Source organism: Amycolatopsis sp. NPDC031561 (assembly GCF_055580625.1).
This window is the reverse complement of record NZ_JBVILA010000029.1, coordinates 1-56268: the sequence shown is the minus strand read 5'-3', so window position 1 is coordinate 56268 and position 56268 is coordinate 1. Positions and strand designations below refer to the sequence as shown.

Annotated in this window: 53 protein-coding genes and 1 tRNA gene (1 of these 54 only partly in view); 34 read left to right on the top strand and 20 right to left on the bottom strand. The window is 68.7% G+C overall.

The window, feature by feature from the left end:
- Positions 1-536, bottom strand: the 5' portion of a protein-coding gene (locus tag ACZ5IK_RS38390; protein ID WP_465492162.1) for a DUF4097 family beta strand repeat-containing protein. 286 nt of this gene lie to the left of the window's left edge; the window shows 536 of its 822 coding nt (coding positions 1-536); it begins with the start codon at positions 534-536; its stop codon lies beyond the left edge, outside the window.
- A gap of 165 nt (positions 537-701) precedes the next feature.
- On the opposite strand from ACZ5IK_RS38390, the gene ACZ5IK_RS38385 reads away from it, so the two are divergent.
- Together ACZ5IK_RS38385 and ACZ5IK_RS38380 are read left to right on the top strand one after the other, a co-directional pair.
- Entirely contained in the window at positions 702-1523 is an 822-nt protein-coding gene (locus ACZ5IK_RS38385) for a helix-turn-helix domain-containing protein (protein ID WP_465492197.1), read from the top strand.
- Positions 1524-1586: 63 nt separating this feature from the next.
- On the top strand, positions 1587-2168 hold the full coding sequence (locus ACZ5IK_RS38380) for a dihydrofolate reductase family protein (protein ID WP_465492161.1): 582 nt from the start codon (positions 1587-1589) through the stop codon (positions 2166-2168).
- 10 nt (positions 2169-2178) lie between these two features.
- On the opposite strand, the gene ligD (ACZ5IK_RS38375) is transcribed toward ACZ5IK_RS38380, so the two are convergent.
- The gene (ligD, locus tag ACZ5IK_RS38375) at positions 2179-3144 is read right to left on the bottom strand and encodes a non-homologous end-joining DNA ligase (protein ID WP_465492160.1); all 966 of its coding nucleotides are present in this window, start codon (positions 3142-3144) and stop codon (positions 2179-2181) included.
- Positions 3145-3190: 46 nt separating this feature from the next.
- On the opposite strand from ligD (ACZ5IK_RS38375), the gene ligD (ACZ5IK_RS38370) reads away from it, so the two are divergent.
- The 4 genes from ligD (ACZ5IK_RS38370) (at position 3191) to ACZ5IK_RS38355 (ending at position 7653) form a co-directional block, all read left to right on the top strand.
- Positions 3191-4108 carry a non-homologous end-joining DNA ligase gene (ligD, locus tag ACZ5IK_RS38370; RefSeq protein ID WP_101605899.1) on the top strand — a complete coding sequence of 306 codons (918 nt, stop codon included), beginning with the start codon at positions 3191-3193 and terminating at the stop codon, positions 4106-4108.
- A gap of 132 nt (positions 4109-4240) precedes the next feature.
- Positions 4241-4786 carry a MarR family winged helix-turn-helix transcriptional regulator gene (locus ACZ5IK_RS38365; protein ID WP_465492159.1) on the top strand — a complete coding sequence of 182 codons (546 nt, stop codon included), beginning with the start codon at positions 4241-4243 and terminating at the stop codon, positions 4784-4786.
- A gap of 78 nt (positions 4787-4864) precedes the next feature.
- A complete protein-coding gene (locus ACZ5IK_RS38360; RefSeq protein WP_465492158.1) occupies positions 4865-6229 on the top strand; it encodes a pyridoxal phosphate-dependent decarboxylase family protein in 1365 nt (454 codons plus the stop codon).
- Between the two features lie 35 nt (positions 6230-6264).
- Positions 6265-7653, top strand: coding sequence for an amino acid permease (locus ACZ5IK_RS38355; RefSeq protein WP_465492157.1), 1389 nt, complete (start codon positions 6265-6267; stop codon positions 7651-7653).
- On the opposite strand, the gene ACZ5IK_RS38350 is transcribed toward ACZ5IK_RS38355, so the two are convergent.
- Both ACZ5IK_RS38350 and ACZ5IK_RS38345 read right to left on the bottom strand, forming a co-directional pair.
- On the bottom strand, positions 7631-8602 hold the full coding sequence (locus ACZ5IK_RS38350) for an ROK family transcriptional regulator (RefSeq protein ID WP_465492156.1): 972 nt from the start codon (positions 8600-8602) through the stop codon (positions 7631-7633). The genes ACZ5IK_RS38355 and ACZ5IK_RS38350 overlap by 23 nt on opposite strands.
- A gap of 8 nt (positions 8603-8610) precedes the next feature.
- Positions 8611-9039 carry a winged helix-turn-helix transcriptional regulator gene (locus tag ACZ5IK_RS38345; RefSeq protein ID WP_465492155.1) on the bottom strand — a complete coding sequence of 143 codons (429 nt, stop codon included), beginning with the start codon at positions 9037-9039 and terminating at the stop codon, positions 8611-8613.
- A gap of 129 nt (positions 9040-9168) precedes the next feature.
- Here ACZ5IK_RS38345 and ACZ5IK_RS38340 point away from each other — a divergent pair, with 129 nt between their 5' ends.
- The gene (locus ACZ5IK_RS38340; protein WP_465492196.1) at positions 9169-10581 is read left to right on the top strand and encodes an MFS transporter; all 1413 of its coding nucleotides are present in this window, start codon (positions 9169-9171) and stop codon (positions 10579-10581) included.
- Here ACZ5IK_RS38340 and ACZ5IK_RS38335 read toward each other — a convergent pair.
- Complete coding sequence (locus tag ACZ5IK_RS38335) at positions 10521-10985, bottom strand: SRPBCC family protein (protein ID WP_465492154.1); 465 nt, start codon at positions 10983-10985, stop codon at positions 10521-10523. The genes ACZ5IK_RS38340 and ACZ5IK_RS38335 overlap by 61 nt on opposite strands.
- 64 nt (positions 10986-11049) lie before the next feature.
- Between ACZ5IK_RS38335 and ACZ5IK_RS38330 the strand changes: the two genes are divergently transcribed.
- Positions 11050-11538 (top strand): hypothetical protein, encoded by a 489-nt coding sequence (locus ACZ5IK_RS38330; protein ID WP_101605907.1) that lies wholly within the window; start codon positions 11050-11052, stop codon positions 11536-11538.
- On the opposite strand, the gene ACZ5IK_RS38325 is transcribed toward ACZ5IK_RS38330, so the two are convergent.
- The 3 genes from ACZ5IK_RS38325 to ACZ5IK_RS38315 all read right to left on the bottom strand — a co-directional run bounded on the left by ACZ5IK_RS38325 (position 11519) and on the right by ACZ5IK_RS38315 (position 14282).
- A complete protein-coding gene (locus ACZ5IK_RS38325) occupies positions 11519-12517 on the bottom strand; it encodes an aliphatic amidase (RefSeq protein ID WP_101605908.1) in 999 nt (332 codons plus the stop codon). The genes ACZ5IK_RS38330 and ACZ5IK_RS38325 overlap by 20 nt on opposite strands.
- Positions 12504-13127 (bottom strand): AmiS/UreI family transporter, encoded by a 624-nt coding sequence (locus ACZ5IK_RS38320; RefSeq protein ID WP_465492153.1) that lies wholly within the window; start codon positions 13125-13127, stop codon positions 12504-12506. Before ACZ5IK_RS38320 ends, ACZ5IK_RS38325 begins: the two co-directional genes overlap by 14 nt.
- Positions 13128-13205: 78 nt before the next feature.
- Positions 13206-14282: a substrate-binding domain-containing protein gene (locus tag ACZ5IK_RS38315; RefSeq protein WP_465492152.1), complete on the bottom strand. Its 1077-nt coding sequence runs from the start codon at positions 14280-14282 to the stop codon at positions 13206-13208.
- 87 nt (positions 14283-14369) lie between these two features.
- On the opposite strand from ACZ5IK_RS38315, the gene ACZ5IK_RS38310 reads away from it, so the two are divergent.
- Positions 14370-14780, top strand: coding sequence for a MarR family transcriptional regulator (locus ACZ5IK_RS38310; RefSeq protein ID WP_465492151.1), 411 nt, complete (start codon positions 14370-14372; stop codon positions 14778-14780).
- Positions 14781-14921: 141 nt separating this feature from the next.
- Here the strand turns inward: ACZ5IK_RS38310 and ACZ5IK_RS38305 are convergent, their stop codons facing one another.
- Positions 14922-15362, bottom strand: a complete 441-nt coding sequence (locus ACZ5IK_RS38305; protein WP_465492150.1) for a hypothetical protein — start codon at positions 15360-15362, stop codon at positions 14922-14924.
- Positions 15363-16175: 813 nt separating this feature from the next.
- Here ACZ5IK_RS38305 and ACZ5IK_RS38300 point away from each other — a divergent pair.
- The 6 genes from ACZ5IK_RS38300 (at position 16176) to ACZ5IK_RS38275 (ending at position 20468) form a co-directional block, all read left to right on the top strand.
- Positions 16176-16655, top strand: coding sequence for a hypothetical protein (locus ACZ5IK_RS38300; protein ID WP_465492149.1), 480 nt, complete (start codon positions 16176-16178; stop codon positions 16653-16655).
- Complete coding sequence (locus ACZ5IK_RS38295) at positions 16652-17278, top strand: DUF3558 domain-containing protein (RefSeq protein WP_465492148.1); 627 nt, start codon at positions 16652-16654, stop codon at positions 17276-17278. The genes ACZ5IK_RS38300 and ACZ5IK_RS38295 overlap by 4 nt, the downstream gene beginning before the upstream one ends.
- Positions 17279-17282: 4 nt before the next feature.
- Entirely contained in the window at positions 17283-18605 is a 1323-nt protein-coding gene (locus tag ACZ5IK_RS38290) for a hypothetical protein (RefSeq protein WP_465492147.1), read from the top strand.
- A gap of 55 nt (positions 18606-18660) precedes the next feature.
- Positions 18661-19416, top strand: a complete 756-nt coding sequence (locus tag ACZ5IK_RS38285; RefSeq protein WP_465492146.1) for an ESX secretion-associated protein EspG — start codon at positions 18661-18663, stop codon at positions 19414-19416.
- Positions 19417-19762: 346 nt separating this feature from the next.
- The gene (locus ACZ5IK_RS38280; protein WP_465492145.1) at positions 19763-20152 is read left to right on the top strand and encodes a peptidase inhibitor family I36 protein; all 390 of its coding nucleotides are present in this window, start codon (positions 19763-19765) and stop codon (positions 20150-20152) included.
- A 242-nt stretch (positions 20153-20394) separates the two neighbouring features.
- Positions 20395-20468, top strand: a tRNA-Arg gene (locus ACZ5IK_RS38275).
- On the opposite strand, the gene ACZ5IK_RS38270 is transcribed toward ACZ5IK_RS38275, so the two are convergent.
- The gene (locus ACZ5IK_RS38270) at positions 20437-21594 is read right to left on the bottom strand and encodes a LacI family DNA-binding transcriptional regulator (protein ID WP_465492195.1); all 1158 of its coding nucleotides are present in this window, start codon (positions 21592-21594) and stop codon (positions 20437-20439) included. The genes ACZ5IK_RS38275 and ACZ5IK_RS38270 overlap by 32 nt on opposite strands.
- Before the next feature lie 121 nt (positions 21595-21715).
- Here ACZ5IK_RS38270 and ACZ5IK_RS38265 point away from each other — a divergent pair, with 121 nt between their 5' ends.
- On the top strand, positions 21716-22894 hold the full coding sequence (locus ACZ5IK_RS38265) for an MFS transporter (protein WP_465492144.1): 1179 nt from the start codon (positions 21716-21718) through the stop codon (positions 22892-22894).
- Between the two features lie 102 nt (positions 22895-22996).
- Positions 22997-24172 (top strand): sensor histidine kinase, encoded by a 1176-nt coding sequence (locus tag ACZ5IK_RS38260; RefSeq protein WP_465492194.1) that lies wholly within the window; start codon positions 22997-22999, stop codon positions 24170-24172.
- Here the strand turns inward: ACZ5IK_RS38260 and ACZ5IK_RS38255 are convergent.
- Positions 24146-24784: a histidine phosphatase family protein gene (locus ACZ5IK_RS38255; RefSeq protein ID WP_465492143.1), complete on the bottom strand. Its 639-nt coding sequence runs from the start codon at positions 24782-24784 to the stop codon at positions 24146-24148. The genes ACZ5IK_RS38260 and ACZ5IK_RS38255 overlap by 27 nt on opposite strands.
- Positions 24785-24826: 42 nt before the next feature.
- Between ACZ5IK_RS38255 and ACZ5IK_RS38250 the strand changes: the two genes are divergently transcribed.
- The 8 genes from ACZ5IK_RS38250 to ACZ5IK_RS38215 all read left to right on the top strand — a co-directional run bounded on the left by ACZ5IK_RS38250 (position 24827) and on the right by ACZ5IK_RS38215 (position 38535).
- Entirely contained in the window at positions 24827-26848 is a 2022-nt protein-coding gene (locus ACZ5IK_RS38250; RefSeq protein WP_465492142.1) for a bifunctional copper resistance protein CopD/cytochrome c oxidase assembly protein, read from the top strand.
- Positions 26849-27022: 174 nt separating this feature from the next.
- Positions 27023-27472 carry a single-stranded DNA-binding protein gene (locus tag ACZ5IK_RS38245; RefSeq protein WP_410665850.1) on the top strand — a complete coding sequence of 150 codons (450 nt, stop codon included), beginning with the start codon at positions 27023-27025 and terminating at the stop codon, positions 27470-27472.
- A 97-nt stretch (positions 27473-27569) separates the two neighbouring features.
- Positions 27570-29246 (top strand): energy-dependent translational throttle protein EttA, encoded by a 1677-nt coding sequence (gene ettA / locus ACZ5IK_RS38240; protein ID WP_101605927.1) that lies wholly within the window; start codon positions 27570-27572, stop codon positions 29244-29246.
- Between the two features lie 16 nt (positions 29247-29262).
- Positions 29263-31806, top strand: a complete 2544-nt coding sequence (locus ACZ5IK_RS38235) for a tetratricopeptide repeat protein (RefSeq protein WP_465492141.1) — start codon at positions 29263-29265, stop codon at positions 31804-31806.
- A gap of 345 nt (positions 31807-32151) precedes the next feature.
- Complete coding sequence (locus ACZ5IK_RS38230) at positions 32152-37125, top strand: NAD-glutamate dehydrogenase (RefSeq protein WP_465492140.1); 4974 nt, start codon at positions 32152-32154, stop codon at positions 37123-37125.
- The gene (locus ACZ5IK_RS38225; RefSeq protein ID WP_465492139.1) at positions 37125-37544 is read left to right on the top strand and encodes an acyl-CoA thioesterase; all 420 of its coding nucleotides are present in this window, start codon (positions 37125-37127) and stop codon (positions 37542-37544) included. The genes ACZ5IK_RS38230 and ACZ5IK_RS38225 overlap by 1 nt, the downstream gene beginning before the upstream one ends.
- Positions 37537-38172 (top strand): DUF8010 domain-containing protein, encoded by a 636-nt coding sequence (locus tag ACZ5IK_RS38220; protein ID WP_465492138.1) that lies wholly within the window; start codon positions 37537-37539, stop codon positions 38170-38172. Before ACZ5IK_RS38225 ends, ACZ5IK_RS38220 begins: the two co-directional genes overlap by 8 nt.
- 63 nt (positions 38173-38235) lie before the next feature.
- Positions 38236-38535: a hypothetical protein gene (locus tag ACZ5IK_RS38215; RefSeq protein WP_465492137.1), complete on the top strand. Its 300-nt coding sequence runs from the start codon at positions 38236-38238 to the stop codon at positions 38533-38535.
- Positions 38536-38610: 75 nt separating this feature from the next.
- Here the strand turns inward: ACZ5IK_RS38215 and ACZ5IK_RS38210 are convergent, their stop codons facing one another.
- A complete protein-coding gene (locus ACZ5IK_RS38210) occupies positions 38611-39252 on the bottom strand; it encodes a DUF305 domain-containing protein (RefSeq protein WP_465492136.1) in 642 nt (213 codons plus the stop codon).
- A gap of 86 nt (positions 39253-39338) precedes the next feature.
- On the opposite strand from ACZ5IK_RS38210, the gene ACZ5IK_RS38205 reads away from it, so the two are divergent.
- Positions 39339-40787: an LVIVD repeat-containing protein gene (locus ACZ5IK_RS38205; RefSeq protein ID WP_465492135.1), complete on the top strand. Its 1449-nt coding sequence runs from the start codon at positions 39339-39341 to the stop codon at positions 40785-40787.
- Positions 40788-40861: 74 nt separating this feature from the next.
- Here ACZ5IK_RS38205 and ACZ5IK_RS38200 read toward each other — a convergent pair whose 3' ends face one another.
- Genes ACZ5IK_RS38200 through ACZ5IK_RS38190 form a run of 3 tightly spaced genes read right to left on the bottom strand, consistent with a single transcriptional unit; the run spans position 40862 to position 43808 of the window.
- Positions 40862-42415 (bottom strand): glycoside hydrolase family 13 protein, encoded by a 1554-nt coding sequence (locus tag ACZ5IK_RS38200; protein WP_465492134.1) that lies wholly within the window; start codon positions 42413-42415, stop codon positions 40862-40864.
- The gene (locus tag ACZ5IK_RS38195; protein WP_101605936.1) at positions 42415-42810 is read right to left on the bottom strand and encodes a globin; all 396 of its coding nucleotides are present in this window, start codon (positions 42808-42810) and stop codon (positions 42415-42417) included. The genes ACZ5IK_RS38200 and ACZ5IK_RS38195 overlap by 1 nt, the downstream gene beginning before the upstream one ends.
- Positions 42811-42830: 20 nt before the next feature.
- The gene (locus ACZ5IK_RS38190) at positions 42831-43808 is read right to left on the bottom strand and encodes a mechanosensitive ion channel family protein (protein WP_465492133.1); all 978 of its coding nucleotides are present in this window, start codon (positions 43806-43808) and stop codon (positions 42831-42833) included.
- Between the two features lie 431 nt (positions 43809-44239).
- Here ACZ5IK_RS38190 and ACZ5IK_RS38185 point away from each other — a divergent pair, with 431 nt between their 5' ends.
- The 3 genes from ACZ5IK_RS38185 (at position 44240) to ACZ5IK_RS38175 (ending at position 46281) form a co-directional block, all read left to right on the top strand.
- Positions 44240-44734, top strand: a complete 495-nt coding sequence (locus tag ACZ5IK_RS38185; RefSeq protein ID WP_101605938.1) for an HNH endonuclease — start codon at positions 44240-44242, stop codon at positions 44732-44734.
- A gap of 814 nt (positions 44735-45548) precedes the next feature.
- On the top strand, positions 45549-45812 hold the full coding sequence (gene ctaJ / locus ACZ5IK_RS38180; RefSeq protein ID WP_465492132.1) for an aa3-type cytochrome oxidase subunit CtaJ: 264 nt from the start codon (positions 45549-45551) through the stop codon (positions 45810-45812).
- The gene (locus ACZ5IK_RS38175; RefSeq protein ID WP_465492131.1) at positions 45799-46281 is read left to right on the top strand and encodes a DUF5130 family protein; all 483 of its coding nucleotides are present in this window, start codon (positions 45799-45801) and stop codon (positions 46279-46281) included. Before ctaJ ends, ACZ5IK_RS38175 begins: the two co-directional genes overlap by 14 nt.
- Positions 46282-46368: 87 nt before the next feature.
- Here the strand turns inward: ACZ5IK_RS38175 and pepN are convergent, their stop codons facing one another.
- Entirely contained in the window at positions 46369-48945 is a 2577-nt protein-coding gene (pepN, locus tag ACZ5IK_RS38170) for an aminopeptidase N (protein WP_465492130.1), read from the bottom strand.
- Positions 48946-49112: 167 nt separating this feature from the next.
- Between pepN and ACZ5IK_RS38165 the strand changes: the two genes are divergently transcribed.
- Positions 49113-49733: a mycothiol-dependent nitroreductase Rv2466c family protein gene (locus ACZ5IK_RS38165; protein ID WP_101605943.1), complete on the top strand. Its 621-nt coding sequence runs from the start codon at positions 49113-49115 to the stop codon at positions 49731-49733.
- Here ACZ5IK_RS38165 and ACZ5IK_RS38160 read toward each other — a convergent pair.
- A complete protein-coding gene (locus ACZ5IK_RS38160; protein WP_465492129.1) occupies positions 49730-50533 on the bottom strand; it encodes an MBL fold metallo-hydrolase in 804 nt (267 codons plus the stop codon). The two genes, ACZ5IK_RS38165 and ACZ5IK_RS38160, sit on opposite strands and share 4 nt — an antisense overlap.
- On the bottom strand, positions 50530-51273 hold the full coding sequence (locus tag ACZ5IK_RS38155) for a 2-phosphosulfolactate phosphatase (protein ID WP_465492128.1): 744 nt from the start codon (positions 51271-51273) through the stop codon (positions 50530-50532). The genes ACZ5IK_RS38160 and ACZ5IK_RS38155 overlap by 4 nt, the downstream gene beginning before the upstream one ends.
- A 45-nt stretch (positions 51274-51318) precedes the next feature.
- Here ACZ5IK_RS38155 and ACZ5IK_RS38150 point away from each other — a divergent pair, with 45 nt between their 5' ends.
- Together ACZ5IK_RS38150 and ACZ5IK_RS38145 are read left to right on the top strand one after the other, a co-directional pair.
- The gene (locus tag ACZ5IK_RS38150) at positions 51319-51792 is read left to right on the top strand and encodes a ribose-5-phosphate isomerase (protein WP_007034718.1); all 474 of its coding nucleotides are present in this window, start codon (positions 51319-51321) and stop codon (positions 51790-51792) included.
- A 1-nt stretch (position 51793) separates the two neighbouring features.
- On the top strand, positions 51794-52603 hold the full coding sequence (locus ACZ5IK_RS38145) for an Fpg/Nei family DNA glycosylase (RefSeq protein ID WP_465492127.1): 810 nt from the start codon (positions 51794-51796) through the stop codon (positions 52601-52603).
- 88 nt (positions 52604-52691) lie between these two features.
- On the opposite strand, the gene ACZ5IK_RS38140 is transcribed toward ACZ5IK_RS38145, so the two are convergent.
- Positions 52692-53477 carry a hypothetical protein gene (locus ACZ5IK_RS38140; RefSeq protein WP_410604134.1) on the bottom strand — a complete coding sequence of 262 codons (786 nt, stop codon included), beginning with the start codon at positions 53475-53477 and terminating at the stop codon, positions 52692-52694.
- Positions 53478-53607: 130 nt separating this feature from the next.
- On the opposite strand from ACZ5IK_RS38140, the gene ACZ5IK_RS38135 reads away from it, so the two are divergent.
- Together ACZ5IK_RS38135 and ACZ5IK_RS38130 are read left to right on the top strand one after the other, a co-directional pair.
- Positions 53608-54483: a TIGR03619 family F420-dependent LLM class oxidoreductase gene (locus ACZ5IK_RS38135; protein ID WP_465492126.1), complete on the top strand. Its 876-nt coding sequence runs from the start codon at positions 53608-53610 to the stop codon at positions 54481-54483.
- Positions 54484-54486: 3 nt separating this feature from the next.
- Positions 54487-54933 (top strand): nuclear transport factor 2 family protein, encoded by a 447-nt coding sequence (locus ACZ5IK_RS38130; protein ID WP_465492125.1) that lies wholly within the window; start codon positions 54487-54489, stop codon positions 54931-54933.
- Here the strand turns inward: ACZ5IK_RS38130 and ACZ5IK_RS38125 are convergent.
- On the bottom strand, positions 54930-56153 hold the full coding sequence (locus ACZ5IK_RS38125) for an RNA polymerase sigma factor (RefSeq protein ID WP_465492124.1): 1224 nt from the start codon (positions 56151-56153) through the stop codon (positions 54930-54932). The two genes, ACZ5IK_RS38130 and ACZ5IK_RS38125, sit on opposite strands and share 4 nt — an antisense overlap.
- Between the last annotated feature and the right edge of the window lie 115 nt (positions 56154-56268).

Genomic DNA, 56268 nt, shown 5'->3' with positions numbered 1-56268 from the left:
GAGAGGTCGACGTCGGACCGGGCGTGCCCGATCCAGACCTTCCCGCTCGCGCCGACGTACCTGACGGTGCCCGCGACCTCGCCGATCCGCATTCCGGCGGTACCGCCTTCGATGTCCACGGTCCCGGCGACGTGCCCGATCTCGACCTCGCCCGCCGCCAGGTTCCCCCGGACCGTCGCGACGCGCTCCACCTGGATGCGGCCCGACCCCACCTCAAGCACGCAGTCGCCGAACAACCCTTCGGCGCGGATGTCCGACCACGCGGTGTTCAGTGCCAGCCGCGATCCGGCGGGCAGTTCGATCGTGATCGCGACCGAACCTTCCTTGCCGCCCGCCTTCTTGGTCTCGATCGACAGCTCCCCGTCGATGAAGCCGACCTTGGTCTTCTCGGCGACCTTCACGTCCGACTTGCTCGCGGCGTCGATCGGCTCGACGCGCACCACCGTGTCCGCACGCTCGCTCGCGACGAGGCGCACCCGGGCACCCGCGGTGGTCAGCGTGGCGGTGATCGGTTCCGGAGTGGTGAAAACAGACATGGTGGAAACTCCCTCGGTGGTGGTGCTCTCTTGCTGGTGAGGCAACGATCTCCGACCGGTCTGACACCGGACCGCCACGCCGCTGACACCCGTGGAGACACCGCGTCAGCCCGGCGAAGGAAGATCCCGGCGTGCGATGCTGTGGGCGTGGAGTACGTGTCCAGAGTGCCGAGACCGCCACTGGACGGGCTGATCGACGACCTCTACTACCTGGAGGGTTCGCCGCCGTACGCCCGGCTGACGCTGCCGCCCTCGCCGTCGGCGTTGCTCATCGTCAATCTCGGGGCGCCGTTCCGTATCCGCGCCGGCGCCGACATCGAGATGGCCGAGTACGCCGACGGCTGCGTGGTCACCATGCGCACCCGTGCGCTGGAGTTCGGCTACCCACTCCCGACCCGTTCCGTCGGCGTGCACGTCAAGCCGTGGGGGCTGGCGCCGTTCCTGCCGATGCCCGCGAGCGAGCTGTGCGATCGGCCGGTGACGCTGGAGCAGGTTTGGGGCAGTCCCGCCATCGCCGGGCTGCGAGACCGGCTGGCCGCCGCGGACGGACCGCACGAGATGCTGACGCTGCTCGAGGAGGAGCTGATGCGACGGCTGGGCGAAGCCACCGGCCTGGGACTGGTCCGCCACACGAGCGGCGTCCTCGCGGCGACGGGCGGGGCTGCGGTGATCGGCGACCTGAGTGTGGCGGCCGGGGTCAGCAGCACTCATCTGGCACGGCGGTTCAAACAGCTCGTCGGCATCACGCCGAAGCGGCTGGCCCGCACCTACCGCCTCACCGCCACGGTGCTCGCGATCGACCCCGCCGGACCGGTCGATTGGGGCGGCCTCGCCAGTGGGGCGGGCTACTTCGACCAGGCCCACTTCGGCCACGAGTTCCGGGAGTTCACCGGGCTCACGCCGACCCGGTACGTCGAAGTCCGGCGGCGGTTCCTGCGCGAACATCCCGGCCACGTGCTGGACGGCTGGCCGCTGCCCGCCGTTTGATTTCTTACAAGCGCGCCGGCTCACGACACGTTAGCTTCGGGGACCCCGAACAGAGGAGTGCCCGTGGGCAAGGTGGTCATTTACGGCTCGGTGTCGGTGGACGGCTTCGTCGCGGACGAGAACGACCAGCCCGGACCGTTGTTCGACTGGTTGTCCAGCGGTGACGTCCCGTTGGACGAGAGCGGGGTGCTCAAGGTGTCGCAGACGTCCTACGACCACACCCGGGCGTACTGGGACCAGATCGGCGTGACGATCGCCGGCCGCCACGTCTTCGACCTCACGGACGGCTGGGACGGGAAGCCCCCGGGCGGGATCGACCACGTGGTGGTCGTGACGCACCGGCCCGCGCCCGAGGGCTGGGACCCCGAGGCGCCGTTTCACTTCGTCGACGGCATCGAGGCGGCCGTCGCCAAGGCGCAGGAGCTGGCGGGTGACCGCATCGTCGAGGTCGCCGCCGGCGACGTCGGGGGCCAGGTGCTCGCCGCGGGTCTGGTCGACGAGGTGCGCATGGACGTCGTCCCCGTGGTGTTCGGGTCCGGCAAGCGGTTCTTCGGGTCGGTCGGCGCGCAGCACCTGGTGGAGGATCCCGACGTGGTGATTCAGGGCGACCGGGTGCTGCACCTGTGCTTCCGGGTGCGCCGTTGACCGAGTGCGCTCAAGGCGATGAAGGCACCTTGACGTCCTCGGGAGTCTTGTCCGCCCGCAGTCCCCGCCAGGTCGTGTGCCGCAGCCGCCCGTCCGGGGTCCAGTTCCGGTGGACGACCTCCCCGACGAGCTCCGGCGACACCCAGTGCACCCGCCGGGCCCGATCGCGCGGGACCTCCGAGGTGAAGGGCGGTGTCTTCCGCTCCAGCGGGGTGAGCCGGGCATGCAGGTCTTCGAGGACCTTGTCGCTGAACCCGGTCCCGACATCGCCGACGTACCGCAGTCCGCCGGACTCGTCGTGCGCGCCCAGCAGCAGCGCGCCGAGCGTCCCCGAGCGCCGTCCCTCGCCGGGGCGCCAGCCGCCGATCACGACCTCTTGGCTGTGCCACAGCGCGCGCTTGATCCACTGCCTGGTCCGCTTGCCGGGGTAGTACCGGCTGTCGAGCTTCTTCGCGATCAGCCCTTCGAGCCCGTGCTGCCGGACGACCTCGAGCAGTTGGTCAGGCGAGATGTCGTCGTCGGTGTAACCCGGTGGGATGACTATGCGGCCACCGCCACCCAAAGACGTCAGTAGTTCGCGGCGGGCGGCGTAAGGCTCGTCGAGCAGGACGGTGCCGTCGAGAACCAGCACGTCGAAGGCGAAAAAGTGCACCGGGCTGCGCTCCAGCAGCGACGCGTCCGGCGTGCGCAGATGCCGCGTTTGCAGCAGCGGGAAGCTCGGCCGTCCTTGGTCGTCGAGGACGACGATCTCGCCGTCGAGGACGGCTTCGCGGCCATCGAGGGCTTCGCCGGTCACGTCGGGGTACGTTGCCGTGATGTCGAGGCCGCGACGGCTGGTCAGCCGCGTCTCGCCGTCGGGGGCGACGCGCAGGCAACAGCGGTAGCCGTCCCATTTGTATTCGTACCCCCACCCGCCGGTGGGCAGGTCGCCGTCGGTCGCCAGCATCGGGGCGATCGCGTCCGGCACGGTACTCATGCCTCACGGTACCCCGAAAACCCGGCCCGTGATCTATCGTCGAAGGGTGCCTGAAGAGCGGATAACGGTCGAGGTCGAGGGACGGCGGCTCGGGCTGTCCAATTTGGACAAGGTGCTCTACCCGGCGCACGGTTTCACCAAACGCGAGGTACTCGACTACTACCGCCGTATCGCCCCCGCGCTGCTCCCTCATCTGCGAGACCGCGCAGCCACGTTCCGCCGTTTCCCGGACGGTGTCGACGGCGAACCGTTCTACGAGAAGAACGTTTCCCGGCACGCGCCCGACTGGGTGCGCACCGCGCGGCTCACCAACCGGGGCCGCCGCGGCGGTGAGGAGACGCTCGACTACCCGGTGGTCGGCGATCTCCCGACGCTGATGTGGGCGGCCAACCTCGCCGCGCTGGAGCTGCACGTTCCACAGTGGACCGTCGGACCGCGTGGCGCGCGGAAATCGCCCGATCTGCTGGTGTTCGACCTCGACCCCGGCCCGCCCGCGGACGTCGTCGACTGCTGCCGGGTCGCCGAGACGCTCAGCGAACTGCTCACCGAGGACGGGCTGACCGTCTACGCGAAGACCAGTGGCAACAAGGGAATGCAGCTGTACTGCCCGGTGCGCACGCGGTCCGACGAACGGACTTCCGAGTACGCCAAGGCGGTCGCGGAGGAGCTCGCGCGCCGGTCACCGGAAACCGTGGTCGCCCGCATGACGAAGGCGATCCGTCCCGGCCGCGTGTTCATCGACTGGAGCCAGAACAACACCGCCAAGACGACCATCGCGCCCTACTCCCTGCGCGGCCGCGCCATCCCGACCGTGTCCACCCCGGTGACCTGGGAGGAGGTCGAGGCCTGCCGCAAGGCCGCCGACCTGCTCTTCACCGCCGATCAGGTGATCGAGCGCGTCGAGGAGATGGGCGACCTGTTCGGCGACATCGCGGAGCACCGTGCCGCCGTTCCCGCCCGATGAGGCGAAATTGTCCGAAACAAGACAGGCGCTCCGAAAGACCACTGTGGACTCCTGCCCGTTCCGCATACCATCGGCGGATCGGGCGCGCGGGGGTGCGCGCCCACCGTACTGGCGCCCTCGGTGCCGGTGAGGATGTGGCTGTTGACCGGATATCACACGCTTGCCGAAACCGAAAACGCCGTACGGGCGAAGCTGGGCGGAATTCCGCTGTTGTGGGAGCGGATGGAGGCGATGGCCAACCTCCACCGCGCCGCCACGGCGGTGCGGCTGCACTTCGAGAACTCGGTCCTGCGCACCGCGGGGCTCACCTGGACCGCGTTCGTGGTGCTCTGGGTGGTGTGGATCTTCGGTGAGAAGGAGACCCGGCACGTCGCCGCGGAGTCCGGGATCACCAAGGGCACGCTGACCGGGGTGATGAAGACCCTGGAGGCGCACGGCCTGGTCACCCGCCGCAAACATCCGGTCGACGGACGTCTGGTGCTGCTCGCGCTGACGGCCGAGGGCGAACGGCTGATGCGGGAGCTCTTCCCGGAGTTCAACCAGGAGGAAGCGTTCGTCACCGATCGGCTCAGCCCGGCCGAGTGCACCGAGTTGGCGGTATCGCTGCGGGAGATCGTCAAGCAGCTGGAGGACAAGGGCGAGGAACGGCGCCAGGCGGTGGCGACCCGGGGGAGCTGAGCCCTACCGAAGACGGTTGCGCCACACCTCCGATGACTCCTACGTTTTTTGGAGCCGAACGATCGAAGGGCGCCCTTGATGGACTTCCGGTACTGGCTGGGTCAGGCGTTGACGTCGCACGAGGCGTGGGCGGAGACGTTCACCCCCGTGCGGCCGCATCCGTCACTGGAGATCTCCGACAGCCGGTTCGAGACCGCCTTCGAGGAGTTCACCGAGCGGCTGAAGGACAACTACCCGTTCTTCCATCCGTCCTACGCCGGCCAGATGCTCAAACCGCCGCATCCGGCCGCGGTGGTCGGCTATCTGACCGCGATGCTGGTCAACCCGAACAACCACGCGCTCGACGGCGGCCCGGCGACGGCCGAGATGGAACGCGAGGTCGTCCGTCAGCTGGCCACGATGTTCGGCTATCAGGAGCACCTGGGGCATCTGACCACCAGCGGCACCGTGGCGAACCTCGAAGCGCTGTTCGTCGCGCGCGAAACGCATCCGGGCAAGGGGATCGCCTACAGCGCCGAGGCGCACTACACACACGGCCGGATGTGCGGCGTCCTCGGCGTCGAGGGGCACACCGTGCCCGTCGACGCCCGTGGCGCGATGGATCTCGACGCCCTCGAAGAGCTGCTGCGCACCGGGAAGATCGGCACCGTGGTGGTCACCGCGGGCACGACCGCGCTCGGCACGGTGGAACCGGTCCACGAGGTGGTGGCGCTGCGCGAACGCTACGGCATCCGGGTGCACGTGGACGCGGCCTACGGCGGGTTCTTCCGGCTTCTGTCCGGTTTGGACGGTCCGGAAGGGCTGCCCGAAGCGCCGTGGCTCGCCATCGCCGAGGCCGACTCGATCGTCATCGACCCGCACAAACACGGCCTCCAGCCCTACGGCTGCGGCGCGGTGCTGTTCAAGGACCCCGCGGCCGGCCGGTTCTACCTGCACGATTCGCCCTACACCTACTTCACCTCGGAAGACCTGCACCTCGGCGAGATCAGTCTCGAATGCTCCCGGGCGGGCGCGGCCGCCGCCGCGTTGTGGCTCACCTTCCGGCTGCTGCCGCCCACCCCCGACGGCCTCGGCCGGGTGCTCGCGGCCGGGCGCCGCGCGGCGTTGCGGTGGGCGAAACTGCTGGAGGACTCCGAGCACTTCGACCTGTACCAGCCACCGGAACTCGACATCGTCGCGTACTTCCCCCGCACGGAACCGCTTTCCCTGTCGAAGATCGACGAGGCGAGCGAGCGGATCATGCGCGTCGGCATGGCCGCGGCCAAGGATCCGGTGTTCCTGAGCACGCTGCGGGTGAGCGAGCCGCAATTCGGCCTGCGTCACACCGGGGTCGACGCGGATGCGGACGGCGCGCGGATCCTGCGTAGCGTGCTGATGAAACCCGAAAGCGAAGACCACGTCGACAGGCTCCACGAGCGGCTGGAAGAGTTGTCCCGCCGTTGAGCCCCGATCTGCCGCCGCGAACGAATGGATCAGCCATGCCCGCACCAGGTCCCGCCGAACCCGCGACCGCGATCGAGACCCGATCGCTCGGTACCGGTTTCCGGCGGCGGCACGTCACCATGCTGGCGATCAGCGGGGCGATCGGGGCGGGGCTGTTCGTCGGCACCGGCGCCGGGATCAAGACCGGGGGTCCCGGCATCCTGCTGTCCTACGTCGTCGCCGGCCTGCTCATGGTGCTCGTCATGCGCATGCTGGGCGAGATGGCGGCCGCCGAGCCGAGCAGCGGTTCGTTCTCGGTGTACGCCGAGAAGGCGCTCGGGCGCTGGGCGGGGTTCACCGTCGGCTGGCTGTACTGGTCGCTGCTGGTGGTCGTCGTGGCCGCCGAGGCCACCGCGGCGGCGGGGATCGCGAACGGGCTGCTGCCCGCGATTCCACAGTGGACGTGGGTGCTGCTGTTCATGGCGGTGCTGACCGTGGTGAACCTGTTCGCCGTGCGGTCGTTCGGTGAGTTCGAGTTCTGGTTCGGCGCCATCAAGGTGACCGCCGTGGTCGGCTTCCTCGTGCTCGGCACGCTGGCGGTGTTCGGGATCCTGCCGGGGACGTCGCCGGTCGGCCTGAGCAACCTCACCGGGCACGGCGGCTTCCTGCCCAACGGCCTCCAGGGCGTGCTGACCGGCCTGCTCGCGGTCGCGTTCTCCTTCGGCGGCATGGAACTGGTCACCATCGCCGCGGCGGAGTCCGACGATCCCGCGGGGTCGATCCGCCGCACCACGCGCACGGTCATCGTGCGGCTGCTGCTGTTCTACATCGGCTCCGTGGCGTTGATGGTGCTGTTGCTGCCGTGGGAGTCCGCTTCGGCCAACGCCAGCCCGTTCGTGACCATCCTGGAGCAGATCGGGGTGCCGTCGGCGGCGCTGCTGATGAGCTTCGTCGTGCTGACTTCACTGCTCTCCGCGCTGAACGCGAACCTTTACGGTGCCTCGCGGATGGTGTTCTCCCTCGCCGATCGCGGTGAAGCGCCGCGCGCGATGCTGAAGCTGTCCAGCGCGGGCGTTCCCCGGACGGCGGTGCTGTCGTCGGTGGCCTTCGGTTTCGTGGCCGTGCTGCTGAACTTCCTCGCCCCCGAACACGTGCTGCCGTTCCTGCTGAACGCCATCGGGGCGAACATCCTGCTGGTCTGGATCTTCGTCGCCATCTCCCAGCTGCGGCTGAGGAAGCGGGCGGAAGCCGACGGCACGGCCGCCGACCTGCCGGTGCGGATGTGGGGTTTCCCGTGGCTCAGCTGGGTCGCCCTGATCGCGATGGCGGGCGTCCTCGTGCTCATGTGGACCGACGCCGACGCGCGGGCGCAGCTGTTCACCAGCGGCGCGGTGGCCGTGCTGATCGTGGTGATCAGCCTGCTCAGGCGACATCAGCGACGCTGAACAGTTCGCGTTCCACCCGGCCAAGCGCCAGCCGGAGCGCACCGAGCGCCACCGAGTCTTCGCCGAGCATCGACGTCTCGACACGCACCGGGAACAGGCACAGCCGGGCCAGTTCGGTGCGCAGCGGCGCTGTCAGCGCGAGCCCGCCGCCGATCACCACCAGTTGCGGGTCGACGGTGAGCACGGTCGCGGCGACGAGTTCGAGGAACCCGCCGGTCCGCTCCAGTGCGCGGATCTCACCAGCGGCGCCGTTGTGGCCGTCGTGCAGCTTGCCGCCGAGCAGAAGGCCCAGCGAGACGGTGCGCCCCGCTCGCACGTAGACGACGTCGTCGACGCCGTGCGCGGCACCGCGCCAGTGCTCGGCCAGCGTCGCGAGCTTGGTGTCGTTCCCGGCCAGCACCGGGCAGCCGCCGCCGAACTCCGCGGGCAGGTCGAGGCCGGTCCAACCGGGAAGGCGATCGCCGCGGACGACCTTGCCGCCGGACACCACACCCGCGGTGCCGACGCCGAGCACCCGCAGGTTCGCGTGACCAGCGACGGCGGCGCCGAGCACCTGGTGTGCGGCCGCGAGCCTGCCGGGCGCGTCCAGTTCCGGGGTGAGGTCGGCCTTCGCCCTGCCGACGACCTCGCCTCGCAGGTCGGCGACCAGGCACAACGCCTGGTGCGGGCCGACTTCGAGGCCGGCGACGTGTCCCGCCTCGGGGCGGAAGCGATACCGCTTGGCGGGCCTGCCCACCGGACGCGGCGCGTCAGGGGAGAGGGGAACCTCCTCGACCAGGCCTTGTCCGCCGAGGTCCGCGGCGATTTCCTCGACCGTCGGCCGGGAGACCTCGCTCGCCTTGACCAGTTCCGCGAGGGTGAGTTCCTCGGCCGCGTACAGCGCTCGCAGGACGGCGATGGCGTTGAGCCGCCGCAACAGTGACGGATCCCCTCCGGACAGTCTGGCCATGCGGCTCCCTAGGCGTTGACGCGTTTGTCGTACTGGGCGCGCGCGACGGCGATCTCGCTCTGGTGGTCTTCGGTCCAGCTGACCAGCGACTGGATGGTCTTGTGCAGCGTGATGCCCATCGGGGTCAGCGCGTACTCGACCCGGGGCGGCACGACCGGATAGACGGTCCGGTTCACGAGCCCGTCGCGTTCCAGATGACGCAGCGTGGTGGTGAGCATGCGCTGGCTGATGCCGTCGATCTTGTACTTCAACTCGGTGAACCGGAGGGTGTTCCGGTCGAGGAGCGCGATGACCAGGAGTGACCACTTGTCCGCCACCCGGTCCAGGATCTGGCGGACTTCGCAGTCCTCCCGGGTGTCCCACTGGAAGGCCTCGTAGTCCTCCTCGGTGAGTTCACAACGACTAGGTGAGTTCAAAGTGCCTTCTTCCATGGTCATCGATGGTGACGGAAGATCCCCTTGGTTACAAGAGGGAACCGACCGGCAGATGAGTAACCGTCGGTCCCGTCCACCGAGGGAGAACAGACCTTGACCACAACGCGAACGCCCCCGCGCGCCGCCGATCGGATGAGCGGCCGGGCCTGGGGCGTGCTCCTGGTGCTGTGCGGCGCCATCTTCCTGGAGGGCATCGACGTCGCGATGCTGAACGTGGCGCTGCCGTCCATCCGGGCCGAACTCGGCCTGTCGACGGCGACGCTGAGCGGCGTGGTGAGCGCCTATGTGCTCGGCTACGGCGGCTTCATGCTGCTGGGCGGCCGCGCCGCCGACATGTACGGCCGCCGCCGCATGTTCCTCACCTGGCTGGTGGTGTTCCTCGTCTTCTCCGGGCTCGGCGGATTCGCCACCGAGGGCTGGATGCTGCTGCTCGCCCGGTTCGTCACCGGCGTCGCCGCGGCCTTCATGACCCCGGCGGGCCTGTCGATCATCACCACGAGCTTCGAGGAAGGACCCGAACGCAACAAGGCCCTGTTGTTCTACGCCGGTACCGGGGCGGGCGGTTTCTCGCTCGGGCTGGTCATCGGTGGACTGCTGACCAGGATCGACTGGCGCTGGGTGTTCTTCACGCCGGTGCTCCTGTCCGCCGTCATCCTGGCCGCCGCGCTCTGGCTCATCAAGGAACCCGCGAACCAGGAACGCCCTCCGCGGCGCCTGGACCTCGCCGGAGCCATCACCGTGACCGTGGCGATGCTGCTGATCGCCTACGCGGTGGTCCGGCTGGAACACCCCGGGCAGGGCTGGGGCTGGACGGTCGCGTCCTTCGCCGGGGGAGTGGCGTCGCTGGTGGCGTTCGTGGCCATCGAACGACGATCGCCCGCGCCGTTGGTGCGGCTGGGCATCCTGAAATCGGGCCCGCTGGTGCGGGCGAACGTCAGCGCGCTGCTTTTCGCGGGTTCGTTCTTCGGGTTCCAGTTCCTCGTCACGCTGTACCTGCAGGAACTCCGGGGCTGGTCGACGCTCGAGACGAGCCTGGCGCTGCTGGCGGTCGGGATCGACGCCATCCTGGCGCCGACGCTGACCCCGCGGCTGGTGGCGAGGTTCGGCAACACGCGGCTGATCTTCGGCGGCTTCGTCCTCGCCGCCGTGGCGTACGCGCTCTTCCTGCCACTGGGCCTGGACTGGACGTACGCGGCGATGTTCCCGTCGATGATCATCCTGGGCCTGGGGTTCGCCCTCGCTTACGGCCCGCTGACGATCGTCGCCACCGACGGGATCGCCGAGGACGAGCAAGGACTGGCGGGAGGGCTGCTGTACACGGCCTTCCAGTTCGGCGCGGCGCTCGGGCTGTCCGCGGTGACCGCCGTCAACGTCGCCGCTCTCGGCGACGGCTCGCCGGGCGCCGCGCTCGGCGGCTACCGGGCGGCGCTGGTCGTGCCGCTGGTGATGGCCGTCCTCGCCGCGATCGTCATCGCGTCCGGCCGTCAGCGTGTTTCGGCGAAGGAAGCCAGATTGGCCAGCGAGGAGGCGATCCCGGTCTCGTGATCCGCCTGGCCGATGCCGGACGGCACGTCCGTCGCGGTGACGGTCACTTCGGTGCCGTCACCCGCGGCGGTGAGCCGCCAGGTCATCGTCATGGTGCCCGCGAAAGCCGGATCGCCGGACTCGAAGACGGCCAGCTGCACCACGCGTTCCGGCGGCACCAGTTCGGCGAACCCGACTTCGACGACGTCCGTCGCGTCCGAGGACTTGCCTGGAGCGGCGGACGCGTCGAGGTAGGTGAGGATCATCCGGAAACCGCCACCGGGCCGCGGATCCCAGCGTTCGATCCGGCCGCGCATGCCCTCGGGCGGCAGCCAGGCTTCGAGGGATTCCCGGTCGAGCAGGGCGTTGTAGACGGCCTCGGGTGATGCGGCGATCACCCGGCTGCCGCTGTCGATCCTGTCCATCCTCCCGATTCTAGGGCGGATAGGCTGATCATCGCGGATCACGGACGTCGGTGGTCCGGGAGGGGTGATCCACATCGAGTACTTCGTCGCCTGGTCCGCCTTCCTCGGCGGCTGGCTCCTCGTCGCCGGGCCCATGTACCAGGGCGCGCTGGAACTGCGCGAGGAAAGCGAACGGTTCGAAGACCTCCGTTCGGTCGAGACACGCCGTCCCGCCGGCGGCACCCCCACCTCGCGCTGGTGGTGGCTGATGCCGCCGGTGGCCGTCATCAAGGAACGCCGTCGCCGGAAGAAGGCGCAGCGCGAGTTCATGAAGACGCTCTCGGCGAGCCAGCGGCGCACCATGACCACCTTCGCCAACAAGGCGAAAGGCTGGTTCATCGTGTGCGCGGGCGCGTTCTTCATCGCCCTCAAGGAGACGTGGCACCTGCACCATCTGTACCACTGGCCTTTGTGGACCTACTTCGCGCTCGTGCTCGTCCCGCTGGTGCTGAGTTTCGTCCACACGACACGCGGTGTCCGGCTCACCGTCCTCATCATGGGTGCCGAGGAGTGATGGTGTCGCGGGTGATCGACTCGACCTTCTCCTGCGCCTTCTTGGCGTCCGTGACCCACAGCTTGTAGAAGTCGAACGGGCAGTCCGCGACACCCTTGTCGCCCTCGTCGGCGTCCTGCACGCCGGTGTAACCGCGGTGCAGCAGCTTGAAAATGTGGTTCTGCGACTGGTCGTAGGTCCGTGCGTCGCGGATCGCCGACACCGACAGTTGGGCGTACTGGATCCCGTATTCCTCTTCGCCGGTCTCGCCGAGCGTGCGCCCGTCGAAGCCGATGATCGCGGAGTGGCCGAAGTAGGAATAGACGCCGTCGAAACCGGCGGCGTTCGCCACGGCCACGTAACAGTTGTTGGCCCACGCCATCGCCTTGGCCATCAGGACCTGCTGCTCCTTGGCCGGGTACATGTAGCCCTGGCAGCGCACGATCAGCTCGGCGCCCTTCATCGCGCAGTCGCGCCAGATCTCCGGGTAGTTCCCGTCGTCGCAGATGATCAGCGAGATCTTCAGGCCCTTGGGGCCGTCGCTGACGTAGGTCTCCTCGCCGGGGTACCAGCCTTCGATCGGGCACCACGGCAGGATCTTGCGGTACTTCTGGACGATCTCGCCGCGGTCGTTGATGAGCACGAGGGTGTTGTACGGCGGTTTGTTCGGGTGGTCCTCGTGTCGTTCGCCGGTGATGGAGAAGACGCCCCAGGTCTGCGCTTCGCGGCAAGCGGCGGCGAAGATCTCGGTCTCCTCGCCGGGAATCGTGGCCGCGGTCTCGTACATCTCCTTGGGGTCGTACATGATGCCCTGCGTCGAGTACTCGGGGAACACCACGAGGTCCATGCCGGGAAGCCCGGATTTCATGCCCACCACCATTTCGGCGATCTTGCGGGCGTTGTCGAGGACTTCGGCCTTGGTGTGCAGCCGCGGCATCTTGTAGTTGACCACCGCGACGCCGACCGTGTCCGGGCTGGCGGAAATGTCACCGTGTCGCATGAAGACTCCTTTTCTCCGACTGGGTTTTCAGGACGTCGAGGGAACCGGCCGCCGCGACCAGCGCGACCGCGACGGCGGCCGCGAGCAGCGCCGTCCCGCCGTCGCTGCGGTAGGCGCCGGTCAGGCCGAGGAAGGCGGGCAGTGTGCAGGTCGGCTGGCTGAGCAGGAGGACGGTCCAGCCGGTGAACCGCGTCAGCCGTTCCTTGCCGAGGCCGAGCACCAGGAAGAACAATCCCCACAACAACGCCCAGGACAGCCAGATGACGCCGAACACCGGATCGTTGTCGTGCCAGAACGCGATTCCCGCGTAGACCACGGCGGCGCCCGCCACGAAGAGCGAGAACCAGCCGATGCCTTCGGGTTCCAGGCCGGCGAGGTTCGCGATGCCGACGTACAGATAGGTGAAACCGAACAGGTACAGGCCGGACGCGGCGAGGATCGCGTCCGGGTTCCCGCCTGCCTGGACGATCAGCACGGTCGGGGTGACGCACTGCAGCGCGCCCACGAACAGGTTCAGCACCGCCGCCGAACGAGGCGGTATCCGGCCGAGCAACATCAGGCCGTTGATCATCAAGGCGGCGCCGACGTAGAGCAGGCCCACGTTGCCCATGCTCACCTCCGCTGCGTCACATGGAATATTTTCAAATGAAAGTATGTGGTGAGTGGTGGTGAGTCAAGGGAAGGGAGTTCAGAGCCGGGTGAGGACTTCGAAGTCGTAGCCGTCGGCGACCGCGAGATGGACGTGCTGGTCGGCTTGCTGCCCGCGGAACTCGACCGTGCCACGCGGCCCGTGGTAGGCGACACCGTCGATCGCCGCGTTGAGCGCGGGCAGGTCCGGCGTCCCCGCCCGCCGGACGAGTTCCGCCAGCGTGTGCAGTCCCTCGTAACAGGATTCGGCGGCGTTGTTCAAGGCCGGTGCGCCGGGACCGTTGCGGTCTACGTAGCGGCCGAGCAGGTCCATCGCGTCGGCGGTGACCATGGACCGGAAGTAGGCGGCGGAGACGTAGAGGTTGCCGGTGGCGTTCGCGCCGCTCGCGAGGAGCATGTTCTCCTCCATCAGCGGACTGAACCGGATCAGCCGGTCGCTGAGCCCGTGCGCGGCGAAGGCCCGGTTGAACCGCACCGCGTCCTGTCCGACCAGCAACATGAGCACACCGTCGCTGGTGGACCGTTCGACCGAACGGACCACTGTGGACATATCGCCCTCGCCGAGCCCGACGAACGCCTCGCCGGTGATGCGCAGGCCGAGGTCCTTGGCGTAGTGCCGGATCGCCCGCGTCGTCCGGTGCGGCCAGACGTAGTCGTCGCCGACGACGAACCAGCGGCGCGCGCCGAGGTTGTCGCGCAGCCAGCGCAGCGCCGGTTCGATCTGGCAGCGCGGGGTCTCGCCCGTGCAGAAGATGCCCGAGCGGCGCTCGCCACCTTCGTAGAGCGAGGTGTACACGTACGGCACCCTGTCGGCCACGACCGGCGCGAGCGCGTGCCGGATCGACGAGATGTGCCAGCCGCTCACCGCGTCGACCTGCCCGCTCTCGACGAGACGACGCAGGTCTTCGGCCACTTGCGCGGGGCTGCCGCCGCCGTCGACCACCTCGGCCTCGACCTGCCTGCCGAGGATGCCGCCGGATTCGTTGAGTTCGTGGACGGCCAGATCCGTGATCGCCTCGCAGGACGGGCCGAACAGCCCGGCGGGCCCCTGCAACGGGACCACCATGGCCACGCGCCAGGTGTCGTCGCGGGTCCGCGTGGCGAGGCGTGGGGGCATGGCGCTCCGTGCGGTGGCCCGGTAAGGTCAAAGTGCTTTCACCTGGAAGTATTGCGAGGGTGTCCGGTTTTGGCAAGGGGACGGGATATGGGCACACGGGGCGTCGCGACGGCGGGACCGTCGCTCACCGGCTCGCTCACCCGGGCCGCGAGGGCCGTTGCCGCCATGGTCGATCAGGTGCTCGCCAAAGAGAGTCTCACCCTGGACCAATGGCTGGTGCTGGACGCGCTGAGCGGCAAGGGCGGCCTCGCCATGGCCGACCTCGCCGACCGGACGCTGACCACCGGGCCGACCCTGACCAGGGTGGTCGACAAACTGGTGACCACCGCGCAGGCCTACCGCGAGGTCGACGTCGCGGACAGGCGCCGGGTGCTCGTCCACCTCAGCGCCCGCGGCCGGGCGACGCACCGGCGCGTGGCCGTGAAGGTGGCCGAGGTGGAGGCCCGGCTCGACGTGCCGGACGAGCTGCTCGTGGCGTTGCGGGGTCTCGGCGACTGAAGCCGGGGCGGCTGTCACATCATCGCGAACCGGCAGGTTCGGTCTCGGACCCCGTGGTGGGTCCGGGATCGGGGTGCGCATGCCGCTGTCGTCTTCTGCGGCATGCGCACCCGTGATGGTTACGGCCTGCTCGGCTGTTCGCTAAAGGACAACGGCAGGTGCGGGCTCCGGGGGTTCCGCTTGTGGCGGGGTGCCGGTGGTGTGCCGCCGGTGCAGCCACCACAGCCCCGCGAGTCCGATCGTGCCTGCCTGGATGGCCGGAGTGGCGGCGATGGCCAGGGCGACGAGCGCGGTGACGAGGGCGAACCAGTAGAGAAGGACTCGCCTGGCGTGGTCCCAACTGCCGAACAGCGTGCGGTGGACGAGGTCGGGCCAACGGGGGCCGCGCCGTAGGTGCGGGTGACGGCAGGCCGGGGCGGTGATGATGCCGACGGGTTCGCGGGTCAGGTCGAGCAATTCGTCGAGACCGACTTCGGCCGGGTGACACTCGCGGTGATGATTATGCGTGGCGGGCAGGTTGTTTTCCTGCTCGTGGGGTGTTTCTTCTGGCGTGTCGCCAGAAGCCAGCGGTACGCTGGTCATCGGTGATGCCTCCATGGAACTTCGCCGTTTGGTGGAATGGTTGAACCTCTTAAGCGGCTCCCCGGGCGTGGGGAGCCGCTTTCTTTTCATGCCGAGGTCCCGGCTCACCCCGACGCTGCCGGAGCAGCGTGAACGGGGCCTCAATGCCCATTGTGGACGAACCTCCAGCGCTTACGGTCCAGTAACCAGGAGGCTTCGTGATCGCTGCGCCCAGCGGTCCACTCGGCTTCACCGGGGGTGATCAGTGCAAATGGTCTTCACTCGATCGCTTGATGACGCGACCTATTCGACCATGGACTGATACCGAGACGTGCTCTAAAAAAGCAATGAGTGTCTTGGGGTCACTCGAACGCGTGCGTTGAATTCACTCTTGTGTAGCGCTGCGGGCAAGAACTGTTCGGTGCCGAACAGTCGCAAGATGCATTCGCACATGCAGATGTTCATGCGGACGGAATCACGTCCGTTCGGCGCCGGATTCGACCGCTCATCGCAGTACTGATCCAGTCGTCGAGAAAGAACGGGAACCTGTCGTACGACAGTTATCAGTGCCGTCCTGGTGCGGATTCCATCCTTGATCCCTCCGGTTGTCACGCCTTCCGCGCGCAGTTGTCTCGCTCATTGCGGAAGGCGGCGAAATTGCGGTTGGTGCTCTCTGGTCGCGGACTCTTTGTCGCCTGCGGGTTCGGCTCAGACGTTCCACTCGGGGTGACCGATCCGCTACGCTGATATGTGCCGCCGATCGGCCCAGTCCATCGGACGAGACCGGCGGTCAAGGCAGGACGTAGACGAGGGGTAGAGGGGATCTACGGCGTCGTGGCCGATCCGAACAGACAGGCGAGTTACACCGATATTTCTCGGCAGGTCCGCCAGGAAGCGGACAGGGCCAGGGTGCTGGCTGCCACCGAGCGGGCGGCGGCGGGAAAGGGTGGGTTCACCCTCGATCGCAAGCAGGCATTGGGAATGCAGACCGAGATCAGGGCCATTGTCGATGAACTGGGTGATATCCAGTCGCAGGCTGACGTGTTGACGAGGTTGAAGCCGCCTGCCCAAGACAGCATAAGTACTGGCTACAACAAGAAGTTGACTGTTGGGGGAACGTCGTTCATGGCGCAGGTCACGCCGTGGGCCACGGCGGCGGCGGCGTTCGACGCGGCGAATGATCAGATTCAAAACCTGATCGATTATCTCAATAGCTTGTTGGCGAAGCTCGACAAGGCATTGGGCACGATGAACGCGAACGATCACGAAAGTGAGAAAGCCCTGGAGCAGGCATCGTCGAAGGGGTACGCGTGATAGGTCGTCGCTGGGCTTTTTTCGGTATCGCGACTGTTTTCGCTGTCGTTCTTTCGGCATGCTCGGGCGGCGGGGGAACTCCGGGGACAGTGCTGCCTGACAGTGCTGCATCGTCCTCGGTGACGTCGTCGTCGCCTGTCTCGTCGTTGCCGTTCGCGGGTGCGCCGAAAGTCCAAAACCCTCTGCCGGCAACGGTGTTGTCGGGTGACCCTTGCGTGGATGCTTTGACGCCGAAGCAGGTTGAAGCAGCGCTCGGTATCGTAGTTCAGGGAAAGCGTGACGAGGTAGCAGGGATCGGTTCGTTCTGCTCGTGGACCAACCTCGAGTCGGGAGCGAAAATCACTGTCATATATGACACGGGTACCCACACTGGTTTGAGCAGTGTGTACCAGAACACGAAGCCGCAATCGAGTATCTGGAAAGAGCTCTCGGTGGAAGGATTTCCCGCTGCTGCGCATGATTCGACACATGATCACTGTCAAATCAGTGTCGGACTCGCGGATGACCTTTCAGTCCAGGTCGGCGGCTTTCTGAGCCGGTCGAAGATCGGTACGCTCGATCCGTGTGAGGTCGCGGCGAAAGCCGCCGGCGCGGTGGTGACGACCCTCAGACAGAAGGCGTAGTGCCATGGCGTTCTGGGATGATGCGCGAAACGCGGTCACGCATGTGGTGCACGAGGTGGGAAGCGGCATCAAGCACGCCGTACAGAAAGCCGCGGAGTGGACCCATGACCTGTTCGATGGGCCGGGCAACCTGGGCAGGGTCGTCTCGATCGAGCGCGAAGTGCCGCTGTTGCTGGCGGGGACGAGTCAGGAGTGGCACGCCGGAGCGGTGACCGCGAACAGTCTCGCGGAGCGGACGCGCGGCTTGTCGGATCGGGTGCTCGCGGTGTCACAGGCTTTCGAGTCCGCCTGGACCGGGCAGTCCGCGGAGGCCGCGAACGCGCATGTGTCCAAGGTCGGGCATGTCATGGATCTGACCAGTACGACGCTGGCAGTCAACGCGGACAACGTATCCGGGGTCGCGTCGAATTTCGACTACACCCGGAACAGTATGGTTCCGCTGCCCGCAAAGCCTCCGGAGGAGAGTTTTTGGGACAAGCTCAGCCCGTGGGCTACTGACACCGAAGATGAGATCGCCCGGTACAACGCTGCCGCGAAGCGTAACTACGAGCTCTACGAGGCTTACGCCACCAATACTCGGCAACAAGGGGATGCGCTTCAGCGGGACTACGGCGACCTCGGTACGTTCGACGGTGGCGATATAACGATCACGGACGGGCAATCGGGCAGCCCGCAAACTGCGCCTGGCAAGGCAAGTCATGGTGGCCCGCAGTCGCACCCGGGAGCTGCTCCCGCGCCAGGAACGACCACGCCTGCCCCCGTGACGGTGGCTTCCCATCCGGTGGCTTCTCAACTGGCACAGGGTGGCCATGACAACGGCAGCGGATTCTCTCCTTCGCCTCGTTCGGGGAATGACGACGAGACGGTGGCAGCCGGATTCACGCGGCCGGATATGGCGAACACCGGCGTCCCCGGGTTGCTGCCCGGCGTCCCGCCTGGCTCTGGTCCAGGCGCGGGAACGACACCGCCGACGTATCCGGTCGGCGGACCGGGTTATGTCGAACGTCCAGGTGGAGGCGCTGGGCGGACGCCGGGCGAGGCAGGAAAGAGTGCCAATCTGCCCGGCGGCGGGAAGCAGACGGGCATACGCGGCATGACGGAGAACCCTGTTCACAGCGGTCCTGCCGGATCCGGGCGAGCAGGCAACCGTCTCAACACCGCGACCCCTGGCGGTATGGCCCCAGGGGGACGAGGGAAGCCCGAAGAAGACAAAGAACACCAGCGTAAGTATGTCCTTGCCGAAGACGCCCTGTTTACCGAAGAAGACAAGAAAGACGTCGACCCGACCACGGGCCTGCCGCCGGCTCCGCCGACTATCGGCGCTTGAAATTGACGCGTTACAAAGGTTTCCCGTCTCGGCAAGAGTGTGTGGGAGCGGCCTCATGTCTGTGATCGACCGCGCGGTGGTAGTGCCACGACTGGCTTTTCTGACCGCATGGACCATGCTCGACCTGGGCGACCCTCCCTCGATTTTCGGCACTGGCCGTCATTTCTGGATGGAGGACGGCTTCCGGCGGGAACTGGACGGGAAGACTTTGGAGTGGCTGGCCGATCATGGGCTCGCCAGGCGTGGCCGGCTCAATCCACTCTGGACCGACAGTCTGCGAGTGATCGCCACCGCCGCCACCGAGTTTTACGGCTGGTCTCACTACAAGGATGACTCGCGCGGCGCGATTCTCGTCGCGATCGAAGGAACGGACGCCGTTCGGGTGCTCGCCGACGCGGACACCGTGACAGTTCAGCCGGTCGCGGCGAAGTGGCCTGCCACATCGCTGTTGGACTGTCTGCCGGAACTCGATGGTGCACCGGTGAGGACGGTGGCTGTGGAGCGAGCCTTCTATGACAACCCGGACACCACTCCGGTCAGCCCTCTCGCGGAACCAGCCGACACCAGGGACGTGGACTATCTCGCCGAGGTGATGCGGCGTCCTCGCGATGCCGCGCATCAGCTCTACACCGCCAGACGTGATGGCGATGGGCACCGTGTTCGTAGCTCACCGATCTCGGCGATAGACCTCACCGGGCAAGGCCGGGTCCTCACCTATGTCACCGGTGAGGGGAATATCGCGCTGACGTCGGGAACACCTCGCGAGATCATCGTGGCGCTCAACGACACCGCTGCCGGGCTGCGGGCGTAGCTTCGCCGATGGTCGCGACGCCAAAGTGGCTTCCGGATTGGTGAGTTGTTGGCATTGACCTGGGAAACTTCGGTGGATCTTGACGGCGGAACCATCTGGTGCCCGGGTGGGGCGTGCTAGTCCGGCGTGGCGTCGGAAGCGCGATCCGAGGGCTTTAGCAGCCGATTCCGGCGAGCACAAGGCGGTGCCGGTGATATGTGGACAACTCGCCCCGATCAGGCGGCGCACAACTACTTATCCACAGAAGTAGAAATGCGGGCAGACAAAGCCTTCTCCTCGGTTCATCGTGGAATCACACATTCACCGACGGCGATCGAGCCGCCGATTCACGGGGGAGAACCCAGCCATGCAACGACGTTTGACGAACCTGCGCGCACGCCTTCCGCACGTCCTCCTGCTGGCCATGTTCGGCCTGCTGACCAGCACCGGAGTCGCCAGTGCCACCACCGGCCCGCCCGCACCGGTCTGTCAGAAGGGCGAGTTCTGCGTGTACGGCGAAGAATCGTTCGGCGGCGCTGCGCACAAATTCGACCTGCGCACCTCCAACCCCGAGGAATGCATTCCCCTGCCCGACGGCTTCGACGGGCATTCGTTCGTCAACCGGCTGAGCCGCGACGTGACGATTTATCAGAGCGAGGAGTGCACGACCGAAGGAGATTTCATCACCTATCCGGGTGGCGGCACCTACGTACCCCAGGGCCCGTTCGTGATCCGCGCCCTCAAGATCTGGGACTGACCACCCCGACGGTTCGCGCCGGTCGCTTGCAGCGGAGTCGACTCGCGACCTGCGCGAACCCAGGGGCCGCTCCCCCAAAGCGGCCCCGGCCCGTGAGCGCGTCACCCCGCGTCGTGACGCGCTCACGGGTGTTCCAAAAAACGGTGGGCCCGACCTGAAACGATCTGGCGGTGTCGAACGATCGACAGGTTGGCGACGGCTAAGCTGCCGACGCTGGGCGACACCCAACGTCGCCGACGTCGGCCCTCGTAGCTCAGCTGGATAGAGCAAGAGCCTTCTAATCTCTAGGTCGCAGGTTCAAGTCCTGCCGGGGGCACGCCGCCACAGGGAAACCCCTGGTCACGCAAGTGGCCAGGGGTTCTCCTTCTCGTTTCGCCGCGGCCGCCCATGGTTTGAACGCGCGCGGTGGAGTCCCTGACGACCAGTTCGGCGGGCAACTCGGCGGGAGCGGGGGCCTTCTCCCCGCGCAGCAGGCCCAGCACCAGATCGCCGGCCGCCCGTCCCTTGGCGGCGAGGTCCTGCCGGACCGTCGTCAGCGGTGGTTCGGACCAGCGGGCGGGCGGGACGTCGTCGAAGCCCACGACGGAAACATCACCCGGGACGGACAGCCCGAGGTGTCGAGCCGCCGAGATCGCCGCCAGCGCCAGCAGATCCGACATGCACAACAGCGCCGTCGGCCGCGGCTGCCGGTCGAGCAGGCCGAACGCGCTCGGGAGGGCGCTTTCGACCGAGAGCCCGGACGCCTCCCAGATCGGTATGTCCGCCGCCGGGACACCGGCCTCGGTCAGTGTCTCCAGGTAGCCGGCCATCCGCTCGCGGTTGTCGTGGAACCGGCTGTTCCCGGCCTCCGCCACGCTCAGTTCGCCACCGCGCGGCGCCGAGAGACACTGCGCCGAGAAGATCCCGATCCGCCGGTGCCCGAGCTCCAGCAGGTGCCGGGCGGCCGCGGCCGCCCCCGCCCGGTCCGCCACGCCGACCCTGGCCGAACCGCGGATGTGCGGCTGGTCGATCACCACCAGCGGCATGCCCCGGTCGCGGACCGCGTTCAGCGCGGGCGCGCCGTCTGCCAGCGAATACGCCACCGCGATGTCGGCTTGCGCGGTCAGGACGCGTTCCGCGCGCGGGCCGCCGCTCTCGCCGTCGCCGGGGAGCAGCAGGAGGGCGTGGCCCTCGGGGTCGACGACGGTCGAGAGCGCGTCGAGGGTGAGCGACAACGCGGGATCCGAGAAGGCCGTCGAAAGGTTCGTGTCGAGCAGCACGGCGATCGCGCCGGTGCGGCTGGTGGCCAGGCTGCGCGCCGTCGGGTTCGGCCCCGCGTACCCGATTTTCTTGGCCGCGCGCAGCACCTCTTCCCGCAGCCGGGCGGACAGCTGGTCGGGCCGGTTGTACGCGTTGGAGACGGTCGCCCGTGACACCCCGACGGCGTCGGCGACATCGTCCAACGTCGGCCGTCGCCGTCGCGTGCTGGTCACCGCCGCAGTCTAGTCCCGGCAAGGGCCGGTGGACTTTCTGAAGCGCTTAAGTCATTCTGGGGTAACAGGAATCGGAAGGAGACTGGGGTTTATGCGTGACCGTACGGCCGTTTTCGTCGTGTTCGCGCTCAACGGGGCCGCGCTCGGCTCGTGGGCGCCGCGGACTCCGGCGTTGTCGGAGAGGGTGAACGCTTCGCCGGGTGTTTTCGGCCTGGCCCTGCTGGGGGCCAGCGTCGGCATGTTGATCGCGGCGTCGGTTTCGGGGCGGCTGATCGAGCGGCACGGTGCGCGCGCGGTGGTCGCGGGCAGCACGGTCATCGCCTGTGCCGCGTTGCCGATGATCGGCTTCTCGACGTCGGTCGTCCTGCTGTCCGGGGCGCTGTTCGTCCTCGGCGCGAGCGTCGGCGCGCTGGACGTCGCGATGAACGTCGCGGGCGTCGAGGTGGAACGCCGGTCCGGGCGGGCCATCATGCCGATCCTGCACGCCGGGTTCAGTTTCGGCGCGCTGGCGGGCTCCGTCGCCGCCGGATTCGCCGCTTCGCACCACTGGTCGCCGGGACGGCATCTCACCGTCGCCGCGCTGGCGGCGTTGGTCGTGCTCGCCTTCGTCGTCGTGGCGGTGCCCGGCGCGCGGCCGGCTCACGTCGGACCCGTCGAGAGGCCGCGGGTGCCGCCGATCAAGCGTCCGGTCCTCTGGCTGCTCGCCGCCATCGCGCTGTTCTCGGCGATCGCGGAAGGCGCGAGTTCGGACTGGTCCGCCCTGCTGATGACGTCCGCGCACGGGGTCGGCGACGGCGCCGCGGCCTTCGCCTACTCCGGGTTCGCCCTGTCCATGGCGCTGGCCAGGCTCGCGGGCGCCTGGCTTCAGAACCGCTTCGGCGCGACCCGCGCGCTGGCGGTGGGCGCCGGGATCGCCGCGGCGGGGCTCGTGCTCGCCGCGTTGGCAGGCCGGCCGATGTTCGGGTTCGTCGGCTTCGCGCTGGCGGGTGCCGGGCTGGCCGCGGCCTTCCCGATCGCGTTGAGCCTCGCGGGAGCGTCGGGCAAACGCGCCGACGGCACCGGAGGCGAGCGGGAGCTGGCCTTCGTCACCGCGATCGCCTACACAGGCTTCCTCGCCGGTCCGCCGCTGATCGGCGGAATCGCGCAGGTGACATCGCTTTCGGTGTCGTTCCTGTTCGTCGGCCTGACCGCCGCGCTGATCGTGCCGTCCGCGCTCGCCGCGGCGCGGGCGGCGAAACGAGAGGAGATGTCCGAACCCGCCGCCCGTTGACATCCTCGCCGCGACGCGGGCAAGCTGATTGCTCGTAAACTGAAATGAATGCGGCTCGTTCGCTGTTTCAGGGTGGCTGATCCGGGGAGGAGCGGCGTGAGGGTGCTGATGCTCGGGGGCGGCGTAGGGGTCCTGACCGGTCGTCATCAGGTTCCGGGGATACCGGCGCGGCTGGTGCAGACCACCTTGCCCCGGCTCGTGCTGGTCCCGGTGGTGTTCCGGCTGGTGATGCTGGTGCAGGCGCTGTGGGCGGCGGGCTTCGGCGGAACGACGGTGTTGTGGACGTTCGCGGTGCTGCACTTGGTACCGAACGTCGCCGAAGCGATCTGGGTCTTCCGCTGGTCCGCCCGCGATCCCGCCGGTACGCGCCTGGTGCCGGCGGTCGACGCCGGGGTCGCCGTGCTGTTGACCCTGGGGGCCGCCCTGCTCGCGCGGGACGTCGCGATCACGTCGATCACCTGGACCCACCTGATGGGCACGGTGATGATCTGGACGCTGCTGCGGGGCGCGCTGGCGGGAGCGGCGGTCATCGGGGGCGCGGTGGTGCTGCACGCCCTGCTGGACCCGGCCACCTCACTCGGTCTCTTCCTCACGCTCGGGACCGCGCTGGCGGCCTGCCTCGCGATCGTGGGCCTGGTCGGCGCGTCGATGCGGTTCGCGCTCGGGTTCGGCGAGCAGCAGGGCCGGGCGGCGGAACGGGAACGGCATCGCCGCGACGTCCACGACACCGTCCTGCAGGTGATGGAGTCGTTCGCCATCCCCGCGCCCGCCGACGAACTCGATCCGGCGGCCAGCCTCGACCGGGTCCGCCGCACCGCTCGCGCCCAGGCGATGCGCCTCCGGATCAGCCTCGAGCACGAACCCGCCGAGTCCGTCGGGCTGCACCAGCGTCTCCGCCTGCTCGCCGCCGAGATGGCCGCGGAAGGACTGCGTGCCGAGGTCGTCATCCAGGACGACTGCGGTCCGGGGATCGCGGAGGAGGCGGCCATGGCGCTGCACGACGCGGCCAGGGAGGCCTTGCGCAACACGCTGAAGCACTCCGGGACCCGAAGGGCCGTCGTCAGCGTCGAGGAGATCGGCGGCGGGGTCTCCTTGACGGTGCGTGATCACGGCGCCGGTTTCGACGTCGGCGACAGGCGGCGCGGGTTCGGTCTCGAGAACTCGATCATCGCGCGGATGGCGGAGATCGGTGGTTTCGCGCGGATCGAATCCAGCCCGGGCCTGGGCACGAGAGTGGTGCTTCTCGCCCCGTCAGTCTTGAGTGTCCCCGTCGGGTGAGTCCCGCCACTGGCGGAACGGCCGGTCCAGCGTCCACTTGTCGCCGTCGCGTTCGACGACGCGGTATTCGCAGGTCGTCGGATTGGACAGGGACTCGAACAGCTCGATGCTCCAGCCGAAGAGCCGACGGCACAGCAAGCGGATGGTCAGGCCGTGTGAGACGACCAGCACGGTCTCGGGGTGATCTTCGCCGCAAGCGGCCAGTTCGCTGAGGAACGCCGCGACCCGGTCGTCGACGTCCGCGCCGGACTCGCCGAACGGGAGCCGGTAGAAGAAGTGCCCGAACTCGTGACGTCGCTGCTTCTGTATCTCCTGCTCCAGCGGATCCTGGAGGTTGCCCCAGTCCTGTTCCCGCAGCCTCGGTTCCGGCACGATCCGCTCGCAGACGTCGCGGATGTCCAGTAGCCGCAACGTTTCCCGCGTCCGCAGATACGGGCTGACGTAAACCGCCGGGCGCTCGCCGCCGAGGAGTTCCAGGAGCTCCGGACCCGCCTGCCGAGCTTGCTCGCGGCCCGCGTCGGTCAGCGGGAGGGAATGGTCGGGGATCCGCGTGTACGCGAGTTCGTCGACGTTGCCGAGCGACTCGGCATGCCTCAGCAGGATGATCCGCACGCCGCCATCTTGCCCCTTTTCCGTCCGGCTTACCCTCGTGACGTGCCTTCAGACCCCGAGACGAAACCGGCCGCACCCGCGCGGAAGGCCGGTGTCCTGCCGCTGGTGTCGATCGGAGCGCTCTTGGCGGCGGTGGTGGCCGTCGGCCTGGTCGCGCTGACGGGTGGCGCCGGTTACGTCATCGCCGGCCTGCCGGATCCGGGGCTGGTGACGCGCTATGGCATCACCGTCGTCCGGGTGCTGGCGGAGGCGGCCTCGGTGCTGTGCGTGGGTTCGCTGCTGTTCGCCGCGTTCCTCGTCCCGCCGCAGAAGTCCGGCACGCTCGCCGCGGACGGGTACGCGGCCATCCGGGTCGCGGGCGTCGCCGCGTGGGTGTGGTTCTTCGCGGCCGCCGCGTCGATCTTCTTCTCCGCGGCCGACGGCGCGGGGCGACCGTTCACCGAGGTGCTCTCGCCGCAGGTGCTGATCGACCTGGTGGACGCCATCGAGCAGCCCAAGGCCTGGCTGTTCACCGCGCTGATCGCGCTGCTGGTCGCGCTCGGCTGCCGTCTCGCGCTGACCTGGGGCTGGACGACGGTGGTCTTCTTCCTGTCCGTCGGCGGCCTGATCCCGGTCGCGGTCACCGGGCACTCCGCGAGCGGTGGCTCGCACGACATGGCGACCAACAGCCTCCTGTACCACCTGGTCGCCGCCGCGCTGTGGGTCGGCGGGCTGGTGGCGGTGCTCGCCCTCGGCTGGCGCCGCGGCGAGAACCTCAAGCTCGCCGCGACACGGTTCTCGAAGCTGGCACTGGTCTGCTGGGTCGTGATGGCGGTCTCCGGCATCGTGAACGCGCTGGTGCGGATCAGGATCGCCGACCTGTTCACCACCGACTACGGCCTGCTCGTGGTCGCGAAGATCGTCGCGTTGCTGCTGCTCGGCGTCTTCGGGCACCAGCAGCGCCAGAAGGGTGTCGCCGGGCTGGTGAACGGTGCCGGCGGCGGGCAGCTGCTGCGGCTCGCCGCGGTCGAGGTGCTGATCATGTTCATCACGATCGGCATCGCCACCGGGCTCGCGAAGACCCCGCCGCCGCAGGAATCGTTCACCCAGCCGTCGACGACGGAACTGCTGATCGGCTACGACCTCTACGGCCCGCCGACCGTGCTCAGGCTGCTCACGGACTGGCGGTTCGACCTCGTCTACGGCACCCTCGCGATCGTTCTCGCCGGGCTGTACCTCGCCGGAGTCCAGCGACTGCGCCGCCGCGGCGACACGTGGGCAACCGGCCGGACCATCGCGTGGCTCGCGGGCTGTTTCGTGCTGCTGATCGCGACGTCGTCCGGCATCGGCCGGTACGCGCCCGCGATGTTCAGCGTGCACATGGGCAACCACATGCTGTTGTCCATGGTGGCGCCGGTGCTGTTCGTGCTCGGCGGACCCGTGACGCTCGCGCTGCGTGCGCTGCCCGCCGCGGGCAAGGACGCCCCGCCCGGACCGCGTGAATGGCTGCTCGCCTTCGTGCACTCGCCGCTCTCGCGGTTCCTGACGCATCCGGTCGTCGCGCTGCTGCTGTTCGTCGGCTCCTTCTACGGCCTGTACTTCTCGGGCCTGTTCGACTCCGCGCTGAACTACCACTGGGCGCATCTCGCGATGAACGCGCACTTCCTGCTCGCCGGATACGTCTTCTACTGGCCGGTGATCGGCGTCGACCCGGCGCCGCGCCGGATCCCGCCGCTGGGACGGCTGGGGATGATGTTCGCCGCCATGCCGTTCCACGCGTTCTTCGGGATCGCGCTGATGAGCATGCAGACCGTGCTCGGCCAGGACTTCTATCGCGGGCTGAAACTGCCGTGGGTCACCGACCTTCTCACCGACCAGCGCCTTGGCGGCGGTATCGCGTGGGCGTCCGGTGAGCTGCCGGTCCTGCTGGTGCTCGTCGCGCTGCTGGTGCAGTGGGCACGCCAGGACGAGCGCGAGGCTCGGCGCAAGGACCGCCGCGAGGACGCCTCGGGCGACGCGGATCTGAACGCTTACAACGCGATGCTGAAGAACCTCGCGGACCAGGGCCGGGGACGGGACTCTTAGGTCACGCGCTACCACAAGTCCTCGCGCGCCCGGCGGCTTCCGCCCGAGTTGTCCACAGGAAGCCCACATCGCCCCGAGTTGTCCACAGATCCGATTCGCGCCCCTTTTCGCCCTTTGATCCGAGGCAGTCTGTGATCAAGGGAAACACCGAGGAGAAAGGCGAGTGTGATGGCGATGGGCGAAACGTGGGTGACGATGATCGGCAACCTGACCAGCGAACCGGTCCACCATCCGGAACGGGTGCACGGGCACGACGTCGTGTCGTTCGGCTTGCGGAGTGTCGAACGCCGGTACGACAAGGAAAGAGGGGAGTGGGGAGAGGGGCGGCAGCTCGCGGTCAAGGTCACCTGCTGGCGCAAGCTGGCGATGGCGGCGTTTTCGTGCCTGAGCAAGGGCGATCCGGTGATCGTGGCCGGACGGCTGCGCGGCGCCGAGACCGCGGAGGAGATCCCGGCACCTCTCGGTCTACCTGAGCTTGAGGCCTTCTCGATCGGGCCCAACCTCGCGCGCTGCTCGGCCGAGATCCGGCGGGCCGGGCGTGATCGGCCCAGGGCGATCCCGATGGCGCCGCCACCCGTGGGGAATCCCATGGTCACCGCGCTCGAGGAGGCGCCCGTGGCGTGAGGGTTCCGATGCTCACTCAGTGATGTCGGGCTGACCGTCGGTAGTTCGGTGGTGACCGCCGTCAAGGCCGCGATCGGCTCGCTCTACGATCGGTTGTATGGCCGAGTTCATCTACACCATGAAGAAGGTGCGCAAGACCGTCGGGGACAAGGTCATCCTCGACGACGTCAGCACCGCGTTCTACCCCGGCGCCAAGATCGGCGTGGTGGGGCCGAACGGCGCGGGTAAGTCCACCGTTCTGAAGATCATGGCGGGGATCGAGCAGGCCAGCAACGGCGAAGCCTTCCTCCAGCCTGGCGCCAGCGTCGGCATCCTCATGCAGGAGCCGGTGCTCAACGAAGAGAAGACCGTCCGCGAAAACGTCGAAGAAGGCCTTGGCGACATCAAGGTCAAGCTCAACCGCTTCAACGAGGTCGCCGAGCTGATGGCGACCGACTACAGCGACGAGCTGATGGAGGAGATGGGCAAGCTCCAGGAGGACCTCGACCACGCCGACGCGTGGGAGATCGACTCCGCGGTGGAGCAGGCGATGGACGCCCTCCGCTGCCCGCCGCCGGAAGAGCAGGTCACCCACCTCTCCGGTGGTGAGCGCCGCCGGGTCGCGCTGTGCAAGCTGCTCCTGTCCGCGCCCGACCTGCTGCTCCTCGACGAGCCCACCAACCATCTGGACGCCGAAAGCGTGCTGTGGCTGGAACAGTTCCTCGCGAACTACGCCGGCGCCGTCCTCGCCGTCACGCACGACCGGTACTTCCTGGACAACGTCGCGCAGTGGATCATGGAGCTCGACCGCGGCCGCGTCGTCGGCTACGAGGGCAACTACTCCACGTACCTGGAGAAGAAGCGCGAGCGCCTCGAGGTCCAGGGCAAGAAGGACGCCAAGCTCGCCAAGCGGTTGAAGACCGAGCTCGAATGGGTCCGGTCCAACGCCAAGGCCCGTCAGACCAAGTCGCGGTCCCGGCTCGACCGCTACGAAGAGATGGCGGCGGAGGCGGACAAGCACCGCAAGCTCGACTTCGAAGAGATCCAGATCCCGCCGGGGCCCCGGCTGGGCAGCGTGGTCGTCGAGGTCGAGAAGCTGCGCAAGGGCTTCGACGACCGCGTGCTGATCGACGGACTGTCCTTCGACCTGCCGCGCAACGGCATCGTCGGCGTGATCGGGCCGAACGGTGTCGGCAAGACGACCCTGTTCAAGACGATCGTCGGGCTCGAGGAGCCGGACGACGGCGTGGTCAAGATCGGCGAGACGGTCAAACTGTCCTATGTGGACCAGAACCGTGGCGGGATCGACCCGAAGAAGACGGTGTGGGAGGTGGTTTCGGACAAGCTGGACTACATCCACGTCGGGCAGACCGAAATGCCCTCGCGTGCCTATGTCAGCGCGTTCGGTTTCAAGGGCCCGGACCAGCAGAAGCCGGCGGGCGTGCTCTCCGGTGGTGAGCGCAACCGGCTGAACCTGGCGCTGACCCTCAAGCAGGGCGGGAACCTGATCCTGCTCGACGAGCCGACGAACGACCTGGACGTCGAGACCCTGGGCTCGCTGGAGAACGCTCTCGAGCAGTTCCCCGGTTGCGCCGTGGTGATCTCGCACGACCGGTGGTTCCTCGACCGGGTCGCGACGCACATCCTCGCCTGGGAAGGCACCGAAGAGAACCCCTCGCAATGGTTCTGGTTCGAAGGTAACTTCGAGGGCTACGAGAAGAACAAGGTCGAACGTCTCGGTGCCGAGGCGGCTCGTCCGCACCGCGTCACCCATCGCAAGCTGACCCGCGACTGAGGGCCGGGGGTTCCCCGTGGAAGCCAGCAAGCGCCAACGGCCGGGCCCGCCCACCATCATGGTGGGTGGGCGGACGGCTGCCACCGGGGTAACCCTGTCCGCTGTCGGCAGGCTGATCGAACGCGCGGACGCCCTGCACCTGAGGGCGCCCGAGCTCGCCTTGGTCCTCGGGGAGCGCGCGGCCGCGCTCGCCGAGGCCGCCGGTGCCGACGAGCAATGGATCCGCGCGGAAAGCCTGGTGGTGAGCGCCCGGGTCCGGCTCGGCGGCCGTCCCCGCACGGTCGGCAGGGCGGTGGCCGCCCTGCGCGCCGCCGAACACGCGGGCTACGGCGACATCGCCGCCCGGCTGAGGATCGATCTCGCGGTCTGCGCGCGCAGCGTCGGCATCCCGCTGACCGGGCTGGCCGCCCTGCGCCCGCTGCTGGCGGATCCGGCGGTCTCGCCGGCGCACCGGGCCGAGGCGTTGTGCCATCTCGTCGGCTGCTTGGCACAGTTCGGCCGCAAGGCGGAACTGGACCGGGTGCTCGCCGAGGCGGACAAGCTCGTGCTCGGCGACGGCGCGATGACGGCGGATTCGCAGCTGCTGATCCGCGCGATGCTGCGGGTCGGGGTGTCGGCGCACCGTCGTCGTCACGGCGATCTGACGGCCGCGGCCGACGCCGCCCGGACCGGGCTCGGCATGCTCGAAAAGCTCGGAAACCCTGACGACGACGGAGGTCTCGTCCGGATCCGGCTGGCCCTGCAGCTCGTCTGCACGTTGCTGGACCGGGGCGACACGGAGATGGCGCTGGAGGTCGCGAAGCCGATCCTCGACGCGCCCGTCCGGGCCGCCGGGATCGCGCCCGCCGCGTGGCTGAGGCTGGCGGTGGCCACCCGTGTCCTGCTGCCCGCGGGATCCGGGGAAGCCGCGGGCATGCTCGTCCGCGAAGCGGTCGCCGGGACCGAAGACCACAAGCTGCACGCGATCACGGCGCGGTTGTGGCTGGAACTCGCGCAGATCGAGGAACGGCTCGGCCGGGCCGAGGAGGCCATCGGCTGCCTGCATCGTTCGCGGGCCGCCGAGCATCTGCACGCCCGCGCGCGCAGGCAGGCGTGCAACGTCCTGCTCGGCGAGTTCGGCGCGGCCGAGAACGCCGCTGTCGACCTCGACGACGTCCTGCGGGCCGTCGCCGCGGCACCCGCGCCGGTTCCGGCTCCGGCGCCCGCCGAGGTGACCGCGGTGATGGCGCCGATCGACGTGGCGCCCCCGAAGCGGGCCGCGGCCGAACCTCCGGTTCGTCGTGAGCCGCCGAGGCCCGCGAGGCAGCACAGGAAGGCGGAGCCCGAGCCGGTACGGAACACGCCGGTCGAGCCGCCGCGCCCCGCCGTGCCTCCGCGACCGGTGGAGACTCCCGTGGCACCACCCGCCGCGGAAAAGACCGAAGCGCCGCCGGGGTTGAAGCCGCCCTCCCGTCCGGAGCCGTCCCGTGAGGCTGCGGCGCCCGACAGCGATTGGCGCCGCCGGGTACCGAAGAAGCCTGAGCAACCCAAGCCGACGATCAGGTTCGAGCCCGCCGCGCCGAAACTGATGCCGCCGCCGAAACCGGAGCCCGCGCCGCGTCCTGAACCGGTCGCACGCCCTGAGCCTGAGCCGGAGCCCGCGCCGGAGCCCCCGCGGCGCAGGCGTCCGGAGGCACCTGCCGCACGCGAGACCGTCGTTCCCGAACCCACGGCCACCCGGTCCGAAGCCCCGATCCCGGCCGCGCGGCGGCGCCCCGAGGTGCCCGTCCGGTACGAGGAGCCGGAGCCCGTGGTCCCGGAACTGCTGCTGGCCCCCGAGCCCGCCGCCGAACCCCGGCCGCGGATCGCGGCGGAGGCCGAACCGCCGCGTCCGCCGGGGACCGCCGCTCCGTTGTGGGAGAGCGACGAGTGGGCGGCCGAGGAACGGGTCCGCCGGTCCGCCGCGCCCGTTTCGCGCAAGACCAGGCACGACGCCGAACACGGTTCCGTGGCGGCGAAATCGGTGCTGGACCGGCTCGGGATCTCGAGCACCGGCGGGAGTGGCGGCGGCCGACGCCGCGCGGACGGTGCCACGGATCCCGTGCATCCCGACCCCGTCGCCGAGGAACGCGCCGACACCGGACGCGCTCGCCGGGAACAGCCTCCGGTGGAGTACGCCGAACCCGCCGTCCCGCTCGCCCCGCCGCCCCGGGAAGACCCGCCACCGTCGTACGGCGGCGGAACCCGGCAAAGTGCCCAGGAAACTCCCCGGCAGGGCCCCACGGAGGAGGTCGCGGATCCGTGGCTGCCACGGCTGCGGATGCCGCCGTCGCTGGACCCGCTGACCGACACCGGCTCCTGGCGGCCGATCACGCCCTTCCCGGAGAGCTACGCCCGCGCGATCGCGGAGGACGAGCCGCCGCCGGACGCCGGTCTCGCCGACCTGCTCGCCCGTGCGCTCGCCGAACACCAGGCGGGGACCGCCAGCGCGGCCGCGCTCGTGAAGCAGCTCGGTTCCCAGGACTCGGGAAAGCGTCCGGTCAACGGCCGCGACCGGCATCGCACCAACGGAAGCGACTGAGCGGGCGATAGCAAAGGTCCCTTGCTGCGCCCCCGGTGGGAGCCCTCGTGGGCTTGAACGATTCAGTCGGCCGGGTGAGACCGCGTCCCACTCGTTCGCGCGGCAATGGGTGCTGGTCACCCCCGGTGCGGCGGGACGCGGCGAGGTCCGGACAGACCGCCTATGTGACCCGCGAGTAGCTGAACCGATCACGGCGATTCCGGTATCTGAGCAGGGAAATCTTCGACGACCGGGAATGACCCGGCCTTGTCGGGCCGACTGTCCAAAGCTGTAGGTTGGGTCTGGTCCGGCACAGAGTCGTGCCGGTCGCGGTGTCAATCTCGCTACAGTGGAGAGTTGCCTCAAATGAGCTCGACGGGAGTCTCGTCCCTGCCCGGAAAAGATGTCGGCACCGAAGACGGCGCTCGGCGCCGGTCGGTGAACCCGGAGCAGATCCGGGACGACCTGATCGACGCCGCCGCGGCGTACGCCCCGGAGATCGGCGACCTGATCCGCCTGTACTACCGGCACATCCCGGCCGAAGAGATTCTCGGTGACGACCCGGTCGACCTCGTCGGCGCCGTCCGCTCGCATCTGCACCTGGCGAAGGACCGGATGCCCGGCCGCCCCGCGGTGCGGCTGCTGAACCCGACCGGTCCCGAAGACGGCTGGACGCGTGAGGCCACCGTCGTGCAGGTCGTCACGGACGACATGCCCTACCTCGTGGATTCCGTCGCGGCCGAGTTCGCCCGTGACGGGGTGCAGGTGCAGCGCATCGTGCACCCGATCGTCGTGGTCAGCCGCGATCTGACCGGCGAGCTGCTGGCGGTCCACCCGGACGCCGATCCGGCGGAGCCGCCGCCCAATTCGGCGGCCGAGTCGTGGATGTACATCGAGATCGACCTGGTCACGGACCCGAACCGCGCCCGTGAGCTGGACAATCGGCTTTCGTCGGTGCTGGGCGACGTCCGCGAGGTCGTCGAGGACACCGACAAGATGGCGGAGACCGCGCGCCGTCTCGCCGACCAGCTGGACGCGGACCCGCCGAAGCTGTCCACGCGTGAGGTCGCCGAAGGCGCGCGGCTGTTGCGCTGGCTCGCCGACGGTCACTTCACCTTCCTCGGCTACCGCCGCTACGAGCTGATCGACAACCCGCACCCGGACAGCGACGAGCCCGCCCTGCGCGCGGTGCTCGCGTCCGGGCTGGGCGTGCTGCGCCAGGACAGCCTGGCCGCGCGCAGCCTCACCGCCGGCCCCGACACGGCGGCGTCCGCGCTCGCGCCGACGCTGCTGGTGCTGACGCAGGCGAGCGCGCCGTCCACCGTGCACCGGCCGGTCTACCCGTACTACGTCGGCGTGAAAACGTTCGACGACAAGGGAAACGTCACCGGCGAGCACCGGTTCCTCGGCATGTTCACCACCACCGCCCTGCACGAGAACGTGCTGGACATCCCGGTGGTCTGCAACCGGGTCCGCGAGGTCATCCACCGCGCGGGCTTCCCGATGGAGTCCTTCTCCGGGCAGCGGATGCTCGAAGTGCTGCAGAACTGGCCGCGCGCGGACCTGTTCTCGGCCGACACCGATTCGCTGTACTCCACGACGACAGGCGCGATCACGCTGTCGGATCGCCGACGGCTGCGGCTGTTCCTGCGCCGTGACCCGTACGGCCGCTTCTACTCCTGCCTCGTGTACCTCCCGCGCGACCGCTACACGACCCGTTCGCGGCTCGCGATGCAGGAGGTCCTGCTCGAAGAACTCGAAGGCACGCAACTGGAATACAGCGCGCGCATCGGGGAAACCGTGCTCGCGCAGGTGCATTTCATCGTGCACACCGACCCGTCGCAGCGGTCCGAGCCGGACACCCTGCGCATCCAGGAACGGCTCAACGAAGCCGTTCGCGGCTGGGACGACCGGATGGTCGAGGCGATCCTCGCCGAGCGCCGCGAGCGCGCCGGGGACAGCGGCGTCGCGATCGGCCTGCTGGGCGAGGAATCCGCCGGCGAACAGGGACAGCGGTTCGCCGCGGTGTTCCCCGAGGGCTACAAGGAGGACTTCACCGCGCTCGAAGCGCTCGCGGACCTCCGTGCCCTGGAGTCGCTGACCGACGAGGGCGACCTGTCGATGTCGTTCTACCTGCCGGCCGACGCCGAGGCGGGGGAGCGGCGCTTCAAGCTGTACCTGCGCGGCGAGGGCGTCACCCTCTCCCAGGTGCTCCCGGTCCTGCAGCGGATGGGTGTGGAGGTCGTCGACGAGCGGCCTTACGAACTGCGCCGCGAAGATGGCGGCCGGTCCTGGATCTACGACTTCGGCCTGCGGATCGATCCGCAGGTCCTCGACCACGCGGACCTCGACCTGCGCGTCCGCTTCCAGGACGCGTTCTACGCCGCCTGGCGCGGCGACTGCGAGGTCGACGGCTTCAACGGTCTCGTCCTGAGCGCCGGGCTCACCTGGCGCCAGGCGGCCATCCTGCGGGCCTACTCGCGGTACCTGCGCCAGACGAAGATCCCGTTCTCGCAGGAGTACATCGAGAACACCGTCCTCGCGCACACCGACATCGCCACCGCGCTGGTGCGGCTGTTCGAGACCCGCTTCGACCTCGCGCTCGGCGACGAGGCCCGTGCGTCCCAGGCCGATCAGCTCACCGCCGAGATCGGCAATCTGGTCGACGAGGTGACCAGTCTCGACGAGGACCGGATCCTGCGACGGCTGATGGCGGTCATCCTCGCCACGCTGCGCACGAACTACCACGTCACCGACGGCGAGGGGAATTCCCGGCAGTACCTGGCGCTCAAGCTCGACCCGAGCGCGGTGCCCGAACTGCCCGAGCCGCGGCCGAAGTACGAGATCTTCGTGTACTCGCCCCGGATCGAGGGTGTCCACCTGCGCTTCGGCGACGTCGCGCGCGGTGGCCTCCGCTGGTCCGACCGCCGGGAGGACTTCCGTACGGAGATCCTCGGCCTGGTCAAGGCGCAGGCGGTCAAGAACGCGGTCATCGTCCCCGTCGGCGCGAAGGGCGGGTTCGTCGTCAAGCGCCCGCCGACGGCCACCGGCGACCCGGGCCTGGACCGCGACGCCCAGCTGAACGAGGGCATCGCCTGCTACCGGATGTTCATCTCCGGCCTGCTCGACGTGACCGACAACCGGGTCGAGGGCAAGACCGTCCCGGCGCCGGGCGTGGTCCGCCACGACGGCGACGACAGCTACCTCGTGGTCGCGGCGGACAAGGGCACCGCGAAGTTCTCCGACATCGCGAACGAGGTCTCGGCGCACTACAAGTTCTGGCTCGGCGACGCCTTCGCTTCCGGTGGCTCGGTCGGCTACGACCACAAGGCCATGGGCATCACCGCGAAGGGTGCTTGGGAGAGCGTCAAGCGCAACTTCCGCGAGCTGGGCAAGGACAGCCAGACCGAGGACTTCACCGTCGTCGGCATCGGCGACATGATGGGTGACGTCTTCGGCAACGGAATGCTGCTCTCGGAGCACATCCGGCTGGTGGCCGCCTTCAACCACCTGCACATCTTCCTCGACCCGAACCCGGACGCGGCGACCTCGTTCGCCGAGCGCCGCAGGCTGTTCGACCTGCCGCGTTCGTCGTGGGAGGACTACGACCGCTCGCTGATCAGCGAGGGCGGCGGCATCTACTCGCGGTCGGCCAAGACGATCCCGATCAGCCCGCAGGTCCGCGAAGCGCTCGGGCTCGCCGAGGACGTCACGGCGCTGGCCCCGGCCGACCTCATGCAGGCGATCCTGCTGTCGCCGGTCGAACTGCTGTGGAACGGCGGCATCGGCACCTACGTCAAGGCCGAGAACGAGACCCACGCCGACGCGGGCGACAAGGCCAACGACGCCTTGCGCGTCAACGGGAACCAGCTCCGCGTCAAGGTCGTCGGCGAGGGCGGGAACCTGGGGCTGACGCAGCTCGGCCGGATCGAGTTCGCCCGCGCGGGCGGCAAGATCAACACCGACGCGCTCGACAACTCCGCCGGCGTCGACTGCTCCGACCACGAGGTCAACATCAAGATCCTGCTGGACCACCTGGTCTCGACCGGATCGCTGGGCGCCGAGCAGCGCAACGAGCTGCTGGAGCAGATGACCGACGAGGTCGGCGAGCTGGTGCTGGCCGACAACTACCGGCAGAACGCCGTGCTCGGGGTCAGCCGGGCGCACGCCGGGCCGATGGTCTCGGTGCACCAGCGGCTCGTCGCGGCACTGGTCGCGAAGGGCGCCTTCGACCGCAAGCTCGAAGCGCTGCCGAGTTCGGCGGAGTTCCGCGCGCTGGAGAAGGCGGGCGAGGGGCTCACCTCGCCGGAGCTGGCGACGCTGCTCGCGCACGTCAAGCTCGACCTCAAGGACGAGTTGCTGGCGAGTGAACTGCCGGACTCTGAGGTGTTCTCGCGCCGTCTGCCCGAGTACTTCCCGAAGCCGCTTCGGGAGCGCTTCGGCGACGCGATCTTCCAGCACCCGCTGAAGCGCGAGATCATCACGACGATGGTGGCCAACGAGGTCGTCGACGGCGCCGGGATCTCCTACGTCTTCCGCCTGATGGAGGAGATGAACGCGACCGCGACCGACGCGGTCCGCGCGTACGCCGTGGTCACCCACGTGTACGACCTGCCCTCGCTGTGGGCGCAGATCGACGCGCTGGACAACGTCGTGCCGACCGAGGTCGCGGACGAGATGATGCTGGAGACCCGCAGGTTGCTCGACCGGGCCGCCCGCTGGTTCCTCACCAACCGGCCGCAGCCCCTCGCCCCGCTCGCCGAGATCAACCGGTTCGGCCGGGTCGTCGGCGAGATGGCCCCGCGGGCGCACGAGCTGCTTCGCGGTGTCGAGTGCGAGTCGGTGGACGCGAATACCGAGCGACTGGTGGAGAAGGGCGTCCCGGCGGAGCTGGCGGAGCGTGTGGCGCTCTTGCTGCACACCTTCGGCCTGCTCGACGTCACCGACGTCGCGGAGCTGGCCGAGCAGCAGGCGGGGATCGACGCGGTGCACACCCCGTCGGAGACCGCGGGCCTGTACTACGCCCTTTCCGATCACCTCGGCATCGACAAGATGCTGACGTCGATCAGCGGCCTCGAACGCGGCAACCGCTGGCACGCGCTCGCGCGGCTGGCGCTGCGGGACGACGTCTATGGTTCGTTGCGGGCGATCACGCTGGACGCGTTGCGGCACAGCGATTCGGGTACCGACCCGGACGAGAAGATCGCCCACTGGGAGAAGACGAACGCCTCGCGGCTGCAGCGCGCTCGTGTCGCACTGGACGAGATCAGCCAGTTCGGCAAGCTCGACCTGGCGACGCTGTCGGTGGCGGCGAGGCAGATCCGGAGCACGGTGAGGTAGTGAGCTACATTTCCCTGATCCGGCCACGCTGGTCGGATATGGACGTCTACGGGCACGTCAACCACGCGAACCTGGTGACCCTGCTCGAAGAGGCACGGATCCCGCTGCTGTTCGGGGACGCCGTCCGGGCCGGGCTCACCGACCTGCCCAAGGGCATCGTGGTGGTGAAGCTGGCCGTCCATTACCGTTCGCCGATCGTGGTGTCCGATCAGGACATCCGGGTGGAGATCTCGTTGAAGGACTTGAAGCACGCCAGCTTCACCCTCGGCTACAAGGTGCACGACGGGCCCGCCGAGGTCGACAAGGTCGCGGTCACCGCGGAGACGGTGCTCGCGCCGTTCGACACCGGGACCGAGCGGCCCCGGCGGCTGACCGAGGACGAACGCGCCTTCCTGGAGAAGGGGTTCGCGGATGCCTGAGCTCGTCATCCCGGACGCGGGGGACCGCGAAACGCTCGGCGCGTTCGTGGCCAGGGCCGTCCGGCTCGACCAGAACACGCTGGTGCGGTTGCGGCAGCGCGGTGACGGCGTCGTCGAGGCGTGGAGCGCGACCCCGTTCGAAGTCCTCGCCACCAGGGCCGTCGCCGGTGACGTCACGCCGTCGGACATCACGGTGTCCGGGAACGAACTGCTCGCCGCGCTGACCATCGCCGGCGGCGAGCGGATGGATCCGGGCCCGGCCCGCGACCTGATGTGGCATTCCGAGCTGCCCGCACCCGGCCGCTGGCAGCTGGTGGACGAACTGCCGGCGACGGTGATCTCCGAGCTGGCCGACCGCGGGGTCGCGCTGGCCCGCGACAACGTCGGCCCGCACGGCAACCCGCCCGCGTCCCTGATGGACCAGGCGGTGCTCACCGTCACCGGCGGCGAGCAGGAGATCAAGGTCCAGATGCGGTGCCTGTTCGCGTTGTCCGGGATGGGTTTCGTCGACTCGTCGATCGCCGGCGACGTCGTCCGGATCACCGCGACGGATTCGTGGATGCGCATCGACGCGCGCTACGGCGCCGTGCTCAAACGCCGCCACGCGCTCCTGCCGCTGCTGTTCTGACAGGTTTCTTACCGCCTAGCACCGTGGGTGGCTTCCGGCCGCCCGCGGTGTCAGGCTGTCCCCATGACCGACAGTGGCCCTCGCGACGACGGCAAGGACGGGGAAGACCCGACCGCGGACTTCCTGGCCGAGGTCCGGCCGGAGGAGACCCCGTGGCGGACCGAGCGCCCGCCGGGTGAGGAGGCGCCGGAACGCGCCGAACGCCCGGAGAAATGGGGGCGCGCCAAGGCCGCCGGACGCGCCGCCGCGCAGGCCGCGCCCTATGTCCAGGCCGCCGCGCTGGCGACCTGGATCGTCTCGGGCACTCTCGACGACTCCGGTGACTCCGGCTACGGAGACATGGGCTCCTCGGGCGACGCCTGACCCACGCGATTCGTCCTCTAGTTGCGGTAGTTGCCAGTGCGAACTACCGCAACTAGAGGACGAATCGCGGAGAGGCTAGAGCTTTGAGCGCATCGTCCGCATCCGCTCGATCTCGGCGGACTGGCCGGTGATGACCTCCTGCGCCATCTCCTGCGCCTTGATCTCCACTCCCTTGCCGAGCTGGGTTTCGGCCATGGTCAGCGCGCCCTGGTGATGCGCGATCATCAGGTCGAGGAACAGCTTTTCGAACGCCGGGCCGCTCGCCGCGCGCAGATCGGCCAGCTGCGCCTCGGTCGCCATGCCCGGCATGAGCGCGTGGTCATGCCCTCCGCCGTGCCCGGCGTGACCCTCGCCCGGCACCGGCTTACCGCGGTCGGACAGCCAGGTCTTCATCATCGCGACCTCGCCGTCCTGCGCCACCGAGATCCGGCCCGCGATCGCCTTGAGCTGCTCGTTCGCCGTCTTGCCCGGCACCAGATCGGTCATCACCTTCGCCTGCTGGTGATGGGGGATCATCATCGTCATGTACTCGACGTCGGCCTCGTTGGGCTGATCGCGGTTCACCGGGCCGGGGGAGCCGGTGCCCGCCTGCTCGCCCGGTTTGCCCGGAATGATGACCGGTGCGCTCGATGCCGGTTCGGCGGGTGATTCGTCGCCGGTGCAGCCCGAGACGACGAAAGCCGCAACGAGCAGCGCCGATGTCAAACTTTTTCTCATCCCGGAGATCCTCCGTTGGTCGGTATCTGCTGAGCCTAAATAAGGAATAAGGTGCGCGTAAAGCTGGGTGGAAGGAGAGCCATATCGTGCTGCAGCCTGGGCTGAAACGCCGCTTGACCAGGGGCTTCGTGTCAGCGGTCGCCGTCGCCGCCCTCGGCGCCGCCAGCGCGTTCGCCGCGCCGGCCGTCGTCGCCGAGCCGTCGGCGACCACGATCCCGGGAGTGGACGAGATCGTCCACAGCCCGAATCTCCGGTCGATCGCGAACGTCCCGCAGCAGGGACCGTTCACCAAGGACTCGACCGGTACCGACATCGCGTTCACCAAGGGTCACGCGATCACCGGCACGTACGACGGCTTCAACGTCTACGACGTCCGCAACCCCTACCGCCCGAAGATCGTCAGCCAGGTCCTCTGCCCCGGCGGGCAGAACGACGTGTCGATCTCCGGCGACCTGCTCTTCCTGTCGACCGACTCCTCGCGCAGCGACAACTCGTGCACCAGCGTCGCGAAGCCCGCGTCGGACAAGACGGCGTGGGAGGGCATCAAGATCTTCGACATCTCGAACCTCGCGGCGCCGAAGTACGTCGCGGCGGTCGAGACCGACTGCGGTTCGCACACCAACACCCTGGTGCCGGACAAGCGCGGCAAGGACGTCTACATCTACGTCTCGTCGTACGCGCCCGCGGCGAACCTGCCCGACTGCCAGCCGCCGCACGACAAGCTCTCCATCATCAAGGTCCCGCTGAAGGAACCGGCGAAGGCCTCGCTCGTCGCGACGCCGGTGCTGTTCCCGGACGGCGGCAACGCCGGCGGCTCGAACCCCGACGGCACCAACCGGTCGGCGACCACCGGTTGCCACGACCTGACGGCGCTGCCGGAGAAGGACCTGATGGCCGGTGCCTGCATGGGTGACGGTGTCCTGATCGACATCGCCGACCGGCTCAAGCCGCGCGTCATCAACCGGGTCCAGGACAACGTGAACTTCGCGTTCTGGCACAGCGCCACCTTCAACAACGACGCCACCAAGGTCGTCTTCACCGACGAACTCGGCGGCGGCGGCATGGCGACCTGCCTGGAGAAGTTCGGCTCCACCCGCGGCGCCAACGGCATCTACGACATCACCGGCCGCGGCGACGGTCGCAAGCTGGAGTTCCGCAACTACTACAAGATCCCGCGTCTCCAGTCGGAGACCGAGAACTGCGTGGCGCACAACGGTTCGCTGGTTCCGGTGCCGGGCAAGGACATCATGGTCCAGTCCTGGTACCAGGGCGGCGTTTCGGTGTGGGACTTCACCGACTCGAAGAAGCCGAAAGAGATCGCGTACTGGGAGCGGGGCCCGCTCTCGAACGAGAAGCTCGTCGGCGGTGGGACGTGGTCGGCGTACTGGTACAACGGCTACATCTTCTCGTCCGACATCGTGAAGGGCCTGGACGTCCTGGACCTCAACGACTGGCGGACCTTCCCGGCGAAGCTCGTCCGGCAGAACCAGTTCAACGCCCAGACGCAGTACAAGCTGCACCCGGGCTTCAACTAGTCCTAGCGCGCTATGAAAGGCCCGTTACTTGCAAAATTTGCAAGTAACGGGCCTTTCATAGCGTCCGGGGGCACTCAGACGAGCCAGGCGGCGGCGTCCGGAGGCAGCTTCCCGTTCACCAGCGGAACGCTCGACAGCAGCACCTCGCCCGGCGGCAGCGCGATCGGGCTCGCCGACGTGTTCAGCGCGCAGACCAGTCCGCCACCGCGCCGCCGGAACGCGAAACAGCCCGCCGGGGCGCCGTACCACTCGAGGTCCTCACCGCTGAAAGCTTGGTGCGACTTGCGGATCTCGATCGCCCGCCGGTACAGCGACAGCGTCGACGCCGGATCCTCCAGTTGGGCTTCCACGGTCACCGAAGCCCACGAAGCGGGCATCGGCAGCCACGTCCGCGGATTCCGCGAGAAGCCGAACGGCGGCAGGTCGCCCTCCCACGGCAGCGGCACCCGCGACGCGTCCCGGCCGAATTCGGCGCCGGAGGTCTTGGCGCGCGGGTCCGCGAGCGCGTCGGGCGGGAGATCGACGTTGCCGAGTCCCAGTTCCTCGCCGTTGTACAGGTAGACCGTCCCGGGCAGCGCGAGTTCGACCAGCGCCATCGCGCGGGCCCGCCGGACACCCCGCTCGCCGCCGCCGTACCGGCTGACCTGCCGCCAGACGTCGTGGTTGCTCAGCGTCCAGGTGGCGGAGGCGCCGGCGGACTTCGGCACCGCCAAGGACCGTTCGATGGCCGTCCGCAGCGCGTCCGCGTCGAAATGTGTGAGCACGAGCCGGAAGTTGAACGCCAGATGCAGTTCGTCCGGCCGCAGGTAGCGGGCGAGCCGTTCCTCGTCGGTCACCCAGATCTCGCCGACCGCCATCGCGCCCGGGTACTCGTCGAGCACCTTGCGGATCATCTGGTGGATCTCGTGGACGCGGTCGTTGTCGAACCGCGGGTCGTAGAACTCGCTCGGCCCGATCGCGTTCACCCGCGGGTCCATGTCCGGCAGGCCCGGCGGTTTCGCCATGCCGTGCGCGACATCGACGCGGAAGCCGTCCACGCCGTGGTCCAGCCAGAACCGCAGGGTCCGCTCCAGATCGGCGGCGACCTCGTGGTTGCCCCAGTTCAGATCCGGCTGCTGCGGGGAGAACAGGTGCAGGTACCACTGGCCGTCCGGGACCCGGGTCCACGCCGGGCCGCCGAACGCGCTGACCCAGTTGTTCGGCGGCAGGTCGCCGCGCGGGCCGAGGCCGTCACGGAAGATGTAGCGATCCCGTTCCGGGCTTCCCGGCGGCGCCGCCATCGCCGATTTGAACCAGGCGTGGGTGTTGCTGGTGTGGTTGGGGACGACGTCGATGGTGACCTTGATGCCGCGTTTGTGCGCCTCGGTCAGCAGGACGTCGAAGTCGCCGAGGGTGCCGAACATCGGGTCGACATCGCGTGGATCGGCGATGTCGTACCCGTGGTCGGCCATCGGCGAACGGTAGAACGGCGTCAGCCACAGCGCGTCGACCCCGAGCAGCTCCAGGTACCCGAGCTTGCCGCGGATGCCTTCGAGGTCACCGACGCCGTCCCCATCGGAATCGGCGAACGAGCGTACGTAGACCTGGTAGAAGACCGCCTGGTCCCACCAAGCCACGTCGCGCTTCATCAGACGAAACTGTTCATCATGCTGTTGGCGGCCATCTCCAGGTACGCCCACAGCTGACCGCGGTAGGGCTCCTCGATGTTCTCCTCGTCGACCGCGATCTTGATGCAGCGCAGCCAGGCGTCGCGTTCGATCGGGCCGATCTTGAACGGCCCGTGCCGCATCCGCAGCCGCGGGTGGCCGCGCTGGTCCGAGTAGGTGTGCGGGCCGCCCCAGTACTGCATGAGGAACAGCCGGAAGCGCTCCTCGGCCGGGCCGAGGTCCTCCTCCGGGTACAGCGGCCGAAGCACCTCGTCGACCGCCACTTCGGCGTAGAACCGCGCGACGATCCGGGTGAAGACCGGTTCACCGCCGATCGCCTCGTACAAGGTCGTGGGGTCTGGTTCGCTCACGGACACAGCTCCATTCTGCCCTTGTCCTACTGGACCGCGGGGCTGGACGACATAAAGCGCCCCAGAGGTGGTTCGAAGCCCGCTTCGTCGAGCGCGCCGAGCAGGTGCGCCCGCAGCGCACGCTGCACCGCCCACTGCTTGCCGGGCCGGACCTTCACCGTCAGGCGGAGCTTGATGCCCTCGGGGGTCACGGTTTCGACACCGAGCATCTCCGGCGGCTCCAGCACGCTGGGCGCCAGTCCTTCGCTTTCCAGCAGGGACGTCGCCTTGGCGGCCATCAGCTCGGTGGCCTTCTCGACGTCGGCGGAGTAGCTGAGCGGGACGTCGACGACGGCCACGGCGAAGCCCTGGCTCGAGTTGCCGACCCGCAGCACCTCGCCGTTGCGGACGTACCAGACGGTGCCGTTGATGTCACGCAGGGTGGTGATCCGGAGGCCGACGGCCTCGACGGTGCCCGCGGCCTCGCCGACGTCGACGACGTCACCGACGCCGTACTGGTCCTCGATCATCATGAAGATGCCGGAGAGGAAGTCCTTGACGAGGTTCTGCGCGCCGAAACCGAGCGCGACACCGACGATGCCGGCGGAGGCGATGATCGGCGCGAGGTCGATGCCCAGTTCGCCCAGCACGAGGATGAACGCCAGGCCGTAGATGAACAGTGTCGCCACCGACTTGAGGACCGAGCCGATGGTGGCGGCGCGCTGACGGCGTCGTTCCATCACCGCCGACCCGAGCATCTCGGGAGCCTTCTCCCGCAGCGGTCTCAACAGGGCGGGCAGCTTCTTGGAACCGCCCGGCATCCGCGTCACGCGGTTGATCAGGCGTCGCACCAGGTACCGCAGCAGGAACGCCACGGCGATGATCATCAGGATCTTGATCGGCTTCGTCAGCAGCCAGCCTGCCGACGCGGAGAGCCATTCGTTCTTTGTGACCTCGAACACCTGGCCGCACAGGGTGCTGGCGTCCTTCGTGCAGGCAGGGGGTTCGGTGGGCAGCAGGTTCACTGAGAAGAAATGTCCTTTCGTACTCGGCGGGGATCGTTCGCGCCGCTCGGGCGCGGCGGGCGCTCCGGCGGATCCGAAAAACCCGGTATCGGGTGGCCGCCGGGTCGCGCGCATGTGACACGTCCACTAACACACGTGCACTTTGGGGCTGATCTGTGGTCGACTATGCCTGCACCGGTGGAGGTGGTCGAGTGCCAGACCGACAACCCATCCCCCTCGGCGTCCCGAGCCAAGCCTTGGCCGGACAGGCGCCGGAGGTCGTGTTGCGCGCTCATCCGGGAGGTGCCCCCTCGCACGGGGCTCCACCGGGCGGGCCGGGAACGCGGCCAGGGGGTGTTGCCCGCCCGCCCGGACAGCGTAGAGGGCGGGATCCGTCGACTTCGGCGGTACCCACTACGACCACAGCGTCGTCTTGGGGCCGCAGACGGGTATTGCTGTTGAACGCCACGTTCGAGCCGCTCACGGCGTTGCCGCTGCGGCGCGCTGTGGTCCTCGTGATGTGCGGCAAGGCCGAGGTGGTGCACGGCGACCCGGCAGGGCTCGAACTGCACGCCGCTTCGGTTTCGCTGCCCGTGCCCTCGGTGATCCGGCTGAGCACCTACGTGCGCGTGCCTTACCGCGCGCAGGTGCCGCTGACCAGGGCCGGGCTGATGCATCGCGACAGGTACCGCTGCGCCTACTGCGGAGGGCGGGCCGAGACGATCGACCACGTCATCCCGCGCAGCCGGGGCGGTCCCCACAGCTGGACGAACTGCGTGGCCTGCTGCGCCAAGTGCAACCACCGGAAGGCGGACAAGCTGCTTTCCGAGATCGGCTGGCGGCTGCGCGTCGTGCCGAGGGCCCCGCACGGGCCGCACTGGCGGCTGCTCGCGCATTCCAAGGAGGCCGACCCGTTGTGGCGGCCGTACCTGGGAACCGCGGCCTGACCGGGCCTCGACCAGGTTCTGAACACGTCGGCGCCCCGGCTGCCTTTCGGCGGCCGGGGCGGGCCGATGATGCCGTGATGAAGCTCTCTACCGCTGCAAGTACGCCGTTTCCCTGTCAGCCGGCCGTGCTTCGGCTCAGGCGGCGAGGGAGAAGTCGCTCTGGCAGGTGACGCGCGTGCCACGGGTGACGCGGGTGCCACGAGTGACCCGGGTTCCGCAGGTGACGCGGGTTCCGCAGGTGACGCGGGTTCCGGCCGTCACGCGGGTGCCGCGAGTGACGCGCGTTCCCCTGGTGACGCGAGTGCCGGCGGTGACGCGAGTGCCACGAGTCACGCGGGTGCCACGAGTGACCCGGGTTCCGGCGGTGACCCGCGTACCGCGAGTGACGCGTGTACCGCGCGTAACCCGTGTGCCCGCCGTCACACGCGTACCGGGGACAAAACCAATTTCGAAGAGTGACGAAATGTCGTCGATGATCGCCTGGCCGGGTGTCTGGGTGCTCTGCATGACATATCCTCCTGCGACCGGTGCGTTACCTGCTGGGTGTGGGAGCCGGGCGCAAGGCCCGTACAGGTGAAAAAGCTACGAGGATTTCAAGGCCGCGACAAGACGACAGCGCCGGGTGCGGCCGCCCGTACGTTGAGTTGCAACCTTTCGGCCTTGAGGGCTTCGGCTCAACGTGGGAGCGCTTTCGCGGCAAGCGGCGGACGGCCCCCTCCCGGCGGTGAGCGGTCCGTGTCGCGGAGCACGTTCGCGCGGGTGCGTACCGGGTGCGGCCCGGCGTTCCCGACCCCCGTCGGATACGCTCACGCGCGTGAACCTTGTCGAGACGATCCTGGTCTTCGCGGTGATCCCCTTGGCCATCTACGCGCTTTGCGGAGTGGCCACGCTGCGGTCGAAGGGCGCGGGCATCGCCCGGTACCGGCCGGGGCAGCCGTGGGAGTACCCGGCCATGTGGTGGAGCGCCAACCCCGACGGTGTCGGCGCCAGGCATTCGCACGCGAACACGGGCGGCGCGACCGCCGTCGGCGCGGCGAACGTGACTTCGGTGACGGGAGGCGCTCGTGGCAACTGGTGAACTGACCCATTCGTCCACCGCTGTTGACGAAGAGCCCGGTTACGGCGCCGTCGTTACCTCCAGCGGCCGGATCTCCGCCGCCAAGATGTACGAACCGGCTGGGCCGATCAGCCCATTCACGACCCAGCAGCTCGCCCGGCTGGACGAGGCGCTGACCCTGGCCAGCCGCGAGACCGGCCTGGACTTCAGCGTGTACCTCGGCGACCTCGGCGAGGACACCCGCGTCGCGGCCGAGGGCCTGCTCGCCACGACCGACAACCCGGCCGACGGCGTGTTCGTCGCCGTGTCGCCCGGGCAGCGTGCCATCGAGATCGTGACGGGCTCGCAGGCCAAGCACCGCCTGCCCGACCGCGGCGCGAAACTCGCCGTGGCCAGCATGGTGGCCTCCTTCAAGGAAGGCGACCTCGTCGGCGGGATCGTGAACGCCCTCCGCATGCTGAGCGACCAGGCCGGCGCTCCGCAGCACTAAGCACCCTGCTCCGGCTCCAAAACGCTAGGAAAGGCCCGTTACTTGCAAAATTTGCAAGTAACGGGCCTTTCCTAGCGTTTACGGGACTTAGAGCCCGGCCTGCGAGTCGAACTCACGGGCGGCCAGCGCCCGCACGATCCCGGCCCGGCCTTCCGACACGAGACGGCGCAGCGCGGCGGGGTGGTCTTCCCCGGCCAGCCACGCGTCCGACGCCTCCACGGTCGACGCCACGACCGCCCACGACGGGAACAGCCCGACCACGGTCGGCTGCGCGCGCTCGCTGGAGCGCCGCTGCCACACCTCGTCGATGACGTCGAAGTAGCGCGTCACGTAATCGCCGAGCAGGTGCTTCTGGCCAGGGTGGGAGAAGCCGGTGATGAGCGAGTCGCTGACCGCGTTGGGCAGCTCGTCGTCGTACACCGCCCGCTGCCACGCGTCGGCCTTCGCCTCGTCGGTCGGCCGCAGCGCCCGCGAGCGCTCCGCCTGACGCCGTCCGGCGGCGGTGTCGTCCTTGGCGAGTTCCGCGTCGATCTCCGGGTTCTCCGCCTTGCCGTGCGCGACCAGCGCGTGCAGCAGCCGCCAGCGCAGGTCGGTGTCGACGGTCAGGCCTTCCAGGGGTGCCGTGCCGTCGAGCCAGCCGGAGATGATCTGCAGCGTCTTGTCGTCGAGCACCGAACCGGCCAGCGAGTTCACGAAGGCGAGCTGGTGGTCCGAACCGGCCTCGGCGCCCTGCGCCAGCTCCAGCAGCCGCGAGCTGAACTCGGGCCAGCCCTTGTCCGCCGCCCACGTCGTGTTCGCGTACGAGTTCAGCGCCGTCTGCGCCTGCAGCAGCAGCCGCTGCACCACGCCGACCTCGGTCTCGGTGTGCACGCCGCGCTGCACCAGCGTGACGAAGTCGCGGGCCTTGAGCTCGGCCTCGCGCGTCATCTCCCACGCCGCAGACCAGCACAGCGTGCGGGGCAGCGGATCGGTGATGTCGGCGATGCGGTCGATCAGCGTGGTCAGCGACGCCGGGTCGAGCCGCATCGTGCAGTAGGTCAGGTCGTCGTCGTTGACCAGCACGAGCTTGCCCGCCGGGAGGCCGACCAGATCCGGCACCTCGGTGCGTTCGCCGTCGATGTCGAGTTCGACGCGGTGCTTGCGGACGATCTTGCCGTTCTCGTCCTCGTCGTAGACCCCGACCGCGACGCGGTGCGCGCGCAGTTCACCGGCACCCGGCTTGGCACCGGTCTGGGTGACGGCGAAGGCGGTGTACTTCCCGTCGGCGCCGACCTCGTAGCGCGGGCTCAGCGAGTTGAGGCCGGTGGTCTCCAGCCACTGCGCGCTCCACCACGACAGGTCGCGGCCGGAGGCCTCTTCCAGCGCGCCCAGCAGATCAGCCAGGGTCGCGTTGCCCCAGGCGTGCTTGCCGAAGTAGACCTTCAGGCCTTCGAGGAAGTGGTCGAGCCCGACGTAGGCGACGAGCTGCTTGAGGACGCTCGCGCCCTTGGCGTAGGTGATCCCGTCGAAGTTCACCTCGACCGCGTGCAGGTCGACGATGTCGGCCGCGATCGGGTGCGTCGAGGGCAGCTGGTCCTGCCGGTACGCCCACGACTTCTCGATGTTCGCGAAGCTGGTCCAAGCGTTCTTGTACTCGGTCGCCTCGGCCTGGGCCAGCACGCTCGCGAAGGTCGCGAACGACTCGTTCAGCCACAGGTCGTCCCACCAGCGCATGGTGACCAGGTCGCCGAACCACATGTGCGCCATCTCGTGCAGCAGCGTCTCGGCGCGGCGCTCGTAGTAGTAGCGCGTGACGCGGCTCCGGAAGACGTAGTCCTCCAGGAAGGTGACCGCGCCGGCGTTCTCCATCGCGCCCGCGTTGAACTCCGGCACGAACAGCTGGTCGTACTTGGAGAACGGGTACGGGGTGGCGAACTTCTCGTGGTAGAAGGCGAAACCCTGCTTGGTCTCGGTGAACAGCCTGTCCGCGTCCATGTGCTCGGCGAGCGAGGAGCGGCAGTAGATGCCGAGCGGGATCGTGCGGTGCTCGTCGGAGTACTCGTCGCGCCACACGCTGTACGGGCCCGCGATCAGCGCGACCAGGTAGGTCGAGATCCGCTCGGACACCTTGAACACGGTCCGGACGGCCCCTTCCGGGGTCTCCTCGGCCGACTCGACCAGCGCGTTCGAAATGACCTTCCAGTCCTTCGGCGCGAGCACGGTGAGCCGGTAGACCGACTTGAGGTCGGGCTGGTCGAAGCAGGCGAACATGCGCTTGGCGTCGGCGGTCTCGAACTGCGTGTAGAGGTAGACGCCGTCGTCGACCGGGTCGACGAACCGGTGCAGGCCTTCGCCGGTGTTCATGTACCGGCAGACCGCGTCCACGACGAGTTCGTTCGACTCGCCGAGTCCGGGCAGCTCGACGCCCTTGTCCTCGACGTACCCGCTGACGTCGAGCTCCGTCCCGTTGAGGACGGCCGACTCGATCCCCTCGGCGACGATGTCGATCCACGACGCTTCGCCGCTTCTGGCGCTCGCGAACTTGATCGTCGTCTTCGACTTGAAGGTCTTCTCACCGGGACCGCCGCGGCCGTCGGTCAGGTCCAGTTCGATGTCGTAGGACTCGACGTCGAGCAGATCCGCGCGCAGCTTGGCTTGGTCTCGGGTCAGGTTGGGGGCGGGCACTGGCACCTCTGGTCATCGGTATCGGTTTTGGTTTCCAACTACAGGCATCCAATCATGTCCAGGCCGGTGCTGACGACGGGAACAACGCCGACGGCCGCGATGTTGGCTCGCTGTGTAGCACCCTGCGTGTACTGGCCCACCCAAGACGATGGCACTGGGAGAACCTGATGACCGCCCCGTCCGAGACGACCAAGGTCGACTTCTACTTCGATCCGATCTGTCCCTTCGCCTGGATCAGCTCGCGCTGGATCCTCGAGGTGGAGAAGCACCGCGACCTCGACCTGAGGTTCCGGATCATGAGCCTGTCCGAGCTCAACAGCGGCCGCGAGGACCTGCCTGAGCAGTACAAGGAGCTGTTGGACCGCGGCTGGGGCCCGGTCCGCGTCGCGACCGCGCTGGCGCAGAAGAACGGCGAGGAGGCCCTGCGCGACTTCTACACGGAGTTCGGCACGCGCCATCACAACCAGGGCGACAAGGACATCCCGAAGGTCATCAAGGAGACCCTCGAAGCCATCGGCGCCCCGGCGGAGCTGGCCGAGGCCGCCGAGTCGACCGAGTACGACGAGGCGCTGAAAAAGAGTCACTACGAAGGTATGAATCCGGTCGGAATGGACGTCGGCACGCCGACCATCCACATCGACGGGGTCGCCTTCTTCGGCCCGGTGCTCAGCTCGATCCCGCGCGGCGAGGACGCCGTCAAGGTCTTCGACGGCGCCCGCGCGCTGGCGAGCTACCCGGACTTCTTCGAGCTGAAGCGCACCCGGTCCGGGGATCTGAACTTCGACTAGGCCGTCGCGAGTGCCGCTCTGGTGACATCGTCGGGGTAGGAGGACCTCGCGACGGCTTCGTCCGTCGTGAGGTCTCCTGCCGCGATCGCGGTTTTGAGCGCGGTGAGCTCGCGCAGCCCTTCGCGGTGCTTCTCGATGAAGGCGGTGTCGACCGGCGCCCCGTGCCCGGCGACGATGATCTTCGGCTCCAGGTCGAGGATCGCGCCCATCACCTCGGTCCACTCCACGAGTGAGCTGTCCTCGTTGAACGAGTAGGCGCTGAAGCCCGCTTCGGCGTTCTCGACGGCGTCACCCGCGTAGATGACTCCCGCGTCGGGGACTTGCACGAACAGGTCGTGATCGGTGTGGGCCCGGCCGAGGAACCGCAACACGACCGTGCGACCGCCGAGGTCGATCTCGGCGGTGTCGGAGACCGGCTTGTCCGGCAGGGTGATCACGGTGCGCTCCAGCGCCTTCGCCATCTCCGGGCGGTTCTCCCCGAGGTAGTGCTGTATCCACTTACGCCGCGCGCCTTCGCCGTAGGTGGTCAGCTCGGTCAGACAGCCTTCGTGCGCCCAGACGTCGCACGGCAGGAACGGCGTGGTGCCGAAGGCGTGGTCGAAATGCGCGTGGGTGTAGACGACCGACCACGGCAGCGGCGTGATCTCCCGGACCGCCGCGGCGAGTTCGGCGCCCTGCTCGACGTCGCCGCGGACGTCGACGACCAGGCAGCGGTCACTGCCCACGACCAGGCCGACGGTCAGGTCCAGCTCCTCGTAACGGCGGGCGTACACACCGTCCGCGAGTTCGAGCCAAGTCACAGGTCCTCCAGAATTCCGTTGCGCAGCACCGGAACCGTGCTGCTCGTGTCGAGCCGGGCGGCGAGGGTCACGTCGTTCGCGTGCCCGGCCGCGGCGAGCTCGCGCCCTGAGGAACACTCTGTCAGCGCTTCGGCGATGTCGATCGCTTTGGACGCGATCGCCGCGAGCCGGGCTTCGGCGGACGGGCGGCCGTAGTCGCCGAGCGCGGCGATGATCGCGCCCGCACCGAGCTGATCCTCGACGCAGGGCCTCAGCGGTCCGAACTTCTTGGCTTCGGTGTGCATGTCGATGCCCCAGCGTTCCCCTGCCGGGACGACCCCGATCGGCGCGCCGTCCGCCAGTTCGGCCGCGCGAGCGGCGACCGCGCCGGCGTTGCGAAGACAGCCCGCCAGGACTTCGGCACCGGTCGTGGCGGCGGCGTCGCAGAGCGTGGCGCCGTTGGGGGAGGGAAGCGCGAGGAGGGTGCCGGAAGGGATTTCCGTCACAGACGAAGGTCGCAAAGTCCACTCACCTTCACCCGCGAGGATGGCGCCTCGCTCTTTCGCGGCATCTTCGCCGCGGTGATCGCGCCAGCGGACCGGCAGCACGCGCCCTCCGTTGCCGAGGACGAGATCCGTGTTGGTGCAGAAGGAAAGTACGTCGACGATGATCAGGACCGCGCAGTTCCCACCGAGGGCGGCGACGCCTTCCGGTCCCCATTCGAGTCTGATGTCCGCTTCGGTCTGGCCCCAGATGTCCACCCCCACAGCATGCCCGCGCCGGAACGTGATGGCAGACTCCGCGCTGTGCGTGTTTACCTTGGCTCTGACCATGCCGGTTTCGAACTGAAGAACCACCTCGTGGCCCACCTCAAGGAGCAGGGCCACGACGTCGAGGACGTCGGTCCCTTCGTCTACGACGCGGCCGACGACTACCCGGCCTTCTGCATCGAGGCGGCCCGCCGGGTCGTCGCGGACGAGGGCAGCCTCGGCATCGTCGTCGGCGGCTCCGGCAACGGCGAGCAGATCGCGGCCAACAAGGTGAAGGGCGCTCGCGCCGGCCTCGCTTGGAGCGTCGAGACCGCGAAGCTCACCCGCGAACACAACCACGCCCAGCTGATCGGCGTCGGCGCGCGGATGCACACCACCGAAGAGGCCACCGAGATCGTCGAGGCGTTCCTCGCGACCCCGCCGAGCCCGGACGAGCGCCACGGCCGCCGCGTCCAGCAGATCCTGGACTACGAGAACACCGGCTGGCCGCCGCCGCTGCCCGAGCACTGACATGCCCGAGGGGCACACGCTCCATCGCCTGGCACGTCTGCACAAACGCCGTTTCGCCGGTCACCCGGTCGAGGTGAGCAGTCCGCAGGGACGGTTCGCCACCGAAGCGTCCCGTTTGGACGGCCGGGTGCTGGTGAAGGCCGAGGCGTACGGAAAGCATCTGTTTCACGACTACGGTCCACACGGGACGGTGCACGTCCACCTCGGCCTCTACGGCACGTTCTCCGACGAGCCGCTGCCGGCGGGCGAGCCGATCGGGCAGGTGCGGATGCGGCTCGTCGGCCCGACGCATTCCGCCGACCTGCGCGGCCCGAACCAGTGCGAACTGCTCGACGCGCCCCGCGTCGACGCGATCAAGGCGCGGCTGGGCCCGGATCCGCTGCGCCGTGACGCGAAGCCGGACAAGGCGTGGGACCGGATCACCCGGTCGAAGACGTCGATCGCGGCGCTGCTGATGGACCAGTCGGTGCTCGCGGGCGTCGGCAACGTGTACCGCGCCGAGGTGCTTTTCCGGCACGGTGTCGCCCCGCTCGTCCCCGGCCGCGCGCTCGATCGCGGGCTGTGGGACGACATGTGGGCGGATCTCGTGACGCTCATGCGGCACGGTGTCCGGGTGGGACGGATCGACACGGTCGCGCCGGAACACCTGCCCGAGGCGACCGGCCGCGCGCCGCGGCAGGACCGGCACGGGGGCGAGGTCTACGTCTACCGGCGCGAGGGGATGCCCTGTCTCGTCTGCGGGACGCCCGTGCTGCGGAGCGATCTGGCGGCACGGAACCTCTTCTGGTGCCCGACCTGCCAGCCCGCCTGACCTCGGTCCTGGACGCTATGAAAGGCCCGTTACTTGCAAAATTTGCAAGTAACGGGCCTTTCATAGCGCTTGAGGGACCGACTCGCGGCTAGAAGTCGAAGCCGCCGCCGTCGAAACCGCCACCATCGAAGCCGCCGCCGTCGAACCCACCGGCGTCCCCGCCCATGTCGCCTCCGGCGTCGCCGCCCGCGTCACCGCCGCCATCGGCGGCCCCGGCGTCCTCCTGGCCCGCGTCGTAGCCGGACTCCCAGGCCGACGCGCTCGCGATCCCCGCCATTCCGGAGAACATCGCGCTGAACAGCAGCATCGAACCGAGACCCCAGGCGCCGGCGACGAGCGCGGGCTTCCACCACGGCTCGCTGTACCAGCCCTGCGGCACCGGACGGCCCGCCACGCGCCCACCGGGGTAGTAGTGCGGCGTCCGCTGGCTCGGGTCCGGCGAGGCCTCGTAGTGCTCGCCCTCGACGTCGACAGAGCGGTGTTCGGTGACCTTGCCCGCGCGGTCGCGCTCTTCGCTGCCGGGCAGTTCCGGACCGGGGTCCATGCCCATCGCGAGCCGGGCGGCGCGGACGTAGTAGAGGCCCTCGATGGCAGTCTCACGCACCAGCCGGGCTTGCTCGACGGTCTGCGCCTGCTCCATCTGGGAGCCCGCCGCGGTGAAGCGCTCGGACGCGTCCGCCATTGCCTGCTGGGAAGCGGTGTCCGTGCCGGTGATGTTCATGACCTGACCGCCGAGCCGCTCGACGAGGCGCCGTGCGTCGGCCTTCGCGTCGTCCAGCTGGCGCTTCTTGGCCGCCGCCTGGGATTTCGCGAAGTAGATGCCGCCGCCGACCACCACGACGAGGAGCACGATCAGGAAGATCGCGGTACCCATGGGTTCAACTCCAGGAATCGTTCGGCCTTTAGCCCGATCAACGCGGCCGCCGCGCCGGGGGTTCCCGCCAGTGCTCCCGGTCACCGCGACCACTGGCGGGGCAAACTAGAACACGTTATAGTTCGGCCTCATGAAGTTCACCCTGTCGATCGCGATGAATCCGCTCGATCAGCTGGGCGAGCTCGCCCGCGCCGCCGAAGAGGCGGGGTTCTCCTCGATCGCGCTCCCGGATTCCCTGTTCTATTCCGAAACGGTCTCGGCCGACTATCCGTACACGCCGGACGGCAGCCGGTTCTGGACCGAGGAGACGCCCTGGGCCGATCCGCTGGTCGCGGCCGCGTCGATGGGCGCGGTCACCGAGCGGCTCACGTTCTACACCTCCGTGCTGAAACTCGGCTCCCGCAACCCGGTCCTGCTCGCCCGCCAGGTCAACTCGGTCGCGGCGCTGACCGGCGGCCGTTTCGGCCTCGGCCTCGGCGTCGGCTGGTCGCCGGAGGAGTTCCGCTGGTGCGGCGCGCCGTACGAGAAGCGCGGCAAACGCGTGGACGAGGCCATCGAGGTGCTGCGCCTGATCCTCGACGGCGGGATGGTCGAATTCCACGGCGAGTTCTTCGACTTCGACAAGCTCCGCATGAGCCCGACACCGCCGTCACGCGTGCCGTTCTACATCGGCGGCCACACCGACGTCGCGCTGCGCCGGGCCGCGCGCGTCGCCGACGGCTGGTCGTCGGCGATGATGAAGTTCGACGACCTCCGCGAAACGATCGTCAAGTTGCGCGGGCTGCTGGCCGACCAAGGCCGCGCCGAAGACCCGTTCGAGTACCAGGCCGTCTGCATCGACAAGTTCGGTCTCGACGGCTATCGCGAGCAGGGTGAAATCGGCGTCACCGACATCATCACCATGCCGTGGGTGTTCGACGGCCTCGGTTTCGACGCAGAAGTCGGCCCGAAGCTCGATTCCATCAAGAAGTTCGGCGACGAGATCATCGCGAAGATCGGAGACTGAGCCATGGGTGTCGACGTCTGCTGGGATCCGGCCGCCACACAGCCGCCCGCGCGCGAGGCCGCTTTCCGCTCGATGACCGCCGTCACCGCCGGCGACAAGGCGGCGTGGCTCGCACTCTTCGCCGGGGACGCCGTCGTCGAAGACCCCGTCGGCCCGTCCATGTTCGACGAAGAGGGCAAGGGACACCACGGCCAGGACGGGATCAGTGCCTTCTGGGACAAGACGATCGGGAACGTCGAGCGTTTCCAGTTCACCATCCGCGATTCCCACGCGGCCGGTGACGAGGTCGCGAACGTCGGCACGATCACGACGTACCTGCCCGGCGGCTATCGCGTCGACACCGACGGCGTGTTCGTCTACCGGGTCCGCGAGGACGGGCTGATCGTGTCGATGCGGGCGTACTGGGAAACCGATCGCGCCATGGCCACCGCCAGGAAAGCCGAAGACTAGAGCCGTTCCGCGCGCCGGGTCAGGTACCGCTTTTCGGGTTCGCTCGCGGTCTTCCCCGCAGCCCGCAGGTACGCCTCGCGCGCGGCACCGGTGTCCCCGGCCAGTTCCAGCAGATGCCCGCGAACGGAATCGAGCCGGTGGGTCTGGCTCATCCGGCTGTCGTCGTCGAGGGTGGCGAGCAGTTCGAGGCCCGCTTCCGGGCCGTTGACCTCGGCGACCGCGACGGCGCGGTTGAGGGTGACGACCGGGCCGGGCGAGACCTTCTCGAGGACGTCGTACAGCGCGAGGATCTGGTGCCAGTCGGTGTCCGCCACGGTCGCGGCCTCGTCGTGGACGGCGGCGATCGCGGCCTGCACCTGGTACGGCCCCACGGGTCCGGCTTCGAGGGCTTCGCTCACCAGCGAGACCCCCTCGGCGATCATCTCCTTGTCCCAGCGCGTGCGGTCCTGCTCGGCGAGCGGGACGAGCGAGCCGTCGCCGACGGCGCGGGCGGCGCGGCGGGCGTCGGTCAGCAGCATGAGCGCGAGCAGTCCGGTGATCTCGTCCTCGCCTGCCATGAGCCGCCGGAGCAGCCGGGTCAGCCGGATCGCCTCGACGGTCAGGTCGGCACGCTGCAGGTCGGGTCCGCCGCTGGTGGTGTAGCCCTCGTTGAAGATCAGGTACAGCACCTGCAGGACGACGCGGAGCCGTTCGGAGAGTTCGGCGGGCGGCGGCAGGACGAACTCCGCACCCGCCTTCTTGATGGTCTGCTTCGCGCGGCTGATGCGCTGGGCCAGCGTCGATTCCGGCACCAGGAACGCGTTCGCGACCTCCCCCGTGGTCAGGCCGCCGACGGCGCGCAGGGTGAGCGCGAGCTGCGACGGCGCGGACAGGGAAGGGTGGCAGCACAGGAAAAGGACCGTGAGCGTGTCGTCCGATGAGGACACAGCGGACACTGTGGATGGTTCACTCGGGTCCATCAACGCGTCGTTCTCTTCGCGACGGCGTCGTGCGCTCTCGCTGCGCCACTCGTCCACCAGCCGCCGTGACGCCACTGTCGCGAGCCAGGATTTCGGGCTGTCCGGGATGCCCTGCTCCGGCCACTGTTGCGCGGCCGAGAGCAGGGCTTCCTGGACGGCGTCCTCGCAGGCGTCGAACTGCCCGTGCTTGCGCACCAGCAACCCGATCACCTGCGGGGCCAGCTCCCTCAGGAGCACTTCCACCTGACGATCGTCCTTCACCCCGCCAGTCTTACCGCAAGTAGTCCTCTAGGGCCTGTTTCAGATGTCAGAGCCATTCGTTGATCGCGGCGATGGTGACGGTGGTGTCGTAGCGGACGGCGAGTTTGTCGTATCT

Bases quoted from the DNA above. Each gene is read 5' to 3' on its own strand.
- ACZ5IK_RS38360 (WP_465492158.1), top strand. From the start codon at position 4,865: ATGGACTTCCGGTACTGGCTGGGTCAGGCGTTGACGTCGCACGAGGCG.
- ACZ5IK_RS38350 (WP_465492156.1), bottom strand. From the start codon at position 8,602: ATGGCCAGACTGTCCGGAGGGGATCCGTCACTGTTGCGGCGGCTCAAC.
- ACZ5IK_RS38320 (WP_465492153.1), bottom strand. From the start codon at position 13,127: ATGGGCAACGTGGGCCTGCTCTACGTCGGCGCCGCCTTGATGATCAAC.
- ACZ5IK_RS38340 (WP_465492196.1), top strand. From the start codon at position 9,169: ATGAGCGGCCGGGCCTGGGGCGTGCTCCTGGTGCTGTGCGGCGCCATC.
- ACZ5IK_RS38345 (WP_465492155.1), bottom strand. From the start codon at position 9,039: ATGACCATGGAAGAAGGCACTTTGAACTCACCTAGTCGTTGTGAACTC.
- ACZ5IK_RS38145 (WP_465492127.1), top strand. From the start codon at position 51,794: ATGCCCGAGGGGCACACGCTCCATCGCCTGGCACGTCTGCACAAACGC.
- ACZ5IK_RS38245 (WP_410665850.1), top strand. From the start codon at position 27,023: ATGGGCGAAACGTGGGTGACGATGATCGGCAACCTGACCAGCGAACCG.
- ACZ5IK_RS38220 (WP_465492138.1), top strand. From the start codon at position 37,537: ATGCCTGAGCTCGTCATCCCGGACGCGGGGGACCGCGAAACGCTCGGC.
- ACZ5IK_RS38290 (WP_465492147.1), top strand. From the start codon at position 17,283: ATGGCGTTCTGGGATGATGCGCGAAACGCGGTCACGCATGTGGTGCAC.
- ettA (WP_101605927.1), top strand. From the start codon at position 27,570: ATGGCCGAGTTCATCTACACCATGAAGAAGGTGCGCAAGACCGTCGGG.
- ACZ5IK_RS38315 (WP_465492152.1), bottom strand. From the start codon at position 14,282: ATGCCCCCACGCCTCGCCACGCGGACCCGCGACGACACCTGGCGCGTG.
- ACZ5IK_RS38165 (WP_101605943.1), top strand. From the start codon at position 49,113: ATGACCGCCCCGTCCGAGACGACCAAGGTCGACTTCTACTTCGATCCG.
- ACZ5IK_RS38285 (WP_465492146.1), top strand. From the start codon at position 18,661: ATGTCTGTGATCGACCGCGCGGTGGTAGTGCCACGACTGGCTTTTCTG.
- ACZ5IK_RS38265 (WP_465492144.1), top strand. From the start codon at position 21,716: ATGCGTGACCGTACGGCCGTTTTCGTCGTGTTCGCGCTCAACGGGGCC.
- ACZ5IK_RS38305 (WP_465492150.1), bottom strand. From the start codon at position 15,362: ATGACCAGCGTACCGCTGGCTTCTGGCGACACGCCAGAAGAAACACCC.
- ACZ5IK_RS38215 (WP_465492137.1), top strand. From the start codon at position 38,236: ATGACCGACAGTGGCCCTCGCGACGACGGCAAGGACGGGGAAGACCCG.
- ACZ5IK_RS38140 (WP_410604134.1), bottom strand. From the start codon at position 53,477: ATGGGTACCGCGATCTTCCTGATCGTGCTCCTCGTCGTGGTGGTCGGC.
- ACZ5IK_RS38355 (WP_465492157.1), top strand. From the start codon at position 6,265: ATGCCCGCACCAGGTCCCGCCGAACCCGCGACCGCGATCGAGACCCGA.
- ACZ5IK_RS38365 (WP_465492159.1), top strand. From the start codon at position 4,241: ATGTGGCTGTTGACCGGATATCACACGCTTGCCGAAACCGAAAACGCC.
- ACZ5IK_RS38135 (WP_465492126.1), top strand. From the start codon at position 53,608: ATGAAGTTCACCCTGTCGATCGCGATGAATCCGCTCGATCAGCTGGGC.
- ligD (WP_465492160.1), bottom strand. From the start codon at position 3,144: ATGAGTACCGTGCCGGACGCGATCGCCCCGATGCTGGCGACCGACGGC.
- ACZ5IK_RS38310 (WP_465492151.1), top strand. From the start codon at position 14,370: ATGGGCACACGGGGCGTCGCGACGGCGGGACCGTCGCTCACCGGCTCG.
- ACZ5IK_RS38200 (WP_465492134.1), bottom strand. From the start codon at position 42,415: ATGAAGCGCGACGTGGCTTGGTGGGACCAGGCGGTCTTCTACCAGGTC.
- ACZ5IK_RS38325 (WP_101605908.1), bottom strand. From the start codon at position 12,517: ATGCGACACGGTGACATTTCCGCCAGCCCGGACACGGTCGGCGTCGCG.
- ACZ5IK_RS38130 (WP_465492125.1), top strand. From the start codon at position 54,487: ATGGGTGTCGACGTCTGCTGGGATCCGGCCGCCACACAGCCGCCCGCG.
- ACZ5IK_RS38335 (WP_465492154.1), bottom strand. From the start codon at position 10,985: ATGGACAGGATCGACAGCGGCAGCCGGGTGATCGCCGCATCACCCGAG.
- ACZ5IK_RS38280 (WP_465492145.1), top strand. From the start codon at position 19,763: ATGCAACGACGTTTGACGAACCTGCGCGCACGCCTTCCGCACGTCCTC.
- ACZ5IK_RS38210 (WP_465492136.1), bottom strand. From the start codon at position 39,252: ATGAGAAAAAGTTTGACATCGGCGCTGCTCGTTGCGGCTTTCGTCGTC.
- ACZ5IK_RS38230 (WP_465492140.1), top strand. From the start codon at position 32,152: ATGAGCTCGACGGGAGTCTCGTCCCTGCCCGGAAAAGATGTCGGCACC.